We start from the raw sequence: 57,671 nt of genomic DNA, 5'->3' as shown, positions 1-57,671 counted from the left end.
CAGATCCATCAAAATCAGGTCAATGTCAGGGTGGGCCCCGAGATGCCCGAGCAGCTCTGTCATGTCAGAAGCCTGAAGAACAGAAGCGGCACAATCAACTTTTTCCAAGGTTATGCTGAGTGCCTTGCGAACCAAGGGGTGATCATCTGCGACAAGGAATTTCATTCAGTGCTGCTTTTCCTCTGACAGAAAAAATATTGGATGTAGATCAGGTCTTGATCCCGCTGTATGGGGCGGTTGAAAAGATTCGTCAAGTAAGGTCTCTGCGTTTTATTACCTGTACACGGGTGTGTTATTGTTTTTTGTTTGGCATGGCATTGATTCCCGCCGTCAAACCATCAAGAGAGAGTTTTGCGCTGACTGTTTGCTGGTTGGGCAGCGTATAGGTCAGTACCATCTTTTTCCCGGCCTTCATTTTATCGACTGCTTCAGTGGTCAGCAGAACGTCTGTCATACAGCCATCGGGGATGCAGCGTGTATAGGGCAGATCGGCAGGATTCTTGTCATCAATGGTTACGCGCAGTGGAATAAGGAGGATAATTCCAAGTGGAGCGACGATCCGCATGGATAGATCAGGGGTGTTGCCCTGTGCGGTGATTTCTGCCACAAGGATGACTTTCTTGTCTTCATCAAGGGCTTTCTGGTGCAGGATGCACTGCTTTCCCTCTTCCCGTGTCAGGCAGTGCTGGGTCCAGGAACCGTATGCTTTCTCGGAAATTGGGTTCTTGGCATTTGCGTCTCCGGCGGAGGCTGGCGCTGCAAGATGGATCAGGGCACATGCAAGAATGCCCGTTCGAGTCAATTTTCTGTTCACGGCACGTTGCTTTCAAAAGAGCCCGTATACAAGGAACGGCATAGCAGGAGAGTGGGGGGTCTGGCAAGAAAAGTAGGTTTTATACGGCTGTGCTTGACGTCTTGTGGGCCGACAGGCATTCTCCGTGGCGAGAATTCCAAGGTGTAAGTAGTATAAGATTTATTGTTGTAGGATATATTTGACCTTGTTTTTGTGAAGGCATGAAGTGTGGTGCCAGAGGTGCGAAGGTGGACGGTGGGCAGTACTTCCTCGTCAGCCCGGACGGAGCAGATCGTGCAGTGTGCTGAGATAGAATGTCCGGATGCTTTCCTGGACTTTGTTGACCTGTTCTCCGAACCTGTGTTCGTGTGCAAGCAGGATGCGGTTGTTCGTTATAACCAAGCGGCCTTGCGTCTTTTTGGCGGAGCCTTGTATTTTGGGGTTCCTGTAGCCGATCTTCTGGGGAGGGCTGTGGGTGATCTTGGCCACGGTGCACTGTCTTTCCTTGTATCCCGGGGGCCGATTAATGTCGATGTTCATGGAGAGGAGGGAAAGCTGGGTGCAGAGCTTGAGGTTTATCCTCTTCCTGCCGGTTTTTCTGGTGCAGATGTTCCTTGTTTTCTGATTTGCCTGCGGGTCAGGTCGCGTCTCAAGGTTGTTGATGCGTCCTCTTCTCGTCCATCCAGGCTTGCGGCAATTCTTGATGCCGTTGTTGATGGGATTTTGGTTGTTGATCCAAAGGGGATAGTGGTTTCTGCCAATCGTGCGGCCTTGTTGCTGTTCAATCGGCACTCCGATGAAATGCAGGGGCTGGGCATTTGCGCAATGATCCCCCAGTTTGCCGGAGGGCGTTGGGCATCCTGTGTGAACGCATCCTGGCTTGTCGGGCGAAGTCAGGAGATGTCAGGGCGTCACCGTGACGGCACATTGTTTCCTCTGGAAGTCACGGTAACCCACCTTGATGAAGGGGAGGGGCCGATGTTCGCGGTTGTCCTGCGGGACATCACAGACCGTTGCCGCTCGGAGCAAGCGGAGCTGCGCTATATGGAAGCTCTTGAGCGCCAAATCGAGATGCGTACGGGAGAGCTGCAGAAGCTTCACCGGCGCACCGAAGGAATTTTGAACTCTGCCAGTGATGCCATCATGGGCATCGATATCAATGGACGTATAACCTTTGCCAATCCGGTTGCGGGTGCCCTGCTGGGATATCCTCCACAGTCCCTTCCGGGAAAGCTGGCCGATGATGTTTTTATCCATGGTGACGGAGTCCGTTCCGGGCGCAGTGTGTTGGTTCGTGCGGCTCTGCGGCGAAGGCTGTTTCATGAACGGATGGAACTTACCCTCTGCAAGCGGGATGGGTCTTTCTTTGTTGCCGAATATTCATCGCGTCCTCTTGAGGACGATACGGGCATGATTGGCGCTGTGGTTGTCCTGCGTGATATCACAGGGCGCAGGATTGCCGAAGAGCGTCTGGGTGTTGCAGCCAAGGTTTTGGAAACAACGGCTGAGGCTATATTCGTGTGTGATTTGCAGGGGCGAATCCTTGTTGCAAATCCGGCTGCGGTGTCCCTGTCCGGTTTGTCGGGCCATGCGCCTGTTGGTATGTCGGTAACCGATATCGTGTTTGGTGGTGACAGTCGTGGTTGGCCGTCGCTCCTGGATGGTATGCAGGCACAGGAGGGTCACTGTCGTCGTGAAATGTGGTCTGTTCGCTGTAGTGGGGAGCGTTTTGCCCTGCGCCTGACTGCTTCAGCGTTACGTTTGGCTGATGGACAGCTGCATCGTGTGGTCTTGGTTGCCAACGATATTACCCAGCGCAAGCAGGATGAAGAGAAGATTCAGTATCAAGCCAACTACGATGTTCTTACGGCCTTGCCCAACCGGAATCTGTTCAATGATCGCCTGGAGCATATGCTGCGTGTGATCAGCCGTACGGAAGGCGCTATTGCCCTGATGTTTCTTGATCTGGACGGTTTCAAGTGCGTCAACGATGATTTCGGGCATGAGGTTGGCGATATTCTCCTTCAGGAAGTTGCCCGTCGCCTTGTCTCGTGCGTCAGGGACAGTGACACCGTGGCTCGCTTTGGCGGGGATGAATTTACAATTATTCTGGGGGTTGTTGATGGATGCGAGGGCGCTGCCCACGTTGCCCGTCGCATTTTACAGGTTCTTGCTGCTCCCTACAGTTTGTTGTGCGGGCAACAAAGCATCCGGATACAGGATATCTCGGCTTCGATAGGTATTGTTATTCTGTCTGGTTGTGTGAGTGAGGATTCCTGTCATTTGCTCCGGAAGGCGGATGCAGCCATGTATCATGCAAAACAGTCTGGCAAGAATGGCTTTGCATTCTGGGATGAGGTGACAGGGGAGGCAACCTGTGCCCATACGGTACTTGGCTGTAGGGGTGCGTAGTACGCGGGTTCCCAAGCGTTGGAAAAGGCAGTCTTGCTCGTATAGAAAACGATATCTGTCTGTTTGCCAGACGTGGTATTGAGTGTCTGTTTTTGCTGCGCGGTGATCGTACCAGTGCCGCGTGGTCCATGTGGAGGGACGTGTTGCAGGTCTTTTTGCCGGGGAATGCCTTGTTTATACGTGGGTTTTAAGGTCACGTCCCTGCTCCTTTGGTTCAGGTGGGCTTTCATTCTGTTTGGCAGGTTATCTTCGTTGCGTCTTTCCGGTAAGCCTTGGTGAATTTTGACCGGAGTCCGAGAGTCATGAGTACCCCTGACCATGCTGAGATGGCCAACGCAATCCGTTTTCTGGCTGCAGATGCGGTTCAGAAGGCCAGTTCCGGGCACCCGGGCATGCCAATGGGAATGGCCGATGTCGCGACTGTTCTTTTTACCCGATTCCTGAAATTTGACAGCTCCGCCCCCCGTTGGGCTGACAGGGATCGTTTTATCCTTTCGGCAGGTCATGGCTCGATGCTGCTGTACAGTCTTGGCTATTTGCTGGGCTATGAAGATGTCACTCTGGATCAGGTAAAGGCATTCCGTCAGTTTGGTGCGATCACGGCAGGGCACCCGGAATACGGCCATGTGTCTCTGGCAGAAACAACGACCGGCCCCTTGGGGCAGGGGATTGCCAATGCCGTGGGTTTCGCCTTGGCTGAAAAAATGATGGCTGCACGCCATGGCCGGGATGTGGTTGATCACTGGACCTATGTGATTGCAGGCGATGGATGCCTTATGGAAGGCTTGTCGCAGGAAGCCATCACCATGGCTGGGCATTGGAAGCTCAAACGATTGGTTGTGCTGTGGGATGATAATGCCATCAGCATTGATGGGCAGGTGTCTCTGGCAACCTCAGAAGATCAGCACGCCCGGTTCCGTGCATCAGGTTGGAATACGGTCGCCGTTGATGGTCATGATCCGGAAGCCGTTTCTGCTGCGATTGAGGGAGCGAAGAAATCCGATCGTCCGACCCTGATTGCCTGCAAGACGGTTATAGGGTTTGGTGCTCCGACCTTGGCAGGATCAGAAAAAACCCATGGGGCTCCCTTGGGGGATGTTGAGCTTGCGGGTACCCGTGCCAAACTGGGCTGGAATTGTGATGCTTTCGATATTCCTGCTCCTGTCCTGTCAGCTTGGCGTAAAGCCGGTCAGCGTGGCAGGGTAGAGCGCCAGGCTTGGGATGATCGTGTTTCTTCCTTGCCTGATGAGCGTCGGGACGCATTTCTTGCTGCTCTTTCAGGGGCATTGCCAGATGGTTGGGAACAAGGCCTGATAGATCTGAAAACCAAGGCGGTTGCAGAGAAGACACAGGTTGCAACCCGCAAAGCCAGTCAGATGGCGCTGGACGCAATCGCACCGTTTGTATCGTCCCTGGTTGGGGGATCTGCTGATCTGACACACTCCAATCTTACCCTGGCGAAGGGGATGATGTCGGTTCTCCCCGATGACGCCTCTGGCAACTATATTCACTATGGTGTCCGGGAACATGGCATGGCAGCGGTTATGAATGGCCTTGCCCTGCACGGTGGCTTTATTCCCTATGGCGGGACCTTCCTGGTTTTTGCGGATTATGCGCGTCCTGCGATCCGCATGGCAGCCTTGATGGGAATCCGGGTTGTCTATGTCATGACGCATGATTCCATCGGGCTGGGTGAAGATGGCCCGACTCATCAACCGGTGGAGCATCTGGTGTCCTTGCGTGCGATGCCCAATCTTTTGGTGTTCCGCCCTGCTGATATTGTTGAGACGGCAGAGTGTTGGCAGCTGGCTTTGGAAACGACAACCGGGCCAAGCCTTCTGGCATTGTCGCGTCAGAACCTTCCGTGTTTGCGTGACAGGGCCGATGAAAATCAGTCAGCGCGTGGCGCTTATGTTCTTGCCGAGGCAGCTGATGGGGTTCGTGACGTTACCCTGCTGGCTACGGGCTCGGAAGTTGAGATTGCCATGAGTGCACGGGAAAGTCTGGCTGGTCGTGGTGTTCGGGCTGCCGTTGTATCAATGCCCTGCCAAGAATTGTTTGATGCCCAGACAGTGGAGTATCGTCGCTCTGTGCTGGGTGATGCTCCGCGCGTTGCTGTTGAAGCGGCAGCGACCTTGGGGTGGGAGCGTTATGTCGGGCTGGATGGCGCAATTGTCGGCATGAAGTCCTTTGGGGCGTCGGCACCGGCCGCGGATCTTTACCGTCACTTCGGTATTACAGCCGAGGCCGTTGCAGCAGCAGCCCTGCGTGTGGTGGCCTGATCGTATTGGTGAATCGTGCTTTGTCGGTGCGGGTCACATAAACTGTTTATTAGAGGAGAGAGCTGAATGGCTTCCGTTACACTCCGCCAGCTTCTGGACCATGCAGCCGAATATTCTTATGGGATGCCAGCCTTCAATGTGAATAACCTTGAACAGGTTCTGGCCATCATGAAGGCTGCCGACAGAACCGATTCACCCGTTATTCTGCAGGCCAGTCGCGGTGCCCGCAAATATGCGGGCGATGTCATGATCAAGCACATGATCCTGGCCGTGACCGAGATGTACCCCCACATACCGGTCTGTATGCATCAGGATCATGGTAACAGCCCTGCAACGTGTATGTCAGCGGTGATGAGTGGTTTTACGTCGGTCATGATGGATGGATCGCTGGAAAGCGACGGTAAGACCCCCGCAAGTTATGACTATAATGTGCGTGTGACTAGGGCCGTTGCGGAGATGGCGCATATGGTCGGTGTTTCTGTCGAGGGTGAGCTGGGCTGTCTGGGCTCGCTGGAGACGGGGAAGGGGGACAAGGAAGACGGACATGGGTTCGAAGGTACGCTTGATCATTCTCAGCTTCTGACAGACCCGGATCAGGCTGCAGATTTTGTTGCGAAGACAGGCGTTGATGCATTGGCTGTGGCCATTGGCACCAGTCATGGGGCCTATAAGTTCAGTCGCAAACCTACGGGCGATATCTTGGCCATGAATGTCATCAAGGCAATCCATGCCAAGCTTCCCCGGACTCATCTGGTTATGCACGGTGCTTCTTCTGTTCCGCAGGAATTGCAGGATATTATCAACGCTTATGGCGGTGATATGCCGCAGACCTTTGGTGTTCCTCTGGAAGAAATCGAGCAGGGGATCAAGTATGGTGTCCGCAAGATCAACATTGATACCGACAATCGTATGGCGATTACCGGGGCTATTCGCAAGGTGTTTGCGGAGAACCGGGCAGAGTTTGATCCACGCAGTTACATGAAACCAGCCATGGATGCCATGGAGAAGGTGTGTGTCAATCGGTTTGAACGCTTCGGGGCGGCCGGGCATGCGTCGCGAATCAAGGTCATTCCGTTGGCTGACATGGCCAGGCGCTATGCAGAAGCGGGTGCCTTGACCAAGGTTGCCTGATAGCTGGTGGTTATAAGAAGCGATTTTACCCTCTGGATTGATGTGTGAAAGGGTTGGCCTTCATGGCTGTCAAGATTGCCCCTAGTATCCTGTCTGCTGATTTTGCTTGCCTTGGTGAGGAGGTGCGTGCCATTGATGCGGCGGGGGCGGATTATATCCATATTGATGTCATGGATGGCCACTTTGTTCCCAACATCACAATTGGTCCTGCTGTGGTAAGGGCTCTGCGGCCGCATACCACCAAGGCTTTTGATGTGCATCTTATGATTGATCCGGTTGATCCGTATATAGAGGCTTTTGCAGCTGCCGGGGCCGATATTATCACCGTGCATGCTGAGGTTGGTGGGCATTTGGACCGGACTTTGCAGCTGATCCGTTCCCTCGGCAAGAAAGCGGGGATCTCACTCAATCCCGCAACACCAGAGTCTGTCCTGGATTATATCCTTGATCGTCTGGATCTGATTTTGGTGATGTCCGTCAATCCTGGTTTTGGGGGGCAGGCATTTATTCCGTCACAGATGGAGAAAATTCGCCGTATCCGCGCGAAGATCGGGTCCCGCCCGATTGAGCTGGAAGTTGACGGTGGTATAACGTCAGCTGTGGCGCTGGAATGCATTGAGGCCGGGGCTGATGTTCTGGTCGCTGGGAACGCCGTCTTTTCAGGTGGTTCCGGTCAGTACGCGGCCAATATCCGGGCCTTGAGGGCATAGACCCTGTATCATGACAGAAGGGTAGAGATAGAATCACACCCTTCTGTCCGTTGTGGGCTAGGCTGCCGCCGCCTTGGCTTTTATGCCTAGGCGTTCCCAAACTTGGACAAGGGCGTGGCACAGGTGATCGATGTGCTCATCCGTGTGGCGGGGTGTTGGCGTGAAGCGCAGTCTTTCCGTACCTTTGGGGACAGTTGGATAGTTGATGGGCTGCACATAGATCCCGTGTTTCTCGAGAAGTTCATCGCTTGCCTGTTTGCAAAGCGCGGGATCACCAACCATGACAGGCACGATGTGACTTTCCGAAGCCATAACCGGTATGCCCAATGACTGCAGGCGTTGCTTGAGTGTTCTGGCCCGCTCCTGATGGCATTCGCGGATGGTATTGTGTGTCCGCAGCCAGCGAATGCTGGCCAAGGCTCCTGCTGCAACAGCTGGGGGCAACGATGTTGTAAAAATGAAGCCGGCCCCAAAACTACGAACGAAGTCAACAATGTGTGACTTGGCCGTAATATACCCCCCTATGGTTCCTACGGCTTTCCCCATGGTGGCCTGTATGATATCGACCCTGTCACGAACGCCGTCGCGCTCTGCAACGCCTGATCCTTGTTCCCCGTACATTCCGACGGCATGGACTTCGTCCAGGAATGTCATGGCGTTATGATGCTCGGCCACATCTATGATTTTCTCGAGTGGGGCAATGTCGCCGTCCATGGAATACACGGACTCGAAAATAACTAGTTTGGGTGTGGTGCGGTCGTGCTGGGACAGCTGGCGATGCAGATCATCGTAATCGTTATGCTTCCAGATATGCTTCGGTGCGCGGGAATGCCGTATTCCCTCGATCATTGAATTGTGATTGTCCGAATCGGAGAACAGAACCATGCCCGGAATTTGCGATCCCAAGGTCATCAGGGTGGTCATGTTGGCAATATAGCCAGATGTGAACAGCAGGGCGGCTTCCTTGTTATGCCAGTCGGCCAGCTCTTGTTCCAGAAGCACGTGGTAGTGGTTTGTACCGGATATGTTGCGTGTGCCCCCGGCGCCACCTCCGCAGCGGTCGATGGCATCCTTCATGGCCTCGCGCACCATCGGGCTGACCCCCATGGCCAGATAGTCATTGCTGCACCAGATGGTAATGTCCTGCACGGCTCCGTTACGGTGGCTCCGGGCTTTGGGGAAGGCGTCGACATAACGCTCCAGGTCGGCAAAAATCCGATAATTGCCGGATGAACGCAAACCATCCAGGCGGGACCTGAAGTAATCGTCGTAATTCATTCTCAATAATCCTCCGCCCGGACGACGCGGGCCAGCTTTCGGGCAAACAAGACCTGTTTATCACGCCTGTATTGCTTTGGGGCAAGGCAGAACAACAGCTTTGCTTACGAATACCACGATATCATCGTATTGTTGTGGCGATGAATTTCCAAAATTCTGTGATTGTTGGTGTCGCTGACCAGCAACCTGGACTTCCCGTCACACCATATCCCAGCCGGTTCTCCCAAGGGTTGGCACAGCATGTCGGGGCATTCCAGCTTACTGTGATCAAGTGTTGTCACGACCTGAGTGGCCGTATTGATCATACGAATACAGCTGTTGTAGCTGTCGGCAACGTACATGGTCTCCCCATGGCCGCAGAGGCCCAATGGGTGTTGCAGGAGAGCTTGTTTTCCAGGCCCGTCTTGTAAGCCAAAGTCAAACAACCCTTGCCCCGCAAGGGTTTCAACTGTATTCCGCGCAACAGCAAGACGCCGTATGGATGACGTTTCACTGTCGGCGAAATACAGTGCCTCTTCCTCTTCTCTCCAATATAATCCGCTTGGTTGGGCCAGAAGCGCGTGCCTTGCGGCTCCATCCAGTAGATCCTCACCCCCGCTTCCTGCCACCTGACGGATCATCATGCGATCAAGGTCCAGGGCCAGGATTTGATGCGTGCCTGCGTTGGCAATCCACAGGGTTTGGTCGTGGATCTCCAGATCCCAAGGAGACGCCAGCGCCTTATGTGGTGCTTCATGGGTGCCAAGGATCGGTGTGCCGCGTTGCCTATTCCCGCCCAAGGTTGAAACATGCCCGCTTTTGAGATCGATACGGCGAACAGAATGATTTCCTGTATCTGCAACAAAGATATCAGTTTTTGTGCAGACAAGACCCTGAGGGCTGTTGAAACGGCATTCTTCCTTGTCTCCGTCCCGGTATCCCGGCTTGCCATTTCCGACCTGGAGCAGCAGTATTCCAGAATCATCCAGAACACTGATGCGGTGATGACCGGAATCAGCAACGGCCCATGCCGGGGTGCCAACGGCACGCGTACTGTCCGGGATTGGTTTGATCTTGCCGGGAAAGCGCAGATTTCCGCTGTGCTCCAATGGCGTCGAGAGATGTAGTTTTGCTTCTGTCCCTTTCTGGCCTTGTTGGTGTATCTCCGCAACAATGTCCCGTATGGCACTTTCCAGGCGTACAGGATCAGGCTCTCCTTCCAGGCGTCCGATGATTTTTCCGTCAGGGCCAATGAATATCAGTGTTGGCCATGCCCTGACGGCATACTGATTCCACAGGATATGGTGGGGATCATGAAGCACAGGATGTGTCAGATCATAACGCTGTACGGCACTGCGTACGGCATTCACATTTTCCTCGGCCATAAATTTGGGAGAGTGGACGCCAATGACAACAACATCATCGGGAAATGCATTTTCAATTCTTTTGAGCGTTGGCATAACCTGAATGCAATTGATGCAACAAAAGGTCCAGAAATCCAGAATGACCAGACGCCCCCTGAGATCTGACAGATGCAGAGGCGACGGAGTATTAATCCAGACAAGGTCTTTGCCCTTCAGCTCAGGTGCATGGACGGGGCCGTACATGATTCCGGATACCTCGCGATGTATGGGACAAGATGGCAGATAAGTCAGGTGATTTCGGTCTGTGTTGTACGAACGGGGGTTGAGGAATGCGTACATCCGGGTATGATGCCACAGACAGGTTTGTGTACCTGATATAACCCGGGACTATGCAGGAGATTGTGCGTGTCATTCAAAGATATTCTCGTGATTGCAGATACGACACCCGGGTTTGCGCTGCGTCTGGATGTTGCCCTGAAGCTGGCTGCGCGTTTTGATGCTCATGTTACGGCGCTTTTTGTGCGTCAGACCCCTTCTTTCCCGCCTTTTATCGAAGGGCAGGTTGCTGCTGATTTTCTGGAAGCCGTAGATGCCTGTTCTGTTGCCGCGCAAGGGGAGGCCAAAGCTGTTTTCGATGAAAAGGCGTCCCGTTATGCCAAGGCATGTTGGAAACAGCTGGAAGGTGATTTGGTCGACGAGGCTGTTCATCATGCCATGCACGCTGATTTGACTGTCGTTGGGCAATATAACCCCGATGATCCGGCAACAGATGCACAACGGAACCTGTGTGACCTTCTGCTTCTGGATTCCGGTGCGCCTGTTCTGGTCCTTCCGGGGTCGGCGCAGGTTGATACGCTTGGTGAGCAGATTGTTGTAGGCTGGAACTCCAGCCGGGAGTCTTGTCGCGCCGTTCATGACGCGATGCCTCTGCTGAAGGCTGCGCAGCGTGTCGAAGTTATTGCGGTGGACGATACACGTCATGATGAGAAAATCCGCCAGGATGATGCACAGCTTACCATCATGCCCAATCTTTCCCATCATGGTGTGAAAGCCGAAGGAAAAGTGGTTGGGGATGTATGCTATGATATTGGGCAGACCTTGCTGCAGTGTGCCCAGTCCGCCAACGCAGATTTGATCGTGACCGGAGCTTGGGGGCGTTCGCGTCTGCGCGAAATGGTTCTGGGTGGCGTGACCAGCCATTTGTTGCGTCATGCCGGAATTCCTATCCTGATGTCCCACTAGGATTGTGGTGCCGGATTCGTGCAGGCCGGTGTTCTAGAAGATGATTCGTGGGCTTTGAATAGCGCCATGGTTGCTGTCGGGTGCCTTATAAAAAGGGCATCCGGCGGTTTTGGGTTCCGTAAGGCAGGGTCTTTCCTTGACCCTGCCGTGCTCTCGCGTATTGTCCGCACCCGGGCCGGAAACTCCCTGTTCCGGGCGTTTTCGTGTTGTCAGGAGAAAGTATGGACAGCGCCAAGGCAATAACATCGTATCGAAAGCACTGGGCCAGCCGGTTTGGGACAGCGTCGTTTCTTCCGACAAGTCGTGCCGAAATGGATGCGCTGGGTTGGGACAGTTGCGATATCATCCTTGTGACCGGGGATGCTTATGTCGATCACCCCAGTTTCGGGATGGCGGTCATCGGGCGCACGTGGGAAGATCAAGGTTTTCGTGTTGGTATTATTGCCCAGCCGGACTGGACAAACCCGGATGCTTTCAGGGCTCTGGGTCGTCCCAACCTGTTTTTCGGGGTGACGGCCGGCAATATGGATTCGATGGTCAATCACTATACCTCGGACCGCCGCATCCGTCATAATGACAGCTATACGCCCAATGATGAGGGTGGGAAGCGTCCTGACCGGGCTGTGATCGTCTATTCACAGCGTTGCCGCGAAGCATGGCGGGACGTGCCGATCGTTATTGGCGGTATAGAAGCTTCGCTTCGCCGGATTGCCCATTATGATTATTGGTCAGACAAGGTGCGCCGGTCCGTTCTGATGGACAGCAAGGCTGATATCTTGTGCTATGGCAATGCCGAACGTGCCATTGTAGAGATTGCCCATCGTGCTGCCCGGGGTCAGCATCCGCGCACCATGACGGATATAAGGGGCGTTGCCGTTGTGCGTGACTCTGTCCCCGGGGACTGGGTTATATTGGATGCCAGTACGATTGATTGCGCCAGCCATCATGTGGGAGAGGAGGCGGAAGTTGCTGCAGGCGAGAGTGCCCTGCGTCGGGTGAATACGGCTGATCATCCTGCTGAGAGAACGGTTGTCCGTCTTCCTTCGTTTGAATCTGTTGCGGATGACAAGGTGCTGTATGGTCACGCTTCGCGTATCCTGCATCTTGAAAGCAATCCTGGTAACGCCCGGGCTCTGGTCCAGCGTCATGGTGACAAGGAGGTATGGCTGACACCCCCGCCTATTCCCCTGACAACGGCGGAAATGGATCATGTGTTTGGCTTGCCTTATGCCCGTGCCCCTCATCCGTCGTACGGTGATGCACGGATACCTGCCTGGGAGATGATCCGGTTCTCGGTCAATATTATGCGGGGATGTTTTGGTGGGTGTTCTTTTTGCTCTATTACGGAACACGAAGGCCGCATTATCCAAAGCCGTTCCGAGGCATCGGTCCTGAAAGAAATTGAATTAATCCGCGACAAGACCAAGGGCTTTACCGGTGTTATCTCCGATCTGGGTGGCCCTACGGCAAATATGTATCGTCTGGCCTGCAAGGATCAGGCTATCCAGGATGTGTGCCGTCGGCCATCCTGTGTGTATCCATCTATTTGCAGCAACCTGAATACAGATCACAGCAGTCTTGTTCAGTTGTATCGCAAGGCCAGGGATATTGACGGGATCAAGAAAATCCTGATTGCGTCCGGTTTACGCTATGACCTTGCAGTCCGAAGCCCGGAATATGTGCGGGAACTTACCACGCATCATGTGGGCGGTTATCTGAAGATTGCGCCTGAGCATACCGAAGAAGGCCCCCTGTCCAAGATGATGAAGCCCGGGATTGGGACCTACGAAGCGTTTCGTACCCTGTTCGAGAAATACTCCCGCGAGGCCGGGAAAGAGCAGTACCTCATCCCCTATTTTATTGCAGCTCATCCCGGTACAACAGATGAGGACATGATGAATCTGGCACTTTGGTTGAAGCGCAATGGCTTCAGGGCGGATCAGGTTCAGGCTTTTCTTCCGTCCCCTATGTCGCTGGCTGCAGCCATGTATCGCAGCGAGCGTAATCCGCTCAAGCCCGTCAAGCGTGACGGGGGGGACATTGTGTATACGCCCCGGGGCTTGAGGCAGCGCCGTCTGCACAAGGCATTCCTGCGTTACCATGACCCGGAAAATTGGCCTATGCTGCGCGAGGCGTTACAGCGTATGGGGCGTGCGGATCTTATCGGGAATGGGAAGAAGCATCTTGTTCCGTCTTGGCAGCCTGCGGGGACCGGAGGACAGGGCGGGGAGGGAAAGCGTACCGGGCGTAAACACGGTACGCAGTCATTCTTTACCACGAACGCCGGCCAGGGGCGTCGTTCTGTGAACGCTTCCAGGACAGGAAGGGCGAGGGCACGCCACATTCCTTCCACCTGATACCAAATCCCGGGAAAGAGAAGGGGCCGGCATACAGGCCCCTTTTCATTTACGAGCAGCCGTTGGTTGAGCCACACGTTTCGCATTTCATGCAGGTTCCGTTACGGACTAGCGTGAAATTTCCGCACTCTGTGCAGCTGTCACCTTCATATCCTTTCAGGCGTGCTGCCCGAATACGATTGCTCCGATCGGATGAAGATGGGCCTAGACGCGTGCCGCCATAGCTGGTTCCGCCGCCCTGTGCTGTTTTCAGAACATACAGGTTGGACAGGTCAGCTGTGCGAACGTACCCCTTGGAAACAGTGCGCTCTACCAAGTTCTCCCCCCATTGGTCCAAGTCTCCCTCTTCATGGCCATCGCCAATGGCATCGGGAACCAGATCCGCAGGTTCAACATGGGCCAGATCGGTGCGACCCAGATAACTGACGGCGACTTCCCGGAAAATATAGTCAAGAATGGAAGTGGCCATCTTGATGGCGTCATTTCCCTCCACTATGCCGGATGGTTCGAAGCGAACAAATGTAAAGGCCTCGACAAACTCTTCCAGCGGTACGCCGTATTGCAGGCCGATTGAAATGGCGATGGCAAAGTTGTTCATCAAAGATCTGAAAGCGGCTCCTTCCTTGTGCATGTCAATGAACAGCTCGCCGAGTGTTCCATCCTCATACTCTCCTGTTCGCAGATACACCTTGTGGCCGCCAACAACGGCTTTCTGGGTATATCCCTTGCGTCGATCAGGAAGACGACGGCGCACAGCTGTCCTGATCAGGCGTTCCGTGACCTTTTCGGCAACAATGGCGGCCCGCTGCGGAGAGGGCGCCTTTACAACTGTTTCAACAAGATCAATGGCATCTTCGATATCGTCGTCGGTATGGGTATCCAGCACAGCCTGCAAGGGCTGCGACAACTTGGAGCCATCACGATAGAGTGCGTTGGCTTTGAGTCCCAGTGACCACGATAGTTCATAGACACGCCGGCATTCTGCCACGGTGGCATGAGCTGGCATGTTAACCGTCTTTGAAATGGCTCCAGAGATAAATGGCTGGGCCGCAGCCATCATCCGTATATGGCTTTCAGCGGACAGAAACCGGGTTCCGGTGCGCCCACACGGGTTTGCGCAGTCAAAGACTGGCAGGTGTTCCGGTTTCAGATGAGGTGCTCCTTCCAGGGTCATGGAGCCACATACCCACGTGTTGGCACGTTCAACCTGTTCCTGGCTGAAGCCAAGAGCCTTCAGCATGTCAAAGCCCGGGTCGTCGGTTATGGTGTTGCTGAGACCCAGAACGGTGCGGCAGAAATCGTCCCCCAGCGTCCACTTGTTGAAGACAAAGCGGATATCAAATGCGGATTTAAGAGCTTGCTCCAGCTTGTCCAGAACCTCAGGCGTGAAACCAAGACGGGAGAGGGCCTCATGGTTGATATCCGGGGCCTTTTCCAAGGATCCATGACCAAGGGCATGGGATACAATGGCATCAATTTCGGCATAGCGATACCCGAGGGAATGCAGTGCCAGCGGTACCATACGGTTGATGATCCGGAAGTATCCGCCCCCCGCCAGTTTCTTGAACTTCACCAGTGAAAAGTCCGGCTCTATGCCGGTGGTATCACAGTCCATGACCAGCCCGATTGTCCCGGTGGGTGCGATGACACTGACCTGGGCATTGCGGAACCCGTGCCGTTTTCCCATTGAAAGGGCGTGATCCCAGGACTGCCGGGCTGCTTCTGTCAGCTGGATATCAGTACAGGCTGCAGCATTGAGGGGGGTTGGTGCAACGCTGAGGTCCTCGTACCCTTCTGTATGTCCATGGGCTGCCCGATGATGATTGCGGATCACGCGCATCATATGCGGGGCGTTGTCGGCATATCCGGCAAAAGCACCCAGTTCACTGGCAATTTCGGCAGAGGTTGCATAGGCGGTTCCGGTCATCAAGGCCGTGATGGCGGCACACGTCGCCCGTCCTTCCTCGCTGTCATAGGGGATGCCATTGGCCATCAGGAAGCCACCCAGGTTGGCATATCCCAGCCCGAGGGTACGGAATCGGAACGACTGCTCGGCGATACGTGCCGACGGGAACTGTGCCATCATGACCGATATTTCAAGCACCAGCGTCCACAGGCGGCAGGCATGGGCAAAGGTGGCGCTGTTGAAAGTGCCATCTTTTTCCCGGAACGCCATCAGGTTCAGGGATGCCAGATTGCAGGCTGTATCATCCAGGAACATATATTCAGAGCAGGGGTTGGATGCATTGATCCGGCCGGATACGGGGCAGGTATGCCACTCGTTGATGGTGGTATCGAACTGTACCCCGGGATCGGCACAGGACCAAGCAGCTTCGGCCATGCGGTCCCACAGGTCTCGGGCCGGAACGGTTTTGGCTGTTGTACCATCTGTGCGCTGTCGCAGGGTCCAGTCCTTATTCTCGCGAACAGCTTCCAGGAACAGATTGCTGATCCTGACGGTGTTGTTGGAGTTTTGGCCGGAAACCGTGGCATAGGCTTCGGAGTCCCAGTCTGTGCTGTATTCCGGGAAGGTGATATCGACAAAGCCTTCGGCTGCCAGCTGAAGGGTACGGCGGATCAACGTTTCGGGAACATCGGCCTTGCGTGCTTCCCGGATGACTTTTTTCAGAGAGGCATTGCGGTCCGGGTCACAGCGGGCTTCGGGCTCCCCCGTCGCATTCCGGCATGCAGCCAGCAGGGCACGTGTGTAGCGACGGATACTGCGCGATCCTGCAACAAGGGCGGCAACCTTCTGCTCCTCCCGCATTTTCCAGTCGATAAAGGACTCAATATCTGGATGGTCGATGTCAACAATAACCATTTTAGCGGCCCGGCGTGTTGTTCCACCGGATTTGATCGCACCGGCGGCCCTGTCGCCAATTTTCAGGAAACTCATCAAACCGGATGACCGACCCCCACCAGCCAAGGGTTCATTCTCTCCACGCAGGGTCGAGAAATTGCTGCCGGTTCCGGAACCGTATTTGAACAGGCGCGCTTCACGGACCCACAGGTCCATAATACCCCCATCACCCACCAGATCGTCGTTGACCGACTGAATGAAGCAGGCGTGGGGTTGGGGGTGTTCATATGCCGATGTCGAGCGTGTCAGCTTTCCGCTCTGGTAATCAACGTAGAAATGCCCTTGTCCCTTGCTGTCGATCCCATAGGCCCAGTGCAGTCCTGTATTGAACCACTGTGGGGAGTTGGGAGCGCCAATTTGACGGGCCAGCATGTGACGTGTTTCGTCATAGAATGCTGCGGCATCCTGTTCTGTTGAGAAGTAACCGCCTTTCCACCCCCAGTAGGCCCATGTGCCAGCCATGCGGTCAAAAACCTGCCGGGCATCATGCTCTCCTCCACTGCGTTCGGCTTCCGGCAGGGAAGCCATGGCATCAACATCCGCAATGCGTCTTTGCAGAAAAGAGGGCACGCCCTTTTCCCGTACTGGTTTCACCGCCTTGGGGACGCCGCGCTGCCGAAAGTATTTTTGTGCCAGGATATCGGTTGCAACTTGGCTCCAGGCAGAGGGAACAACAATATCGGCATGCCGGAAGACCATCGAGCCGTCCGGGTTGCGAATTTCGCTGGATGCTGTGCGGAATTCTATCCCGGTGTAGGCGTCTTGGTTTTCGGTTGTGAACAGACGGTTGATCTTCATGGCGCTCTCAGCCTTTTTTCCGCTGGTGGCATGCGGTTTTGCATCGCAGGTCTCCCGGGTGTGTCCGGGGGGTAATTTTCCTGTGAGACGCGAGGCAAGCACAATATGTAGTGCTCTATTCACATCTACAACGCTACATTACGATTTGTTGCTGTCGCGAACAAATAAATTATCTGACCTGGACGGCAAAAAAATGGTTGTTCTCCGTCCAGGTCATTCCAGTGCCGTGCCGTGTTTGTATCTGTGCACGCTGGACGCTGCCGGGGGTTTGCCGCATAATGGGAGGCACAGTACCCTGCGAAGCCCCCTTCACAGGGTCTCTTCTGTTGATTTGTGCCGGTTAATGCTGGTACACCCTAGTTTCCTGTTCTCGAAGGAGGCGTGCGAGGATGATCACCGGCACCTTGGTACATACCCTGCTCTGTGGTCGCCAGGTTGGCACTGATGAGTTTGGAAATCGTTACTACGAGGCCCGGAAGAACCCGCGGACGGGGGAGCGCCGCCGTCGTTGGGTGCTCTTCAAGGGAGAGATTGAGGCATCAAAGGTGCCACCCCACTGGCATGCTTGGCTGCACTATACGACGGATGCCCCGATAGTGGTGTCTACGCATGCTTGGGAGAAACCTCATACCAAGAATATGACGGGTTCTTCTTCGGCCTATGTTCCTCCGGGTGATGACCGGGCAGGTGGCCGTCGTGCCCCGGCGACCGGCGACTATGAGCCGTGGCGTCCGGCCTGAATGTTCAGAAGGCGGCTGTTATCCTGATGTCAGTACGTATGGCGTCTCTGGTAACTTATCGGGACACGCTTGTCGGCGGTGTCGTTCTTGCCTGTCTTGCATTTGCTTTGGGTGCGAATGCTTTGGGGCGGGGTCGTTCCGAGGTGGCTGAGGGATATCTGCTGCGTGCCTCTTTTCATAGTGCGGAAGGTTTGTCTGTCGGCGCGGATGTACGTCTTGCCGGCGTTTCCGTTGGTCGCGTTTCTGCCCAGTCCTTGGGTGGGGCAGGCCGTGCTGATATTGATATGATTGTTTCCAATGGCGTTTCCATTCCCTTGGACAGCGCTGCAATGATCGAGACCGATGGCCTTTTAGGGTCGAAATATATTGAAATACAGCCTGGCGGCGACGACGATCTTCTGAAAGCAGGACAGGCTTTCGGGTATACGCAGGATTCACTGGTTCTTGAGGATTTGCTGGGGCGTGTTTTGGAGATGGCGCGCAATAGGCAGTCGAAAGTTGTTCCGCCGTCCTGTCCCGTAACAAGGGATCCGGGCGTCTTGCCAAGGCGGGGTGTATCTTCGGATGATGAGCAGCACACACGGGCTACAACCCGGATGGACAAGCGGGAAGGCTGATGACACGTAATCCTATTGAAACCGTGATAGGTGCTCTTGTACTGGCCGTGGCTTTGCTCTTTCTGCTTTTTGCTTGGCAGAGTGCGGATCTCCGCCCCGTTTCGGGGTACCCTGTACACGTCCAGTTTAACAAGGTTGGCGGCCTTGCTGTTGGTGCGGATGTTCGTATTTCTGGCATCAAGGTGGGTAGTGTCAGCCGCCAATTTCTTGATAATCAGACCTATCGGGCCATTGTGTCGCTCTCCATTATGCCCGGGGTTCAGCTCCCGGAAGATACCGTTGCCAGTATTGCATCTGACGGTCTTCTGGGCGGCAAGTTTGTGCGACTGGAACCCGGTCAAAGTCGTTCCTTCCTGGAATCAGGCGGAACAATCGCGAACAGTCAGGATTTCCGGTCTGTGGAAGATATGGTGAGTGAACTGATTTTCCTTGCGACGAAGGAACCGGCTTCTTCTGGTGCTACTCCGGTGCCGGACAAAGGGTCTTTACCAGAGTGATGGGGACATTGAAAGGGCGGACTGAATTTTTGCTGCACTCCGTGTGTGCGGTGGTGGTTGCCGTATCTACTACGGTATCGTTTATCACGCCTTCCGGAGCGGCTGAAACAATCGAGCGGCGTATTGCTGTTTTGCGTTGGTTGGATAAAGCTGCTGCCAGAGTTCAGACCATGGAAGTTGAAGTGAACCGCACCTTCCAGATCCAGACGCTTCAGATTATCGCTCGTGCATGTGTCGGGCGTCCTCCTGAAGAACCACCTGAAAGTGCTGTTTTTCTTGATGTATGGGAAAACAAGGCTAATCAGCCTGCGGTCGAGGTCTTCCGTGGCTGGATGTATGCTTCCAGTCCTGGCTTGTCTGCTATGGAGCATCCTGTCTATGACATCTGGGTTCTGGACTGCAAGGAATAGCGGGAAGGCTCTATCTTAGTAGATATGGCTTCTGATCATCCATTCTGGTGCATGAACCGGGAACGTTGTCTGAACCACGATAGCCGAGGCCAGCATAGACCGATATTCGTTTTTCGGCACTTGTCGCGCTCCAAACCGTGACAAATGGTCTGTTATGAACTGTGTGTCGAGAAGCATGAAACTACCCAGACGCAGGCGCCCCACCAAATGGCAAAGGGCTACTTTTGAAGCGTCTGTTGCGCGTGAGAACATGCTTTCTCCAAAGAATGCGCCGCCCAGTGCCAGACCATAAAGCCCACCAACCAATACGTCCTCCGCATTCCATGTTTCGATGGAATGCGCGAGCCCCATGTCATGTAGTTCATGGAAGAGGGACTCAATTTCTTTGTTAATCCACGTGTCAGGTCTGGTCGTTGTTGCTTCTGCACATCCTTGTATGACTTCGGCAAATGCTTTGTTACAGGTTACGTGGAAGCGATCACTGCGCAGTGTTTTCCGCAATGACCGGGAAATATGGAAGTTTGTATCCAAGGGCAGGATGCCCCGCTCGTCCGGGTCAATCCAATATACCGTGGGATCACCCTGTGAGCGTGCCATCGGGAAAACGCCGTATGCATAGGCTCTTAGCATAAGCTCTGGTGTGATGGGCGTCATTGATCCCCACAGAAAAGGGAAAACGCGGCCTGCTCAGGATAAGGTACCGGTGTCATATCGTCAGCGCATTTCCATAATGCGGCCTGAAATGTGCCGCTTCTGAAAAGAGTACCCATAGAAAAATCCCCCGTACGGAACGGGGGATGGAAGCAACCAACATTTTACTTGGAGCGAGACAAGAACTCTTCAAGCCAACGAATATCGTAGGCACCATTCTGGAAGTCATTGTCTTCCAGAAGCCGGCGATGCAGAGGAATTGTTGTATCGATGCCACCGACAACAAATTCCCCCAAAGCACGACGCAGGCGCATCAGGCATTCGTTGCGACTGGTTCCATGGACAATCAGTTTTGCAATCATGCTGTCATAGTGAGGGGGAACTTTGGCCCCGGAAAACAGCCCGGAATCAACGCGAACGCCCAGCCCACCGGGTTGGTGAAAATCATTGATCTGGCCTGGGCAGGGCCGGAAAGTTTCCGGATCCTCAGCATTGATGCGGCATTCAATAGCATGCCCGGAAAATGTGACGTCAGATTGGCTGTAACCCAAGGGAGCACCATTGGCGATGCGCAGTTGCTCGCGAACCAAGTCAAGGCCGGTGACGGCCTCGGTAACGGGGTGTTCTACCTGCAGCCTTGTGTTCATCTCGATGAAAAAGAATTCACCATTTTCATACAGGAATTCAATCGTTCCAGCATTCCTGTAACCTAGGCGCCGTATGGCAGCTGTTGCAATGTCTCCGATGCGTTCACGTTCTTCGCTGTTCAGGGCCGGAGAGGGCGCTTCCTCCAGAACTTTCTGGTGGCGTCGTTGCAGCGAGCAGTCGCGCTCTCCCAAGTGAACGACGTTCCCATGGTTGTCTGCCAGTATCTGGATTTCAATATGTCTGGGATTACCCAGGTATTTTTCCATGTAAACTTCAGCATTGCCAAAAGCACTCAGCGCTTCAGCCCGGGCCGTAGACCAAGCCTCGGCCAGTTCATCACGCGAGTTGGCAACCTTCATGCCGCGCCCCCCACCTCCGGCGCTGGCCTTGATCAGAACGGGGAAGCCTGTTGTATCAGCAACCGCATGGGCCTCTTCCAAGGTTTCGACGGCTCCTGGTGATCCAGGTACGACGGGCAAGCCAACCTCTACGGCTGCTTTTTTGGCAGTAACCTTGTCGCCCATCAAACGGATATGATCCGGGCTGGGGCCGATCCACGTAATACCGTGTTCTTCCACCATGTGGGCAAAGTCGGCATTCTCTGACAGGAAACCATAACCGGGATGAATGGCATCAGCACCGGTTATGACGGCCGCAGAGATGATCGCAACCTTGTTCAGGTAGCTGTCGCGCGTGGCGGGTGGTCCAATACATACGGATTCATCAGCCAATCTGACGTGCATGGCCCCCGCATCTGCTGTGGAGTGCACAGCAACGGTTTTGATACCCATCTCACGGCAGGCACGATGAATCCGCAGGGCAATTTCACCACGATTGGCAATAAGCACTTTATCGAACATTGGTGTTTCCGTCGCGCTGCTTATTCAATGATGGCCAAGGGTTCGCCGTGCTCGACAGGCTGTTTGTCGCTGACAAGGATCTGGACAACGCGCCCTGCGCAATGCGCTGTGACCGGGGTGTAGGTCTTCATTGCCTCTATCAGCATCAGGGTTTGTCCCTGGCTAACGGTTTGTCCGACGGATACGAAGGGAGCTTCTCCTGCGCCTGGAGCCAGATATGCCACCCCAACCATTTTTGACGTGACGGTACCCGGGTGCAAAGCCGGCGTCTCATCCGCAGTTGATCTGGTCGCTGGCGCTGCCAGGGGTACTGTTGCCGGTGCTGCATGGGTGACAACAGTAGCCGCCTTGCCAACGCGGATACGAAGGGCCTCTGTCTCGTACTCAATCTCATGCAGGCCTGTATCATCCAGCAAAGAAGCAAGCTGGCGGATGGCTTCGCTGTCGATAGTGGTCTTGCTCATTTATTTCTCTTTCTGTTTCTGGTCGGTCAGCAGCGCATTCAGCGCATCCAGGGCCAAGATGTACCCGTGGCTTCCCAAGCCGCAGATCATTCCGTGGGCAGCCCGGGCAATCCAGGAGTTATGGCGAAAAGGTTCACGCCGGTGAATGTTGGTCAAATGCACCTCTATTGCGGGGATCTGGACCGAAAGAAGGGCATCCATCAACGCAATGGACGTATGTGTGTAGGCTGCGGCGTTTATTACAAGACCGCCGAAGGCCCCTGGTGCTTCCTGTACCCAAGAGACCAGTTCGCCTTCATGGTTGGACTGCCTGAAAGCCAACGTCATCCCCAGCCCTGCCGCATGCGTATGGCACATTGCCTCTATGTCAGCCAGTGTTTCATGGCCATAGAGGTCTGGTTGCCGTGTTCCCAGCAGATTAAGGTTGGGTCCATTCAGGATCATAACCGATGTGCGCACGCGTCTTGACCTGCCGTACAGGGTGAAGGGAAATGACATAACGTGGCTTCTGCATAGCCCAAAGCGGACTTTCGGGCAACAGGGACCGTGATATGTTGCCAAGAGAGGCCTGTCGGCCCATATTCCGTCTGTAGCCGGCCAATCAGCCCTTTGCCCCGTTAATTGTGGATTGCGTTTATGGAATTGATTGTCAATGGAGAACGTCACGCTGTGGCTCAGCGGGTGACTGTGCAAGAGTTTCTTGATTCTGTCGGATTGGACGCCCGCAAGGTTGCGGTTGAGCGTAACCGCGAGATTGTGACCCGTTCGGCTTATGGGCAAACGCTCCTCGATGAGGGCGACAGGATTGAGATCGTTCATTTTATTGGAGGTGGCTGAGCCATGGTCGAGGCGCTGGTGTGTGAGCGTGCGGATACTTTCAGCATTGCGGGAAAGGTGTTCTCGTCCCGTTTGCTGGTCGGGACCGGTAAGTACAAGAATTTTGAGGAAACAGCGCGGGCTATAGAGGCGTCGGGCGCTGAAATTGTTACAGTGGCTGTGCGCCGGGTCAATATAGCGGATCCGGGTCAGCCGATGCTGGTCGATTATGTCAGTCCCAAGCGGTATACTTATCTGCCCAATACGGCAGGCTGCTTTACAGCTGATGATGCCGTGCGGACTCTGCGCCTTGCGCGTGAGGCCGGGGGGTGGAATCTGGTAAAGCTGGAAGTGCTGGGGGATCAGAAAACGCTGTATCCGAACATGCCAGAGACCCTGAAAGCTGCGGAAGAGCTTATTCGGGACGGCTTCCAAGTGATGGTATATTGCTCTGATGATCCCATACAGGCCCACATCCTTGAGGATATGGGGTGTGTTGCCATCATGCCTTTGGGTTCCCTTATCGGGTCAGGCCTTGGTATTCTGAATCCTGTCAATATCCGCCTTATTAAAGAGCAAGCCAAGGTTCCTGTGCTGGTTGATGCCGGCGTCGGAACAGCATCGGATGCAGCAGTCGCAATGGAACTTGGCTGCGATGGCGTTCTGATGAATACCGCTATTGCGGGGGCTCGGAACCCTGTTCAGATGGCCTGGGCCATGAAGTTGGCGGTTGAATCTGGTCGCTTGGCTTATCTGGCTGGGCGGATGCCCAAAAAGCTGTATGCCGATCCGTCATCGCCCTTGGCTGGGTTGATATGAACAGTGGGTCGGCAAAATATGCCGGCTGTCGTGGGGCAGGGAGGTCTGGAGAGACCTCCCGTTCTTTTTAAGACATTGATGTAAAAAGATTCTCTCTCTTGGCACCTGTCTTGCTTCTGGGTCAATCGCTCTTAAGGTGTGTGGCCGGCTTTGCAAGTGAGGGGTGCCATGGCGATTTTTGGGGTTCTGAATACATCAGGTACAGCTATGAACGCGCACAGCGTTCACATGAACCAGATCAGCACGAATATCGCCAATCTGAACACCACGTCCTATAAAGATATCGAGACGCATTACCAGACCTTGAAGAACAGGGTCGGTCCTCTTGGTAATTTTTTCGGGGTCAAGACCGCTGAAATTCGTCGTGTGGAGGAGCAGGGGCTTGTAGCGCCCACGGCACGTTATCTGGATGTGGCAATCAATGGCGCCGGTTTCTTTGTGCTTAATACCGCGGTTGATGGGTCGGGAGAGCAAAAGTATACGCGTGATGGCTCGTTTACCGGCGAGGTTTATGTCCGGGGTGGGGATACAAATGGGGATGGTCTTCCTGACCAAGGGACGCACCTAGTAACCCGGAGTGGCGTTTACGTCATGGGTTACAAGGCTGCGGAGGATGGGACATTCTCCAACACCATGTCAGCGATTGACTATTCCAATGAAGCCATAGATCCCGGGCGGGCAACGTCCAAGGTTGAGTTGCGCGGGAATGTCCCGGCAACGGAACTGCAGAAAATTACCTATCGTCTTAATGTTCCTGTTATCCAGCAGATTACGTCTCCAGAAGGTGTTCCGCAAACTGTAATGCATGGAGTTCGTCTTGCCTTTACCCCTCGGGATGCTGTTCCGGGAGGCTGGACCTTGGTGCCATCAGGCGATGCCGGCATCGCGAGTGTGACGACAACGCCTGATGAAATTAAGTTCACAGGTGAAGGTAAACTTGATGTGGCCGCTTCAGGCGGGGGGATAACAACCCTGACAATTACATATGATGGTGGCCAAACGCAGGATGTTGCCGTTGATCTCAGGCAAATGACGCAGTTCAGTGGTGGAGATGACCTGGAGTTGCGTCAACTGATACAAGATGGTTATACCGCCAGTGTCATGCGTGATGTTTACTTCAACAGCGAAGGGGTTATGCTCGGACGTTTTTCCAACGGCGTTGAGAAGCCCTTGTACAAGTTGCCAATTGCCACATTTCCAGCTCCCCAGAAGCTTGATCTCCAGAATAACAATATCTACGCAGCGACAGAGGACGCAGGGAAACCCACAATCAAGTCTCTTAGCCCTGATGACAGAATATCAGAATTTGTCGGAAGTGCCTTGGAGTACTCAAATGTCAGGCTTGAGGATCAGTTCAGTCGTATGATTATCACGCAGAGGGCTTATAGCAGCGCAGCTACAGTCTTCAGAACTGGTGATGAAATGGCAAAGACAATACGCGATATGTTCTAGATATCATGTTTATAGATACTTGTATGTTTCTGCCTAGAATAGAATGAACGGTCAGGGATAAAAATATCCTAACTTTTTCCGTGGAAACATGGGAAAAATTATACTCTATTACTATCTGAATGTTGTGATAACTCCATGCCTTGGCCATCAACTATGCGGGCTATGGCACAGGTGGCGGGGTGTGTTGTCCAGGAGGCATATCGTGGGGGATTCTGGTGGGCGTGTTGGTACCCGTACCAAAAGCGGGGACAGGGTGATTGTGTGGAAAGGAATTGCTGCTCGTGGTTTTCACAGTATTCTCCGTCGTTTGAATCCCTTGTGGCATCGTGCCTTTACGTCCTTTGACCGGGTGCGTGAGGAGATTGAAATGGATCGGCATCGCCGCCAGATCCTTGGTCTTGACGAGCGCCTTTTGAGAGATGTCGGCTTGAGTGCCGCAGATGCCTGGAAAATTGCCCGCCGTCGCGATAAGCGGGGCAAATAAGGAAACCGTGGGCTGATATTTTGCATTTCTATCTGGCTGTGACAGGGTTATCCTTCGTGCCCTTGTTTTTACTTCTGTCGCAGAGCATCCGTTCATGTCAGAAAAACCGGCCCGCTATCCTCGGCGTCCTTTCTTTTCGTCCGGCCCGTGCGCCAAGCGACCAGGGTGGTCGCCTGCGACTCTTGAGGGTGCCCTTCTTGGGCGTTCGCACCGCTCTGCTGCGGGACGCGCCAAGCTGGAAGAGGTTATTACCCGCCACCGGGCTCTGTTGCACATCCCCGAAGATTGGCGGTTGGCGATTGTGCCGGCATCGGATACTGGTGCCGTCGAGATGGCAATGTGGAATCTCCTTGGTGCGCGCGGGGTTGATGTTCTGGCTTGGGAGGTCTTTGGGCGGATCTGGGCCGACGATGCGCGTGATCAGCTACGTCTGCCTGATTTGAAAATTTATGATGCTGCCCCGGGCTATTTGCCGGACCTGGCACGGGTAGATTGGTCCCGTGATGTTGTTTTTCCATGGAATGGCACAACATCGGGCGTTTGCATCCCTCATGCAGACTGGATCGCGGATGATCGCAAGGGGTTGGCGATTTGTGATGCAACGTCGGCTCTTTTTGCCATGGATGTGCCGTGGAAGAAACTGGACGTTGTTACATGGTCTTGGCAAAAGGCCTTGGGGGGTGAGGCAGCCCACGGCATGCTGGCTCTTGGTCCACGCGCTGTCGAGCGCCTCCATTCCTATACGCCGCCTTGGCCTCTGCCCAAGATTCTGCGTTTGACGACCGGAAGGCAGCTGAACGAGGCTCTTTTTGTTGGTGAAACGCTCAATACGCCTTCGCTTTTGTGTGTGGAGGATATTCTGGATGCCCTGAAATGGGCAGAGGGTCAGGGTGGACTGCTGGCCTTGCAGAAGAAGTCCTCGCAAACGTTGGCTCTTGTTCGTGAATGGGTTAACAGGTCACAATGGGCTGCTTTTCTGGCTGAGGATCCTGCAACGATCTCTTGTTCTTCCATCTGCCTGAAAATCGTTGCGCCGTGGTTTCTGGATCTTGGGCCTGAACGGCAAGTTGCTACGGCTCGTGCCATAACGGATTTGCTTGAAGCGGAAGGGGTTGGTTTCGATCTTGCGTCCTATCGTGGCATTGTCCCCGGTATCCGTATATGGGCTGGTGCCACTGTTCTGACCGATGATGTGGCATGTCTTCTGCCGTGGCTGGACTGGGCCGTAGAGACTGTATCAAGGAACACAAAAAATAGTATGCAGGAGATCCGTATTTGAGGTTGCCTGGTTCCGCGGCAATAGGATAAAGAGTGTTACCGCCGGTCATGGGGTTCCCGTGGCCGGCGGAGCCTTGTGCGGCCTGTCTTATTGTCCGATAGAGCCCGTATTGCATGGTTTCAGTTTTGTGTGTGGTCGTCATTTTTTGGCGCCCTCTCTGAAGCAAGGAAAGCTTCCATGAGCAATGTGGTTGTTATCGGTTCCCAATGGGGAGATGAGGGCAAAGGCAAAGTTGTTGACTGGCTTGCTTCCCGAGCCGATGTCGTGGTCAGGTTTCAGGGTGGGCACAACGCCGGTCACACACTGGTTGTGAATGGAACGTCTTATAAGTTGAGTCTCTTGCCGTCCGGTGTTGTTCGCGGGACTCCGTCTGTGATTGGCAACGGCGTTGTTATCGACCCGTGGGCGTTGTCCCGCGAGATTGAGGTTTTGTCTGGACAAGGCGTTACGGTTACGCCCGATGTTCTGATGATTGCCGATAATTGCGCCCTTATTCTGCCATTGCACGGTCATCTGGATCGTGCGCGTGAAGAGGCTGCTGGCAAGGGAAAAATCGGAACCACCGGACGTGGTATCGGGCCCGCTTATGAAGACAAGGTGGCGCGCAGGGCAATCAGGGTTTGCGATCTTGCTGATCCCGATTCTCTGGATATGAAGATTGATCGCCTGCTGACGCATCACAATGCCTTGTTGAAGGGGTTGGGGGCAAAGACCTTGGATGCCGCTTCGATCCGGGCAGAGCTGGAAGAGATCGCCCCACACATTCTACCCTATGCGCGCCCTGTATGGCGCGAGCTGGCGGCTTATCGCAAGATGGGCAAGAGAATTTTGTTCGAAGGTGCCCAAGGGGCTCTTCTTGACGTTGATCACGGAACGTACCCCTTTGTCACGTCGTCAAACACGTTGGCTGGACAAGCAGCTGTTGGCTCTGGTATGGGGCCTGGCGGTATTGGATATGTTCTTGGGATTACAAAGGCTTATACGACTCGTGTAGGTGAGGGACCATTCCCGACAGAGTTATTTGACGAGAAGGGTGAGCGTCTTGGCGTTCGTGGGCATGAATTTGGTACAGTGACCGGGCGCAAGCGCCGTTGTGGTTGGTTTGATGCTGTTCTTGTCCGCCAGTCAGTGAAACTTGGCGGGATCGATGGTATTGCCCTGACCAAGCTTGATGTGCTTGACGGCTTTGATATCCTCAAGGTCTGTGTTGCTTATCGCCTTGATGGAAAAGAGATTGATTATTTTCCTTCATCCATGAGTGAACAGGCACGTGTTGAGCCTGTTTTTGAGGAGATGGAAGGATGGACCCAGAGCACGGAAGGTGCGCGATCGTTTGCAGAGCTGCCCGCGACAGCTGTCAAGTACGTGCGGCGTATAGAGGAATTGATTGAAGCCCCTGTTGCGCTTCTTTCAACAAGCCCTGAGAGAGATGACACGATTCTGATGCACGATCCATTCGAGGATTAATCCTCAATCCTCGTTTCTGTATTTTTGATACGGCTCAGTTGACAGGACTGGGCCGTATTCTTTTTCAGTCATTTATCATTTAGAAAATTCTGGTAACCTGCATGAGAAAAGCTGATCACAAGTCAGTTTCTTGGCGGGGATGCGTAGAATGCCAAGCGGGGGTGATACAGCCGAGACTGTCGTTCTGCGGGATCGTTTTATAATTGATCCCTCTATGCCCCTGCCAGATCTTAATATGCCTCATGCTGATGCATATCATGCCGAAGATCGCCGAGGATCCGGCAAGCCGGTCTATGCTCTTGTATGCCGTACGGATCTTCCTGTGCGTATTGGAGCCATGCGTGCCCTGAAAGGGGTCCAATCCCCCGGACTTTTACAATTACTGGAATGGGGTACGGTAGAATGGCCTGCCTTGGGGCGGAAGGTGATGGTTGTTGTCTACGATCGCCCTTCCGGCGGTCGGGTTCTGCCAGCTCCCGGTCAGCGGTTCGATCCGATATCAGAGGTTAATTTTGTCAAGAAAGTCTTTCGTCCACTTTATCATGCCTTGAATGAAATATCCCAGCATGGGGTGACGCACCGGGCTATCAGGCTTGACAATATGTATTGGTTTGACAAGGAGAAAGAACGCCTGGTTCTGGGTGACTGCACGACATCACCACCGGGATATGATAATCCGCCAGCTTATGAGCCCGTTGAATACGCCATGTGCATACCGGAGGGGAGAGGAAGTGGAACCCTGAAGGAGGACATGTATGCGTTGGGTATCACGTGTATTGGCCTGATGAATGGGCGTGATTACGTCTCCCAGTTGCCAGATGTTGATGTTGTCCTGTCAAAATTGGCGCATTCAACATATGCCAATTATGCGGGCGAGGGGCGTGTGCCCATGAATTTCCTGGAAATTATAAAAGGCCTTGTTGCTGATGAGCAACGAGACCGCTGGGGGTTGGAGAGTATGGACATGTGGCTGAACGGCCGACGTCTTACCCCCATACAGCCACAGCCGGCGCGGCGATCACAAAGGCCTTTTAAATTTGAGGGGAAGGATTACACCTCAGCCAGAGAACTGGCCAATGCTATGGCCATGAACTGGGATGCCGCTTCGGCCCCTATTCTGGATGGTCGTCTGGAAATATGGTTACGGCGTGGCCTGGAAGTCACAGAGCTTGCCGATGCTGTTGCATTGGCCATCCGGATGAGCCAGGCCGTCCAGATAGAGGCCCGTCAGGTTAATGATCTGACCATTGCACGCGTCTTGATGTTGATGGACCCCCGTGCGCCAGTACGTTATCGGGATATCCATGTGCATCCCGAGGGACTTGGGAATGCGTTGGCTGTGACTATTATGCAAAAGAAAGCTCTGCGGCCTTATGTAGAAATTATTGGCCGTGAATTGGTGAAGTACTGGGTTGAGGCCCAAGGGTATCATGACGCAGAGTTGGGGCATTTTGAAAGTCAGGCGAAGGAGCATGCTGGTAATCTGAGCACGACAATGATGGGGTATGGTATAGAGAGGTGTGCCTATGAGATGAGCGATACTCTTCATTGTCTTAGTTCTCTTGTAGAGGCAGAGTACGTGAGTGAGATCAGGGAGCTGCTTCCGGCTCTGGATCGTGTTTCATCCAAGGTTGATCCAAAGACGCAGGTTGTTGATCGCCATATAGCGGCATATATCGCGGTGAAGTGGCAGCGTGATACCAAGGTGCAGTTTCGTGCCATGGCGGAGCCAGATGAATACAGGGCAACGCTGGGCATGGTCAGTCTTCTGGCCGTTCTGCAATGGCGCCTTGGTCCCCCTGCCTTGCATGGACTATGTGGCTGGATTGGTGGGCAGTTAGGGCCCATTATAAACAGCTATCACAGCCGTATTCGCCGCAAGGATCTGGAGGAGCAAATCCCCAACTTGGTTCGCAAGGGGAGTTTGCCAGAGCTTTATAATACCTTGGACAATCAGGAAGAACGACAAAAGGATGCAGAGGGATTTGCCTGGGCCAGGGCAGAGTATAGTTCTGCCGAGCAGAAGATTCGTAGTTTTGAGCAGGGAAATCTTGTCAGGGATGAAAGGGGCTATGCGCGGGGGCAGCAAATGGGTGCCCTGTTGTCTGTTGCCGTTGCGCTTTTGACTGTCACGACGCTTGTTTTCCTGAGGATGATATAATGGCAGGTGATCCTAAGAATGCGTCGGTTGTCAGGAAGAAGTCGGGTGGAAATGTTATTACTCTGCTCCTCATTGTTCCTCTTATTTTTATGTTTATGCCGACATTCATATTCTTGACCATCGTCATGATGCCAAGCCTTGTGGCCTTTGTTGTTGACAGAAGCAAGCAACGCTATGGGGCCATAACGGTTGGGGGAATGAATTTTGCGGGCTGTTTCCCATGGCTGATGGATCTTTGGTTGCATGATCACTCGGTACCGCATGTCCTTGATCTTTTAACCAATGTCTGGGCGCTGATTGTCATTTTTGGTAGTGCCGGGCTTGGGTGGATTTTATCTTCCACCGCTCCGTTTCTGGCCTCAACAATTATGTCTGTGACCTCAACGCACAAAATCGCCGGACTGCAGGCGCGCCAGAAGCAACTTCTGGAAGAGTGGGGGCCGGAAGTCTCCCGTGCAGATACAGGGGAAGATATTCTGGCGGCGGATACTCCTGTCACAGAGGAAGAGTAAGCATACATATATCAGACTATCTATGTTGCAAAAACAGACATATTTTTCTGTTTATTGTTTATCTGGGCGCTCAAGATAGAGCTTCTGGTTAATGGCCCCTGTTTTGTAGGTGTGGCTGTTCTTCTGGCTTGCCCGGTTGGCGTTTAGCGAGGACAATAGGCTTGGGTTCGACGGAATCGTGCACCGCAATCTTTCGTCTTTGTGACGTGAGAGAGTCAGATGCTCTTGCTCTTGCGATGGTAGCTGCGTTGTACAGATCCACTTTCCCTCAAAAGCGCACTAGGCGGGGCTGTTTGCTCCGCCTCTTTTTTTACACAAGAGATTGGAGACGGTGCGATGCCTTTGATAATGATGTGGGCTTCCGTTAACGGCTTCGTTGCAATTGTTCTTGCGGCTTGGGCAAGCCATGGAGCCGTCATCGAAGGTTCTTATGAAAGCAGTTTGATAACGAAAGCATCATATTATCAACTGGTTCATTCTGCTGTTATCATGTGGGTTGCCGTTCTGGCTGAAAGATCAATTCTCTTTCGTATTGCGGGCCTTCTCTTTGGATTAGGGCAGATTTTGTTTTGTGGCTCTCTCTATCTGATTGCGCTCTTGGACGTTCCTGCCGGTCATGGAGCGCCGCTTGGTGGAATCAGCTTTATGGCAGGATGGGTGATGTGTGCCATTGCGGGCGCTATGCATGGTGCTCAAGGTAGGAGAATGGTAGAAAAGGTGGGTGAGGGGGCATATGAGAATGCGCAAGCTGATCTTGATCGTCGAAGACAATGAACTGAATATGCGGCTTTTTAATGACCTGTTGCAGGCCAGTGGATACGAAACCTTGCAAGCTAGGGATGGACGTAATGTGATCGACTTGGTTCGCCGCAGTCAGCCTGACCTTATCCTTATGGATATTCAGCTACCGGAGATTTCCGGAATGGATATAATCCGTGATCTCAAGAAGGATTCCGAATTACGCTCAATACCCGTCATTGCCATAACGGCCTTTGCCATGTCCGATGATGAGCGCAGGATCCGCGAAAGCGGGTGCGATGGCTATATATCAAAGCCTATAGACGTTTCTGGTTTTTTGGAGACGGTGAAGTGTCTTCTGGAGGGGCCGCACTAAAAAGCCGGCACCTCTTTTCAGAGATGCCGGCCCCTATGAAGCAAGTGAGCTCTCTTACTTCATCTTCGTTTCACGAAACAGGACGTGCTTCCGCACAACCGGATCGTATTTGCGAAATTGAAGCTTTTCCGTGATATTGCGAGGATTCTTCTTGGCAATGTAGAAGTACCCGGTATCTGCGGTGCTCTCAAGCTTGATCTGAATAGTGGTCGGCTTCGCCATAACCCGAATTCCTGAACCCGAAATATTACCCGAGCGGCGGAGCATACAGATAATATTGGGAGAGTCAAGAGAAAGAGGTCGGGGACATAACAGCTGCCCCTCCGCATTGGCTTTGTCAGTGATAAGACAAGGGGAAAGAGGGCATCATGATTGCAGCCGTTATATCCTTGTATAAGGCATTGTTATTAATGATGTCCCTGGCAACAATAATATCGCTATAACGTCCACCATGACCTTCAGGAGGGCATAAGGAACGAAGAGACTCTCGTCCCTCACGGTCTGTTAGGCCAACCGTGCGCCACCGCGCCGCTATAGCGGCAGTAGCATCAATGTTACCGCCAAGAGTTTGTAATGGCTGTATATTGCCAAATCTCAGGGTTGATGTACATAGTGTTGGCATAACCCCAAGCTTGTTAAGGGAGTATCCGGCAGGGGTATGGAGCCGGGACCACGTCAGTGTCAGCTCTCCATTGTTGGGAAGGCGGATTATGGTCTGTACTGTGCCTTTCCCGTATGTTGATGTGCCAACAACGAGCGCTCTCCCCTTGTCTTGCAGTGCAGCGCCCAGTATTTCTGCGGCTGATGCGGATCGTTCATCAAGTAGTACAACAATGGGGCGCCCGCCCATAATATCGCGGCCGTCGGTGCTATAGCGTTGTACCGACTCCGGGTGGCGTCCAAGGGTGGAGAGCAGACGTCCTGAAGAGACAAAGAGCCCCGCACATTCGACCGCCTGATCCAGAAGGCCGCCTGGATTACCGCGTAAATCAAGGATCAGTCCTCTTAACGAGCCCTTGTGTTTCCTTTTAGCCTCATGGATAAAATCCGCTAACTTTTCAGCCGTATTTTGACTGAAGTAGCGAATGTGAATGATTGGAACAGCGTCTTCAGCAAGCTGGGCATCTACGGTCTGAACGGCAGCCAGTCCTGGTTTGATATTGAGGTCACGGCTAAGGCCGTTTCTTTCGACTCTCAGGCGTAGTGGTGGCCTCACAAGACCACGAATATAGTGAGCGATATGTTCGTGATTTCCTTTTATATCCGACAGGTCTGTATTCCCGATTCTTGTAATATGGTCTCCTTTCAGGAGGCCGGATAGTTCTGCTGGCGTATCGGGCTGGACATCAAGTACCAGCAAGTGATCCCTCATAATCTGATAGCGCATACCAATGCCGCCATAGCCGCTGCGATTGGCTCTTTGTTCGGCGGCTTCTTCCGGGCTGGCGTACCGTGAGAATGGGTCAAGATGTGAAAGAATAGAACCAAACAAGGCTCGGTAGAGAGGCTCTGGCTTTGTAATCTGGATATGAGGAGAGAGTTGTCCTGCATGCGTGATAACGTTGACAACAAGATGCCCCCATGCAGTCGGATCTTTTTGCGTGGGCATGGCAAATGCACCGATCGGTGTATCTTTTTGGTGAAGATGGAGCCAGTTGTTTTCGGTGCGCAGTTTCAGGTCAGGGTCCATGGCTATGACACCATGGAGCCCATCTTGGGCTATCGTGCCGATATCAGCTGGCTCCAGAGAGCGTGCTGCAATCACGTCAAGGCCATAGGATATAACCCGGACCATGTCTTCCTGGTCATGCCCCTCGGTACGAGGCTGACCTTCCAAGGATACATGTGATGCATAACAGGTCACCGAGAGCCAAGTCAGCACCATGGCTATTCCCAGAATCCAAGCCAGCTTGCTGGGTATATGCGACCGACAGTGCATTGTGGCTGGCATGGGGTATAATCTGTTCCAACTATTTACTGGTGCGCTTGGTCATTCAAATTTTCTCTGAAAGCCAGCCGTTCTTATTATGATCGCAGAAGGAAACACCAAACAAGCGCAGATACCGCTATTTCCTCTTCCCTGGTTTCCTTTTTGTTGGTGACGCAGGGTAGGCCACTTGTAAATCACGCGGTGCTTGTTTGGACCCAGCTTTGCGCCGGTTGCTCTTGACAGGTTTTGGTCCCCGACGGGCTTGCGTGTTGGTATTGTCACGTTGTAAGTCCTGAGAGTCTCTTCCTTGGCGGACGATTTCAAAAATCAATGAGCCGGTCAGGGGATCAGCTTTTGCAAGAGTGACCAAGATACGATCGCCCAACGTGTACGACATTCTGCTGTTTTGTCCGGTCAGGCGATGTGCTCCCTCGTCATAATGGTAAAAATCATCTTGCAGTGTGGATATCGGTATCAGACCGTTGGCACCTGTTTCATCCAGCTCGACAAAAAGGCCGAAACGATTGACGCTGGCAACGCGTCCTGCAAAGCGGGCCCCTACCTTTGATGCCATGAAATGAGCCGTATACCGGTCTATGACATCACGTTCGGCCTGTGCAGCCCTTCGCTCCGTAGATGAAATGTGCTCGCCTGCCTGGGGAAAGGATACAGCCTGTTCTTCCGGTAGATATTCGTTCCGTGTTCCCAGCCCAAGCCCCGATATCAGAGCCCTGTGTACCAAAAGATCCGCATAGCGCCGGATGGGGGAGGTAAAGTGCGCATAATGACGCAGACCCAAGCCAAAATGCCCGCGGTTCTCAGGCGTATAGATGGCCTGTGACTGGCTGCGCAGAACGACCGAGTGTACCAGATGCTCATAGGCCGTATCTTTGACCCGTTCCAGAATATGATTGAAGTTACGGGGGGTCAGGGCACCAGTCGCCAGATTTAGACCAATTGTGCGCAAAAATGTACGCAGGTTCTCCAGACGTTCCATCGGGGGCTCGTCGTGCACCCTGTACATGCAGGGGGCTTCCAGTGATTCCAGTGTTTCTGCGGCACAAACATTTGCGGCAACCATCAGCTCCTCAACCAGGCGATGGCTGTCGCTCTGGATACGTGGCTGGATCGCGGTAACAGCCCCGGTGGTATCGACCAGGATCTTTCTCTCCGGGATCGTGATCTCCAAGGCACCGCGATGTTCCCTGTGTGAGCGAAGAGACTTGAAGCAACCGTATAGAGGCTTCAGGATATCTTCGGCAAGCGGTGACGTTGTTTCATCCATGATGCCATCGAAAGCATTCTGAACCTGGGTATAGGTCAAACGTGCCCTGGATTTCATCAAGCCACGGACGAATGTATGCCTTATTTTCTTGCCTTTGGCATCAAACCACATGTGGACAGCCACGCAGGGGCGTTCTTCGTTCGGGCGGAGTGAGCACCATCCGTTCGAAAGAGCCTCTGGCAGCATGGGAACAACCCGGTCAGGAAAGTAGACCGAATTGCCGCGTTCATACGCCGTCTTGTCCAGTGGGGTACCGGGGCGCACATAGTAAGATACGTCCGCAATGGCAACCAGCGCGTGCCATCCTCCATCCTCTGTTGGCTCTGCCCATACAGCGTCGTCAAAGTCCCGGGCGTCTTCGCCGTCAATCGTTACCAAAGGAACAGACCGTAGATCCGTACGCTTTCCCAAGGGGGCTTTCCTGGCCTTGGCTGCTTGCTCCAAGGCATCTGCAGGGAATTCTACGGGGATACCATGGGCATGAATGGCAATCAGGCTGACAGCCCCGGGGCTGTTCATCGAGCCAAGCCTTTCCAGAACTTTCGCCTGGCGTAGACCGGAACGCCGTCCGGAGAGAATCTCAGCCTCCACCAGCTCCCCCACATGGGCCCCGGCAGCGTCACCTCTGGCGATAACATAGCCTTGGCGGTCCCGACGATCTGTGGGGCGCAAGAGCAAGCCGTTAACTCCAGCTTCCAGAATACCCAGAACGCGCGCTGGTGTTTCAGCAAGCTTCTGGATGACGTGGCCGTTATAATTTCCGTTGCGTCCCGGTGTCAGCTTGCACAGCACGTGGTCCCCGACCCCGACCGTTGGCAGGCCGCGGCGTGTTGTCGTGACAAAAACCCGGGGAGGCGATCCTTTCTGTTCCCATGTTAAAGGCCGCCCTACCAGTTCCCCCTCGGAATCTGTTCCGGTTATCTGAACTGCGACCATCTGGGGCAGACGTTCCGGATACTGGGGGCGCTGTTTGTGACGGCGCTGGATTTTACCCTCTTTCTCCAGTCCTTTTATGATTTGTTGTAGAAGCGGGCGCTGCTCTGCCGTCAGGTTGAAGGCCCGGGCCAGTTCGCGTTTACTGATCCGGCCCGGATTTCCCTGAATAAAGTCGAGCACATCCTTGCGGGTGGGAACAGGGACATGTTTTGGATTTTTTTTTGCCAAAATCAGGGCCTCCTGCACTCAGGAGACATCATCGTCATCGGTTTTCTTCTTGCTGCGTGATCGCGGTGCAGGCTTGCTTGCCGTTTTCTCTTTTTTGTCAGCCGGCTTGGCAGCCGCTTTTTTGCTTTTTGTTTTGGCAGCGGTCGCTTTGCCGGCCTTTGGATTTTTTTCGGCCTTGGCGGCCAGCCATTCCAAGGCTTGATCCAGCGTTACTGTTTCAGGATCGGTACCCTTCGGAATATTGGCCCGTATGCTGCCATGTTCCACATAGGGGCCATAGCGCCCTGAAAGGAGCTGCACGCTCTTTCCGTCCACGGGATGGGCGCCCAGTTCCTTGCCGGCTGCCTTGGGTGCACGTGTCTTTGCCGATGCCAGAAGATCTACGGCACGGTTGATGCCTATATCCAGGACATTGTCTTGGCGCAGGTTGACGTATTTTCCATCGTGCACAATGTACGGACCAAAACGGCCAATGCCAGCCAGAATGGGTAGACCGGTTTCGGGGTGTTGACCAACCGTTCTCGGCAAGGAGAGGAGAGACAGTGCACGCTCCAGATCGATGGCCTGAGGATCTATGTCCTTTGGCAATCCGGCTCGTTTGGGTTTGGTCTTTGCCTTTCCTTCCCCAGTTGCTTCTCCCAGCTGCACATACCAGCCATATGGCCCCTTGCGTACTACAACGGCCAAGCCGGTTTCCGGGTCTGCCCCCAATTCACGGTCTCCCGCGCCTGCATCTTCGCTATTTCCGCCCAAGGGACGAGTATAGCGACACTCGGGGTACGTCGAGCATCCGATGAAGGCCCCGGTCTTTCCAAGTTTCAGCGAAAGACGCCCGGTTTGGCAGGATGGGCAGAGGCGGGGATCGGATCCGTCTTCCTTTTCCGGGAACAGATGCACGCCAAGGTCAGCGTCCAGGGCATCAAGCACCTCGCTGATTCTTAGATTCTTGGTTCCGGATATCGCCTGTGTAAAATCCTGCCAGAAATTGCGGAGCACATCTTTCCAGTCTACTGCGCCAGCTGATATTTCATCCAGCTGATTTTCAAGGGTAGCCGTGAAATTATATTCCACATAACGGCGGAAGAAGCTTTCAAGGAATGCCGTGACAATACGTCCCCGATCTTCAGGAATGAATTTACGTTGTTCCAGCCTGACATAGCTTCGATCCTGCAGGACGTGGAGAATCGAGGCATAGGTGGAGGGTCGCCCAATGCCAAGTTCTTCCATCTTCTTGACCAGACTGGCTTCAGAATAGCGGGGCGGAGGTTGAGTAAAGTGCTGATCGGTCCGGGCGTCCGACAGTGTAGTCATTTCTCCCTCATGCAGAGGGGGAAGTATACGTTCCTTGTCCTCGTCATCCTGGCCCGATACATCATCAAGATCTTCCCGGTACAGGGTCAGGAAGCCCTCAAAGACAACGGTTGAGCCATTTGCGCGAAGTACTGTTTTCCGGTCCCGGGTCGACAGGTTCACGCCGGTTTGGTCAAGCAGGGCACTTTCCATTTGACTGGCAACGGTACGTTTCCAGACAAGTTCGTAGAGTTTGAACTGATCATCATCCAGGGAATCGCGAACATCTGCCGGACGCAGAAAGACGTTGGTCGGGCGAATGGCTTCGTGCGCTTCCTGGGCATTCTTCTGTTTTGTCTTGTAAACCCGGGGTGTTGAAGGAAGCAGTTTGTTGCCCCATCCCTGTTCAATCAAGGTGCGGATGTCATTGACAGCTTCCGGTGTTATGGAAACAGCATCTGTACGCATATAGGTGATCAGACCAACGGTTTCACCGCGGATTGTTACACCTTCATATAGCCTTTGTGCTGTTTGCATCGTCCGGGTGGCGGAAAAGTACAGTTTCCGTGCGGCTTCCTGTTGCAGTGTCGATGTTGTGAACGGCGGGGCAGGGTGGCGTTTGGCCTGCTTGCGTTCCAGAGATGAAACGGTAAAGGCACCCGCCTTGACGGCAACAAGTGCCCTTTCAGCGGAGGACGCATCGGACAGCGAGAACTTTTCAAGCTTCTGGCCATCCAGATGCGTCAGGCGCGCTGTAAAAGGTTTGTCCATGGCCGAGCGCATGTCAGCCGTAATTGTCCAGTATTCTTCGGAACGGAAGCGTTCAATCTCTGACTCACGCTCGCAGATCAGGCGCAGGGCAACAGATTGTACCCGGCCAGCAGAGCGTGACCCGGGCAGCTTCCTCCACAGCACGGGCGATAATGTGAACCCAACAAGATAGTCCAAGGCTCTTCTGGCCATATAGGCATCAACCAGAGGCTGGTCTATGTCACGGGGGTTATTTATGGCTTCTGTCACTGCGGTTTTGGTAATGGCGTTAAAGGTTACGCGCTTGACATCCACCCCCTTCAGGGCGCGCCGACGGGCCAGTTCCTCCAGCACATGCCAAGCAATTGCTTCTCCTTCACGATCCGGGTCAGAGGCCAGAAAAACCCGCTCGGCATTCTTGACTGCCTGAACAATCTCGCGAATGTGCTTTTCTGATCGACTGTCTGTATCCCAGTCCATTGCAAAGTCTTCATCTGGTCGGACAGATCCATCTTTGGGCGGTAGATCGCGCACATGGCCGAAGGATGCAAGAACGGTGTAATCCTTGCCCAGATACTTGTTGATGGTTTTGGCCTTGGCCGGCGACTCGACAATGACAACGTTCATGGGATATCCGGGCACACTTCTTTCCTGATTACAGAGTGGTGTCGTCCCACGATAATCCTTCTGTTCCAGAGAATTATGCAAGCACGGACACGCGACCTCCGGGGTGCCGTTCCAGGCGCCCCGCCAACTCCAGCTCCAAGAGAACCATGGAGACGACAGCCGGAGACAATTGGCATTGCCGGATGATTTCGTCAACAGTCACAGCAGCAGGTGACAGCAAACCGCCAACAATCTTCCTGGCCTCTGCCAAGACACTTTCGTTGAAATGCGACGGTTTTCCCTTGGAAAAATTAGTATATACGGGCTCGCAGAGGGGTGTGTGTCCGGCATTGCCCAACGCGAAAAGAATATCATCCGCACTTCTTACCAGTGTTGCGCCATCACGTATCAGATTGTTGGGGCCTTCACTGCGGGGGTCCAGGGGTGAGCCCGGTACGGCAAAAACATCTCGCCCCTGTTCAGCGGCCATACGTGCCGTGATCAACGAGCCGGATCGGGCTGTTGCCTCCATCACGACCAGGCCGCGTGACAGACCGGATATGATACGGTTACGCCGTGGAAAATGGCGGGCCTGTGGCTCAGTCAGAGGCGGCATCTCAGAAACAATGGCGCCTGTAGCCCGAATTTTATCATACAGATCCTTGTTCTCGGGCGGATAGATCACATCGGGGCCGCCAGCCATCACAGCAATGGTTCCTGTTTGCAGAGATCCTTCGTGTGCAGACCTATCAATGCCGCGCGCCAGTCCGGATACAACAGTCATCCCAGCCTTTCCAAGATCCATGGCCAGCCGCCAAGCCAGTTGGCGTGCGCCTGCCGATGCGTTTCGTGCCCCGACAATGGACACGCAGGGATTTTTCAGGACTGATTCATTGCCCATGATATACATGCAGGGTGGCGCATCATCGATTGCAGACAAAAGGGCAGGATAGCCCGGTTCAATAGCACAAAGCAGCCGTGCACCCATTGTTTCGGCTGTCATCAGTTCACGCTCTGCTATACTGGCGGAGCATATCTTGATGGGTTTGCCCCGCCCTCCACGGCGAGCCAGTTCCGGTAAGGCATTTAAAGCATCACGAGGTGTTCCAAATCGATCAAGAAGCTTGAAAAATGTAATGGGGCCAACGTTCTCGCTGCGGATCAACCGAAGCCAGCTGATCTTGTCGGAGTGAGACAGGGTGGAGGCGGGGGGAGAGAAAAGGGTCGTCATCATGACGACATATTATCTATCCAAGGTTATATATCAAGGCGATGATTGACCTCCCAATACTCTCCCCCATTATTACCAAGCGTTAATGTTAATTTTTCTGCTCAGTAGGGGTGACATGCGTCCAGTCACAATTATGTATACAGGCGGTACCATTGGAATGGAGCTTGGTGAACGGGGTTGGCGTCCTGCTGCTTCCTTTGTCTCGCTCCTTGATCGTATGCTGCCGGGTTGTATTGATGGCAGGGATGTGGTGCTGGAATATGCCCCCGCTGTTGACAGTGCCCATGTTGATCCTGCCCTTTGGTACAAGATCGGCCGCGAGTGTGTACGCGCAACTTCATCTGGCCATGGTGTTATTGTCGTGCATGGTACTGATACATTGTCTTGGACAGCTGCAAGTCTTGCCATGCAGCAGGTTGCACGTGGAGCACCTGTTGTTCTGACTGGCTCCATGATCCCTATGGTTGGTCATGACAGTGATGGTATCCGGAATCTGGAACAGGCACTTTCTGTTGCGAGAGATCCTGATACTCATGGCGTTCTCGTTTGCTTTGGAAGCCGCATCATCCCTGCTGTACGTAGTCGTAAAATATCTACATCAACTTTTGATGCATTTCGTGATGTTTTATCGTTGGGGGGTGTAGATACTCCATGGTCAATTCCGCGTAACAAAGAGCTTGCTCTCGGTCCTCCACCGCCTTTACCAGCTGTTGTGGATGTTGGTCTTGTTACCTGCTATCCGGGGCTTTCTGCCGGGTTCTTGGCCGGATTGACGGCATGGCAGCCAAGTGGCTTGGTTCTGGAATGCTTTGGCAACGGTACAGCCCCTTTTGTAGAGGGAGCCTTGCAGCAGGTCCTATCCGATTTGGTGCGTCACGGAACATTGGTCGTTGCTGTCAGTCAATGCGCGGACGGAGCTATCGATCTGGATCATTATGAGGCAGGTGCAGCGTTACGCGATGCAGGTGTCCTTACAGGGCGTTGCCTGACACGGGAAACGGCTTTTGCCAAGCTACACCTTATCCTATCTCATGGCCTGCGTGGCCAGAAAGCTGCAGATATGTTCTTCCGTGATTTTTGTGGAGAGACCCGGATCTGCTAGCTATTGTGTCTTCCCCAGCCTGATCTTTGACTCTGTGCCTTGAAAGAGCCGTCTTATGTTTTCATGGTGGCGTACGAAGGCAAGGATAGCCAAGCCTGCAAACGCTGCAGCATGGATCGGGGAGGCCAGAAACCATGCTGAAGCCGGGGCTGTACCCAAGGCTATCAAGGCGGAGAGAGAGGAGTAGCGGGTCAGAAGGGCCATCAGGAACCAGATGCCGCAGGCTATGGCCCCAACAGGCCAAGCAGTCAGGAATAGAACCCCCAGTGTGGTGGCAACTCCTTTGCCTCCCTTGAAGCGAAGCCAGATCGGGAAGTTATGCCCCAGAACGGCGGCACATCCGGCAACAAGGCTGCCAGATGTATCAACCAGCATACCAGCCAGCGCGGCTGCAATGCCTCCCTTGCCCGCATCCATAACCAAGGTTGCCAGCGCCAGATCCTTGCGCCCTGTACGCAGGACATTGGTGGCACCTATGTTTCCCGATCCGATGGATCGAAGATCGTATCCAAACGGTTTTGTCAGCACAATGCCGAACGGTATGCTGCCAAAAAGGTATCCAAAAACAGTGCATAGAAGCAGGGTAAGCTCTGCAGGCACCTCAGGTACCGTGAACATAAATTGTTTTCCCGTCAACAATGGTACGCAACACTCGCCCCTGTAAGAGGTGTCCGTCAAAAGGCGAGTTTCTGGAGCCCGAGCAAGACCTACTTGCACTGTACTTCCAAGGCTTGTCCAGATCTACCACAATCAGATCGGCAGGGTACCCTGCTGCCAGTTTTCCGGCTTTGAGACCAAGTATGCGTGCTGGGTTGAGACTGAGAAGAGCAAGAGCCCGCAATATAGGCATGCTCCCATCGTGGACCATGCCCAGCGTCAGGGGCAAAAGCGTTTCCAGCCCAAGACCTCCGCAGGCTGCTCGCGCAAAGGGAACATCTTTTGTGTCACTATTCTGTGGCGCGTGATCCGAAACGATGGCGTCGATGGTACCATCCAGCAAGCCGGCAATGACAGCTCTTCTGTCACTCTCGGATCGTAGCGGTGGGCTCAGTTTCGCCGATGTGTTGTAGCCGGATATGGCCAGTTCATTCAGTGTAAAATAGGGAGGGGCTGTGTCGCATGTGACAGAAAGCCCCTTGGCTTTTGCTCGGCGTATGGCCTCGACACTGTCTGCTGTCGAGATGAGTGATGCATGATAGCGAGCGCCGGTCATCGCAACAAGGCGCAGATCTCGCTCGAGAAGGATGACTTCAGCCTCGGGTGGTATGCCGGAAAGACCCATACGGGTTGCGAGTTCTCCACTGGTCGCAACACCCTTTGCCAAGAATGGTTCTTCCGGTCTCTGGATCAAGAGAAGCCCGTACATGGATGTATACTGCATGATCCGTCTTAGTACGCCGGCATTTGATACAGCGTGCTCTCCCTCGGTAAACGCAATGGCACCTGCTGCGGACATAAGGCCATACTCAACCAGTTCTGTTCCTTTTGCCCCGGCTGTGGCCGTTGCGTAGGGATAAATTTTCACGGCTGAATCTGTACGCGCCTTGTTCAGGACAAAAGCAAGGGCTGCTTCGTTGTCAACCAGAGGATCCGTTCCGGGGAGGCCGGCGACTGAAGTTACGCCGCCTGATGCAGCCAGTAATCCCGTCGTGCGCAGTGTTTCCTTGTGCGTAAATCCCGGTTCGCGCAAATGGGTTCGCATGTCAACCAAACCCGGTGCAATCGCCATGCTTCTGCAGTCAATTGAGCTGTCTGCGTGTATCGCGCCGGAGTGCTGCAAGTGCGGTCCGCAATCTAGTATGCAGGGACCTTCAACCAGAAGACCGCCAAGCACATCCAGCTCAAGGGATGGATCCAGAAGGCGAGCGTTGAAATAGTGCGTTCGATGCATGGACGTTTCTGTTTCCGGGGTGGCTTACAAGCCATTATTCTCGGCATTGCGGATCAGGATATCCAGAATGGCCATACGGGCCGCAATGCTCATCTCAACTTGTTGGCGAATCAATGAACGATCAAGATCGTCAGCTACATCTGAGTCAATTTCGATACCCCGGTTGATCGGGCCCGGGTGCATGACAAGCGCATCGGGTTTGGCCAAGGCAAGTTTGTCGCGGTTCAGGCCAAAGAAGTGAGCGTATTCACGGGCAGAAGGAATGCAGCAATCACCAAGACGCTCATTCTGTACGCGGAGCATCATGATGATGTCAGCGCCCCGTATGCCTTCGCGCATGTCGGTAAAGGAAGTTACGCCCATGCATTCAATATGCGAGGGCAGCAATGGGCGCGGTGCAACAACCCGGATATTAGCCCCCATGGTGCTCAAAAGATGAATATTGGACCGTGCAACCCGGGAATGGGCAAGGTCTCCACAAATGGCGACCTCCAATCCCGCAAGCCGTCCCTTGTTCCGCCGTATGGTCAGGGCATCGACAATGGCTTGCGTCGGATGCTCGTGCAGGCCGTCGCCAGCATTGATGACGGCACACTGTACATGCTTGGACAGTAGCTGTGCGGCACCTGAATCATGGTGGCGAACAACCAGGACATCCAGCTTCATGGCGTTCAGGGTTACGGCCATATCAACAAGGGTCTCACCTTTGCAGATGGAGGATCCTGCCGAGGTCATGTTGATGACGTTGGCCCCCATCTTGAGTCCGGCAAGTTCGAAAGAAGCCCGTGTGCGGGTTGATGCTTCCATGAACAGGTTGACCTGCGTCCGTCCTGTCAGACGATTGGATGCATACCGGGGTTGGCGATTCCTGTCAGCATAACTATCTGCGAGATCGAGAAATTCTTCAATCTCGTGAGGGTATAACCCCTCCATGCCAAGAAAATGCCGATGAGAGTATGCTGGGTTCTTCATGGGGGCGAAATATGAGGTTAAAACATCATTCCGGCAAGGGGAGAATGGTGCGCGCCGGGGCAATATTTATGACAGTCCCGCATGCTGTGCGAGGAAGTCATGTATCGATTATCAGTAGATTTATTTGTCTGCAAAAGCAATGGCATCAAGGAATCCCTGAAGAATCCATGATGCTGCGTTTCTATCCACGGTTTTCGCTCTTTTTTTGCGGGACATGTCCAGTTCATCAATCATGACGCGTTCTACGGCTGCGGTTGACAAACGCTCATCCCAGAATGCGATCGGAAGCTGGGATATTGGCTGTTCCAGCGCTCTGATATTATCAGCAAATGTTCTTGTCGACTGGCAGCGACGTCCTTCTGTTCCATCCATTTCGACCGGCAACCCAAGGACCAGGCCGGCTATTTCGTACTCTGCAACCAGCTCGGACAGCAGGGTAACATCCTTTGTGAATTTGGTTCGACGAATTGTTGTGAGCGGAGTAGCGGTGATCAGCAAGGGGTCTGACAGGGCGATGCCTATGGTCTTGGTGCCAAGGTCCAGCCCGGCCAGCCTGCTGGAAGCAGGCAGGGCGTGTTTCATCTGCAAGGGCGAAAGCCCTGTCACAGGAAGCGGTGCGGGGTTGTTGCAGTCAGTCATGACGAGTGATACCTTCCGGCGATTTTACGCGTGTACAGCCCCGGATCGGCGCGTACTGTGTGCCGACGGGGATGCTCCCAAGACACTTACTCCCGCCAGGAGACTTTTTTCAATGTCGCTCGACAAAGATATCGTCCGGAACGTTGCGTTCCTAGCCCGTATTGAAGTGCCCGAAGACAGGCTTGATCCTCTGGCCAGCCAGCTTTCCGGTATTCTTGACTGGGTTGAACAGCTTTCTGACGTCAATACCGAAGGAACAGAGCCTATGACCAGTGTGACGGATGCGGTTCTGCGCTGGCGGGAGGATATCGTCTCTGATGGCGGTATGTGTGATTCTATTCTGGCCAATGCGCCGGAAGCCATGGATGGGTTTTTTGCCGTGCCGAAGGTGGTGGAATAAATGTCTGTTCTTGACCTGACCCTAGCCCAGGCCCGTGATGCCCTGCGCTCTCGCACGCTTTCAGCTGTTGAGCTGGTTGATTTCTACATTGGTATCATGGAGCAGAAGCGCCCGCTGAATGCCTTTATTACCGAAACAGCGGAGCTGGCACGCCAACAGGCCGTGGAAGCTGATGCTGCCTTGGCAGCAGGAAGCGCAGGACCGATGATGGGCATCCCCGTTGGCCTCAAGGACCTGTTCTGTACAGAAGGCGTTCGTACCACGGCTGGAAGCCGAATGCTGGAAGGGTTCATTCCGCCTTACGAAAGCACGGTTTCGGCAAATCTGCGCAAGGCGGGGGCTGTTTCTCTGGGCAAGCTGAATCTGGACGAATTCGCTATGGGTGGATCCAACCAGACAAGCTGGTTCGGCCCGGTTCGTAACCCGTGGAAGCCACGTGGCCAAGATGTGGACTTGGTGCCCGGCGGATCGTCCGGTGGATCTGCTGCTGCTGTGGCGGCCCGTATGGTGTTGGCCGCAACGGGTACAGATACGGGTGGATCTATCCGGCAACCTGCTGCTTATTGTGGGATTACGGGTTTGAAGCCAACGTACGGGCGTTGTTCCCGGTATGGCACCATTGCCTTTGCAAGCTCCCTGGATCAGGCTGGCCCCATGACCCGCACGGTTCGCGATGCGGCAATTATGCTGGGCGCGATGGCTGGTTTTGATCCAAAAGATTCCACCAGCGCAGACATTCCGGTGCCTGATTTTGAGGCGGCCCTGACTGGTGATATCCGTGGTTTGAAGATTGGTATCCCGGCTGAATATCGCTCGGATGGCCTGGATCCCGAGGTTGCTTCCCTGTGGGACAAGGGAGTGTCGTGGCTGAAGGATGCGGGTGCCGAAATTCATGACATAACTTTGCCGCACACCCGGTATGCCCTCGCAACGTATTATATCGTTGCGCCAGCCGAAGCATCCTCGAACTTGGCTCGCTACGATGGTTTGCGCTTCGGGATGAGGGTAGAAGGGAAATCCTTGGACGAGATGTATGCCAAAACCCGGGCAGCAGGGTTTGGTGAAGAGGTCCAGCGGCGTATTCTGATGGGGACCTATGTCTTGTCCGCCGGATACTATGATGCCTATTACCTTAAAGCCCAGAAAGTGCGGTCCTGTATTGCGCGGGATTTTCGTGATGCCTTCCGGTCTGTTGATGCGATCTTGACGCCAACCGCCCCGACCGCAGCTTTTGCGCTGGGTACAAAAATGGATGATCCTATTGCAATGTATTTGAATGATATTTTTACAGTCCCTGCCTCATTGGCCGGTTTGCCCGGATTATCTGTGCCTGCTGGATTGAATGCATCGGGTCTGCCTCTTGGGCTTCAGATCATCGGTCGTCCTTTTGATGAGGAAACTGTTCTGCGAGCCGGGGATGTTCTGGAAAAGGCCGCCAGTTTCCACGGTGTTCCGGCTTTGGTAAAAGGATAAGGCGCGATGAGCTATCATATCAAAGGTGAAACCGGGGACTGGGAACTGGTTATCGGGCTTGAGGTTCATGCCCAGGTTATCTCTCAATCCAAGTTGTTTTCAGGCGCAGCAACAACGTTCGGAGCCGAGCCGAACACGCAGGTTTCGTTTATTGACGCCGGCTTTCCCGGCATGCTGCCGGTTATCAATGGCGTGTGCGTGGAGCAAGCTGTTCGTACGGGTTTGGGGCTGAAGGCGCAGATTAATAAACGCAGTGTTTTTGCGCGCAAGAATTATTTTTATGCTGACCTGCCCCAAGGGTATCAGATCAGCCAGTATGATCAGCCGATTGTTGGTGAGGGGCAGATTGTACTGGATTTGCCCGATGGATCAAGCCGTACGGTTGGTATCGAGCGCCTGCATCTTGAGCAGGATGCAGGGAAATCCGTTCATGACCAGCACCCTGCAAAGTCTTTGATTGACTTGAATCGTTCCGGTGTTGCGCTGATGGAAATTGTTTCCAAGCCAGATATGCGGACGCCGGAAGAAGCCGGGGCATACTTGCGTAAGCTGAGATCCATTCTGCGTTACTTGGAAACATGTGATGGAAACATGGAGGAAGGCTCCATGCGTTGCGATGTCAACGTATCGGTCCGCAAAGCTGGAGAGCCATATCGGACACGTTGTGAGATCAAGAACGTCAATTCCGTTCGCTTTGTCATGCAGGCCATTGAATATGAAGCTCGCCGCCATGTTGAAGTGTATGAAAGCGGTGGCCAGATTGTTCAGGAGACACGTCTGTTTGACTCCTCACGTGGTGAGACACGGTCGATGCGGTCCAAGGAACATGCGCATGATTATCGGTATTTCCCTGACCCGGATCTTTTACCCCTGGAGTTTGATGATGCATTTGTTGAGCGCATCAAGGCAACGTTACCCGAGCTTCCTGATGATAAAAAAGTGCGGTTTGTATCCTCCTATGGCCTGACACCTTATGATGCAGGTGTTCTGGTTATGGAGAAGGAAACTGCGGCTTATTTCGAGGAGGCAGCGGAAGGACGTGATGGAAAGCAGGTTGCAAACTGGTTGATTACAACGCTTTTTGGTGGCCTGAACAAAAAGGGGCTTTCCATTTCACAAAGCCCGGTCAGTCCATCCCAGCTTGGTCAGTTGGTGGATCTGGTAAAGGACAACACCATATCCGGCCGGTTGGCGAAAGACGTTTTTGAAATCATGATGGAGGAGGGAAAGGATCCTGCTCTTATCGTGGAAGAGCGGGGTATGAAACAGGTTACAGACAGCAGCGCGATTGAAGCTGCCTGTGATGCTGTTATTGCAGCCAATCCTGAGAAAGCCCAGGAAGTGCGGGATGGTAAAGAGAAGCTGGTTGCCTGGTTTATAGGGCAGGTTATGAAGGCAACTCAAGGCAAGGCCAATCCAGGTGTGCTGCAAGAAGTTCTCAAGAAAAAGTTGCTTGGTTAGAAAGCTGTGACTTTCTCTATGCTGGATAAAAAGAAGGCCCCGAATCACTCGGGGCCTTTCAAATTGTTGCGGAGAAATCTATCCGGCAGCGGGCTTGCCGGCCAAGGACCTGTTACTTGCATGCTGATGAGCATCTCCGGCACGGTGACCTCTGACGCCATAGTATAAAATATAGGCGTAGCATACGAGCGGAACAAAGAAGGCAGCCAGAAGCCCGACCTGATCAGCAACAAAGCCATGGATCAGAGGCACAATAGCCCCACCGACAATGGCCATACACAGAATGCCCGATGCTTTGCTGGTATGATGACCAAGACCCCTGACCGACAGGGTAAAGATTGTCGGGAACATGATGGAGTTGAACAGGCCAACGGCTATCAAGGACCACATAGCAATATGGCCACCGGACAGGATAGCTGTAATAATCAACCCTATAGCAATGGTGCAGTTGAAGGACAGAAACGCTCCGGGGTTGACATAGCGCATGATGGCTGCCCCAACAAAGCGTCCAACCATCGCACCGCCCCAGTACAGTGACAGATAAAAACCGGCCTCGGCTTCAGGAAGGCCGGCGATCTCCGGCATTGCCAGCAGATTAATCAAAAAGCTGCCAATTGCTACTTCTGCACCGACGTACATGAAGATACCGATGGTCCCAAGTACCAGATGACGATGGGACCAGATGCTGCTATGGCTTTTTGCATCAGTGCTCTTGTCCAGATCAATGACCGAATTGGTATTCCTGATGTCTGGCAACTTGATGAACATCAAAGCAAGCGCATTGGCGATCAGAATCCCAGCCAGCCACATGTACGGACCTTGCACAGAAGCCGCTTCTTTTGCCCGATATGCAGCCTGCTCTACCTCTGACATGCCTGCCAGTTCGCTGGCTGACAAGACAACCGTGCTCAGGATGAACAAGGATCCGATGTATGGAGCAATTGTTGTGCCGACGGAGTTAAAGGCCTGCACGACAGCGAGGCGGCTGGATGCCGTTTCCTGCTTGCCGAGAATGCTGACATAAGGGTTCATGCAAACTTGGATCAGGGTAATGCCAGACGCCAAGATGAATAGCGCACCCAGAAAAAGCGGATAGGATCGTTCGCTGGCGGCAGGCCAGAAAGCCATGCACCCGGCAGCCGTCACCAGAAATCCCACAACGAGGCCACGTTTGTAGCCGATCCGTTCAGCCAGCATGCCCGAAGGCAGGGACACGAAAAAATAAGCGGTAAAAAAGCAGAACTGGACCAGTGCCGCCTCGGCATAGCTGAGTGTAAAAACAGCTTTCAGATGAGGTACAAGCACGTCGTTCAGGCATGTAATCATACCAAGAAAAAAGAACGGTGCGGTCAACACGGCCAACGGGCCAAAATAGGAGCGATTTTGATGTGCAGTGGACATCGGAACAGCCTTTGTTCAGCGCTTCTGAAACAAACCGGTTCTTTTGCCGGTTTCCCCAAAACGGGGGTATGCGTGATGTCTTCAGATGCCTGAATTCTTTTGTCCTGACAACCCCCGATTTCCTTCTTTCTCCATAGGACGGGGGAAAGCCGTCATCATGTTGCGGTTTGAACTCATGTCGCAATGCAAAATTGTGCGATGGTGCAAATACAAAACACCCCTTGGCTTTTATCAATCTCAGGTTATTGTTTGATTGATAAAATCACGGGCTACGTCTTCCCAGCGTCGGATTGGTGCCAGCAACAGGCTTTGGTGCATGCTCTGCCATAATGTGTCATCGGACAGCAGGCGGATTGTTGCGTCTGCGAAAGATCGAGGGTTGGCTGTCATTGTGACAAAGCCCGTTTTTTTGTCTGTTATTCTTTCAGGCAGTGCCCCTGTATCATTGACGATGGCTGGAACGCCACAGGCTTGAGACTCGGCAATGGCCAAGCAGAAGCTTTCTGGTACCGTTGAGGGGTAGCAATGTACCCTCATTGACATCAGGGCGGATGCCAGACTATTCCGCTGCAGGGGAGGGTTGAGGAAAACGCCCGGAGTATGTTGTGCTTTTCCAAGAACAGCCTGCGTTTCTTCTGAACCACCTTCCCGTTGGCTCATAATACCCGGCCCCGTAAACAGGTGCAGCTCGGCTGAAGGAATGGCGGGAACAATATGCTGTTTCCACATATCGAGCAGGGGATCCAGCCCCCTCAGGGGATTGGACAGGAAAACGGCACGTGGTCCGGGGGGAATGGCTATGTGGGGGGAAGGGTAAAATACGGGATCGACACCATGAGGAATAACAAGCCGTCGTCCCGGGACCCATGCCGGAAGGGTAGAGGCATGAAATTTTGATAAAAAGACCATGGCAGACTTACGCCTGACAAGAGGCCACAGGTAGCGTGCCTTGAGAAGGTATTGGGCGGGATTATGGACCCAGAAAGCAATGTGCCTTGCCTTTGGAATAAGGCGCAGTACCGTATGTCCGCGGTTGGCAATGTACAAGTCGGCTGATTCCGGGTGGTTCCCGCTGATGGGTTCCCAGTTCACGCCATTATGCAGGACTGAGGTATTGGACTTTGTCAGGCAGGTTACATTATGGCCCAGTCTGGCAAAGGCTTCAGCAAGCCAGACCACACAGCTTTCTGCTCCCCCGAGAGGCCCTTGCTCCAAGCATAACCCGTTAAAAGGAACGCCATCATCAGCAATAATAATTCTCACCGGCCCGTAACTTTCATTGGTGTACAATTGTTATGGATCTGTTAAGGGAGCATAATCGACCTGTATCCGTTTTTCCGGAAAAATATTGAGTGCAATGAAATTTGATTTTCTCGCCCGCTGGTTGCCTATCATCCGTCGGCTCTCTCATAATGATGGGAGGGTCGGGTTATCTTATGATGACGGTCCTACCCCGGAGGCAACGCCTGGAATATTGAAGCTTTTGTCGGAGTATAATGCCGGCGCAACCTTCTTTCTATCAGGATGCCGCACCGTTCAATACCCTGATCTTGTAGCAGACATTGTGCGTGCAGGGCATCCGGTTTATGCTCATGGGTGGGACCATATTCGTCTTGACCATGCCGGTCCTGAACGCCTGAAAGCCGACCTTCTCAGGGGAGAGGAGTTGCTGGCACGTTTCCGTCCGACGCCAGATCCTTATCTTGTCCGTCTTCCTTATGCTGGTGGCTATCGTAATCCAAAAGTCCATCATACCATTCGCTCGTTCTGGCCTTCTGCCCAGGTTGCTCACTGGTCGTTGCATGTTGATGATCCCGGCTTGGCACGTATGTGCAAGACACCTGATGAAGTGCGCCTGGAAGGACAGAAGCGGATTGATGTCGCACTGGATACGGGCAGTCTGGAAGGGGCGGTGATGTTGCTGCACGATATGGCCTTTGATATAGACAGCTCCGTGCGTGCCGAAACGTCCTTAATTTTGACCGAGCAGTTTTTGGGGGGGCTTGCCAAAAGAGGGTTACGTGCCTGTCCTATGGATATATGTTCAGCGCCAAGCATCCTGGATCGTTTCCTCCTGCTATAATTGGCGATAGTCTTAACATGCCTCGAGAGGGGATCTTTTTGTGAGACAAAACAGCGCAGAGTATCCCCAAACCCCTGATCCCATTGTTCTTGTCTTGAATGTGGTCTGGGTTCTCTTGGGTGGTTTTGTGATGTTCTTGGGCTGGATCTTGGCCGCTTGCCTGATGGCCTTGACTATTGTCGGAATTCCTTGGGTCAGGTCTTCCCTCAATATTGCGTTTTATTCGTTATGGCCTTTTGGCCGTATGGCTGTTGACCGCCAGGATTTGTACGGTGAGCGTGATATCGGGACGGGGGTCTGGGGCCTTCTGGGCAATGTGCTGTGGTTTGCCCTTGCCGGTTGGTGGCTGGCGTTGGGGCACATATCATCTGCCTTGGCTTGCGCTATTACTCTTATTGGTTTGCCGCTGGCATGGGCGCATTTGAAGTTGGCGTGGATTTCCATCTTCCCTGTAGGAAAAGCTATTGTTGAGATCCCCAAAGGAACGGGACCGCGTTTGTAGTCAAGGAACGTGTTCCTTTGCCTGAGACCTGTACGCAAGGGAAAGAGCATCATACCGTGCGTGAGATGGGCCTTTTTGGTTGATGCGGGAGGATCCGTACTTTATTCATTATTTCTATGGGGTTGTTAGTTTTGAAAGAAAAAGAAAGGTTTCTTGGTATGGCATTGTCGATGATCCGGAAGTTCATGCATATGGAGGCTGCCGGAGGGCTTTGCCTTGTCGGTGCGGCATGCATAGCCCTTCTTTTGGCCAACAGTGCGGGGGCGCCCTTTTATCAGGACTTTCTGACGACAAAACTTGCCGTGACCTTTAATGGAGCCGGTATAGACAAGCCCCTGCTGCTTTGGATCAATGATGGCCTTATGGCTGTTTTTTTCCTTTTGGTAGGCCTTGAAATCAAAAGAGAAGTCCTTGAGGGAGAATTATCATCCCGCAAGAAGGCATTGATGCCTGGTATTGCTGCGCTTGGTGGTATGATAGGGCCTGCTCTCGTCTATATCGCTTTCAATATGGCGTGGCCTGACAGGTTGAATGGATGGGCTATTCCCGCGGCAACTGATATAGCGTTTGCCTTGGGGGTTATGGCCCTTGCAGGGAAGAGAGTTCCGGCTACCCTGAAGATTTTTCTTTTGGCCCTGGCGGTCATGGATGATCTTGGAGCCATTATTATTATTGCATTTTTCTATACCAGCCACCTTTCCATGCTTTCTCTCGGGCTGGCTGTTATAGCAATTATGATTTTGTTCAGCCTGAACAAGGCAGGAATCAATCGAATAACCCCCTATGTTCTTGTTGGTGTCTTTTTGTGGGTTTGTGTGCTGAAGTCCGGCGTTCACGCCACGTTGGCAGGGGTTGTTCTTGGGCTGGCTATTCCTTTGCGTGGATCTGGCCAAGCTTCAGAGTCTCCTTTGAAGCATGTCGAGGAAGCGCTTCACCCATGGGTTGCTTTTGGGATTATGCCGATCTTTGCATTTGCCAATGCGGGTGTTTCATTGGCCGGCGTTACATATGATGTTGTTTTCAGCACCATTACGCTTGGTATTGGTCTGGGGCTTTTCATTGGAAAGCAGGTTGGGGTTATGACCTTTACCTGGTTTGCGTCAGTCCGTGGCATTGGATCTTTGCCCAAAGGGGTGTCGTGGGCTCAGTTTTATGGGATGTCTGTTATTACGGGCATTGGTTTTACCATGAGCTTGTTTGTCGGCACGCTTGCTTTCCCTTCCGGCCTTCATGATGCTGAAATTCGTCTGGGCGTTCTGGGGGGGTCTTTACTATCGGCTCTTGTTGGGTTGCTTATTCTTAAGAGAGCGACCCCTCTGGAGAGGGCCGAAGGGCTAGCTTAGTGGACACTGGCGCCTTGGTGCTGCGAGGGACTGTATAACTCTCCTTGTGGCACCAAGCTTGTTTAAAGTCAGGTATTCCGGTTCAGCGGACCCTTAATTCGATTATCTTTTTTTATATGTTGATTAATATTAATATAAAATTATTTGTAATTATTATGGATTCATTCAGGATATCCTATCCCCATCAGTGTGAATTGGCATGGAGTGGGTTATGAATTCTGGAAAGAGCGATATGAATCCAACGCCTGATTCCACAGAAGATAATGCCTTCTTTCCATCTCCCTATTCCCTTGCGCAATTTACCTCTCAGATCTCCGACTTGTCTGATGCAAATTACCCGAGTGCATACAAGAGTGGGCGGTGGAAAGTATTGGTCATTGGTGCGGATGAGCGCTACCTGCTGCTTGAGAATGGAACTTTCTTTTCTACGGGAAATCACCCGGTAGAAACCCTGCTTCCCATGTATCATCTTCATAAGGCCGGGTTCGAGTTCGATTTTGCCACTCTCTCTGGCTATCCCATAAAGTTCGAGTTATGGGCAATGCCTCGTCAGGATACAGAAGTGATGGGGCTGTACAAAAAGTATAATGCTGCGATGAAGAGCCCTAGGCGGTTAAGGGATGTTGTGGAGACATCCCTCGGGCAGCATTCGGATTACATAGGTATTTTTATACCAGGTGGACACGGTGCCCTTATGGGCTTGCCCGAGAGTTCTGAGATGAAGGCATTGCTGGAATGGGTTTCGGAGAAGAATAAATTCTTGATCTCTATTTGCCATGGGCCTGCAGCTTTTTTGGCTGTTGGTGAAGAGAGCCTTCTTTATAGAGGCAAAAAGATTGTTGCCTTCCCCGATTCAATGGACGCAAAAACACCGGAGGTTGGCTATATGCCGGGGTATTTGACATGGAAATTTGGTGAGAAACTAAAGCGTCTGGGCTTTGAAATACTCAATGACCAAATCTCCGGGCAAGTCCATAAGGATGGAAAAATCCTTACCGGCGATAGCCCGCTTGCTGGGAACGCATTGGGAAAGCTGGCTGCGTGGGAGTTCCTAGCCGAGGTGAACGGAAAGAGCTGATCCTGTCAACGGTTCTGCCGATTTGTGGTGCTATTTTTCTATTCTCTTATGGGCTCAGTAAGGACAGCTAACGTCAGGGCAGGGTAATTATCTTCTTCCAGCAGAAGTGTGGTCAAGGTGTGGGATAACGCCGCTTCTCTTTTTATAAAGTCTTATAAATCAATTTTTTAGAGGGCTAATATGGCGGAGCGGGAGTCCCGTTTTCCGGGCCACGGCTCGGCCACAGGCAACCACCACGAATCATTGCCACCATCTTGAATAATAAGTCTTTTTTAGAAAGGCTGTTGCAAAAAATGCTCGTACCCGCATAGAAAGCCAGCTTGGCTATGACGCCAAAGTGTGGGACAAAGTGTGGGATGGCCTGGACGCATGGCGAAACTTTTAATCTCTCAAGTAAAGTCGATATCGGCGCCGGGCAAGTACGGCGATGGTGACGGCCTGTGGCTCAGGGTAGGCCCGACTGGGCGGAAGATGTGGGTGTTCCGGTACCAGATCAACGGCGTGCGGAGGGATATGTCACTGGGCTCGACGGACGCAGTAAGTTTGCGAGACGCCCGGCTTGCCAAGAATGAGGCGAAGAAGCTTCTTGCCGACGGGATCGACCCCTTGAGGGTGCGAGCCCGGCAGGTCAGCACGAGCGATGCCCCGCTTGATGAAGCCACCCCCACGGCGCCAAAAACCTTCAATGACGCCGCCAAAGAATACCTCGACGCTCACATGGGCGCGTGGAAGAATGCCACGCACAAGCAGCAGTGGGTCAATACCCTGGCCTCGTACGTCAGGAAGCGCATTGGTAAAGTAGCCCTTGATCAGATCACAACTGACGATGTCTTGGCGATCTTGACCCCCATCTGGTTATCAAAGCCTGAAACAGCCCGTCGGGTCCGGGGACGGATCGAAAGAATTCTGGATTACGCCTGTGCGCGGGGCTGGCGGTCCGGCGAGAACCCGGCCCGGATGCGCGGCCACCTTGATCATCTTCTGCCGCGGCGCCCTGCAACCAGCAAGGCCCATTTCGCTGCGATGCCTTGGAAAGATCTCCCGGACTTCTTTATGTCGCTGCAGAGCGAAGACACCTCAATGTCTGCGCTTGCACTCCAGTTTTGTATCTTGACCGGGTGCCGCACCAATGAGGTTTTGCAAGCGACCTGGAGCGAGATTGACATGAAAGCCCGCGTCTGGTCGATCCCGCCAGCACGGATGAAAATGGGGCGGCTTCATCGGGTTCCATTGGCACGGCAGACTGTCTCGCTTCTAGAGACCCTCAAGGACTATCGCCGCTCCCAGTACCTCTTTCCGGGACAACGCCAGAACAAGCCGCTGTCAAACATGTCTATGTTGATGATGATGCGCCGCCTGGGCTATGGCCATCTTACAGTGCACGGATTCCGTTCGAGTTTCCGGGACTGGGCTGCCGAGGCAACCCAGCATCCGAGCGCTGTCGCAGAAATGGCGCTAGCCCACACAATCAAGAACAAGGTTGAAGCCGCCTACCGGCGCGGAGACATGATCGAAAAACGCACAGCGTTGATGCAGGACTGGGCGGACTATCTGACTGGATGCACGACACCTACAGAGCAGGTCGAAGATTTGGTCAAGCGACTTTCGCGGCGGGATCTGGAGCGCCTTATCGCTCTCGCGCAATCAGTCTGAAACCGACTCACATGTAAGCGTTGTGGTATAGCCGCTGCGCGATAATGAATGCTCCGCACGGGTGATCAGCCACAGTCCGTTCGCACTGCTCCGGAAGCCTTTCAGTTCTACCCGGGCCTCCGCAATGAGAGCCGGGTTGCCCGGCAACGTCAGCGACAGCTGCTTTTCGGCGCGGGCTCGCTTTTCAAGCTCTGCGACCGCAGCTTGCTTCGCCCCCGCTGCGTCGGCAAACGGATGCCGAATGCGGGCGACGGGCTCGCCTTGGCCCGCCACAACCTCGCGCACCACCCCGGCGTCGAGGTCATTCCACTGCGTGATAACCTGTCCGACCGGCTGCCGCTTGGTAATTGTTACACGATACTGGGTTATCTCGCCCCGGGCGACCGCCACGACCGGCAGGGGCTTGCCCGTGGTCGTCTTGCTCTCCCCGCGTTTGGCGATAACCAGATGACCGCCCGCAGGCTTGGCAAGGGCGTCATAGTCCTTGGACAAACGGGTCAGCAGCGCCATGTCGGACTCATTGGCCTGATCAACATGCGGCAGGCTTGTGGCTGCAAGCGCTGGCGCTACTGCGGCTTTCAGTCCGTGTTCCTGCGCGATGACCTGCACCATGTCCCCCAGCGTTGTCCCGGCTGCCCACGAGCGGTTTTTTTGTGTTGTCAACATCGGGCGCCTGGACCCGGCTTCACTCGTTGACGCCGCCTGGACAGATGCCTTCGCCTTGACCGTGATGCAATCAGGTGGCCCGGATACCTCCAGCTCGTCCACTATGAACAAACCCATCTTTCGCAACGCATTATCATAGCCCAGGGCTACGCAGAGCTCCGTCCCTGCGGCGGGCAAAGCCAATGGTTTGCGGTCATTGGGGTCCGCCAGTGTAAGCTCCAGCGAGTCACTTTGTAGCCCCGCCTCGTCGGTGAGGCGCAAGGACACAAGGTGGCCGCTGATTCCTGCGGTAATGTCAGCATCATTGGCCCGGATCTGGAAGCAGGGCTTTATCCCCATAACGCTTCTCCCGGCGCCACACGCGGCGGCATATCCGGCAGAGCAATATCCAGACCGGCGGGCAGAACCATACCATAGCGGACCAGCCCGGGGTTGAGCGGAGAAAGGACGAAACAACACGTTTCAGGGTGTTTCAGCCATTTCGGTGGTTAGAACGCGTGTTGTGCGACCGATGTTGTCTTGCTTGGGTTCAGCCCCACAGGATGGACAGGCTC

General features: G+C 53.6%; 51 protein-coding genes (1 of these 51 running past the window's edge). 29 read left to right on the top strand and 22 right to left on the bottom strand.

From position 1 onward, the window contains the following. Together HEQ60_RS05095 and HEQ60_RS05090 are read right to left on the bottom strand one after the other, a co-directional pair. On the bottom strand, window positions 1-165 hold the start of the coding sequence (locus tag HEQ60_RS05095; protein ID WP_168070182.1) for a response regulator. It extends 546 nt beyond the left edge of the window; the window shows 165 of its 711 coding nt (coding positions 1-165); the start codon lies at window positions 163-165; the stop codon falls past the left edge of the window. A 127-nt stretch (window positions 166-292) separates the two neighbouring features. Next, the gene (locus HEQ60_RS05090; protein WP_168070180.1) at window positions 293-814 is read right to left on the bottom strand and encodes an invasion associated locus B family protein; all 522 of its coding nucleotides are present in this window, start codon (window positions 812-814) and stop codon (window positions 293-295) included. Between the two features lie 273 nt (window positions 815-1,087). Between HEQ60_RS05090 and HEQ60_RS05085 the strand changes: the two genes are divergently transcribed. The 4 genes from HEQ60_RS05085 to rpe all read left to right on the top strand — a co-directional run bounded on the left by HEQ60_RS05085 (window position 1,088) and on the right by rpe (window position 7,328). Then, window positions 1,088-3,205, top strand: coding sequence for a bifunctional diguanylate cyclase/phosphodiesterase (locus HEQ60_RS05085; protein WP_168070178.1), 2,118 nt, complete (start codon window positions 1,088-1,090; stop codon window positions 3,203-3,205). 302 nt (window positions 3,206-3,507) lie between these two features. Beyond that, the gene (gene tkt / locus HEQ60_RS05080) at window positions 3,508-5,487 is read left to right on the top strand and encodes a transketolase (RefSeq protein WP_168070176.1); all 1,980 of its coding nucleotides are present in this window, start codon (window positions 3,508-3,510) and stop codon (window positions 5,485-5,487) included. A gap of 66 nt (window positions 5,488-5,553) precedes the next feature. Further along, window positions 5,554-6,618: a class II fructose-bisphosphate aldolase gene (fba, locus tag HEQ60_RS05075; protein ID WP_168070174.1), complete on the top strand. Its 1,065-nt coding sequence runs from the start codon at window positions 5,554-5,556 to the stop codon at window positions 6,616-6,618. A gap of 62 nt (window positions 6,619-6,680) precedes the next feature. Further along, window positions 6,681-7,328 carry a ribulose-phosphate 3-epimerase gene (rpe, locus tag HEQ60_RS05070; RefSeq protein WP_168070172.1) on the top strand — a complete coding sequence of 216 codons (648 nt, stop codon included), beginning with the start codon at window positions 6,681-6,683 and terminating at the stop codon, window positions 7,326-7,328. A gap of 57 nt (window positions 7,329-7,385) precedes the next feature. Here rpe and hemA read toward each other — a convergent pair whose 3' ends face one another. Then, window positions 7,386-8,606, bottom strand: a complete 1,221-nt coding sequence (gene hemA / locus HEQ60_RS05065) for a 5-aminolevulinate synthase (protein ID WP_168070170.1) — start codon at window positions 8,604-8,606, stop codon at window positions 7,386-7,388. Window positions 8,607-8,710: 104 nt separating this feature from the next. Further along, the gene (locus HEQ60_RS05060; protein ID WP_168070168.1) at window positions 8,711-10,192 is read right to left on the bottom strand and encodes a thioredoxin-like domain-containing protein; all 1,482 of its coding nucleotides are present in this window, start codon (window positions 10,190-10,192) and stop codon (window positions 8,711-8,713) included. 162 nt (window positions 10,193-10,354) lie between these two features. Here HEQ60_RS05060 and HEQ60_RS10855 point away from each other — a divergent pair, with 162 nt between their 5' ends. Then, window positions 10,355-11,191, top strand: coding sequence for a universal stress protein (locus HEQ60_RS10855; protein ID WP_168070166.1), 837 nt, complete (start codon window positions 10,355-10,357; stop codon window positions 11,189-11,191). Between the two features lie 221 nt (window positions 11,192-11,412). Next, window positions 11,413-13,548, top strand: coding sequence for a YgiQ family radical SAM protein (locus HEQ60_RS05050; RefSeq protein WP_168070164.1), 2,136 nt, complete (start codon window positions 11,413-11,415; stop codon window positions 13,546-13,548). A gap of 49 nt (window positions 13,549-13,597) precedes the next feature. Here HEQ60_RS05050 and HEQ60_RS05045 read toward each other — a convergent pair whose 3' ends face one another. Beyond that, on the bottom strand, window positions 13,598-17,206 hold the full coding sequence (locus HEQ60_RS05045; protein WP_168070162.1) for a vitamin B12-dependent ribonucleotide reductase: 3,609 nt from the start codon (window positions 17,204-17,206) through the stop codon (window positions 13,598-13,600). 389 nt (window positions 17,207-17,595) lie between these two features. On the opposite strand from HEQ60_RS05045, the gene HEQ60_RS05040 reads away from it, so the two are divergent. Genes HEQ60_RS05040 through HEQ60_RS05025 form a run of 4 tightly spaced genes read left to right on the top strand, consistent with a single transcriptional unit; the run spans window position 17,596 to window position 19,470 of the window. Next, the gene (locus HEQ60_RS05040) at window positions 17,596-17,946 is read left to right on the top strand and encodes an NADH:ubiquinone oxidoreductase subunit NDUFA12 (RefSeq protein ID WP_168019113.1); all 351 of its coding nucleotides are present in this window, start codon (window positions 17,596-17,598) and stop codon (window positions 17,944-17,946) included. Beyond that, window positions 17,931-18,563, top strand: coding sequence for an outer membrane lipid asymmetry maintenance protein MlaD (locus HEQ60_RS05035; protein WP_168070160.1), 633 nt, complete (start codon window positions 17,931-17,933; stop codon window positions 18,561-18,563). The genes HEQ60_RS05040 and HEQ60_RS05035 overlap by 16 nt, the downstream gene beginning before the upstream one ends. Then, window positions 18,563-19,060: an MlaD family protein gene (locus HEQ60_RS05030; RefSeq protein WP_168070158.1), complete on the top strand. Its 498-nt coding sequence runs from the start codon at window positions 18,563-18,565 to the stop codon at window positions 19,058-19,060. The genes HEQ60_RS05035 and HEQ60_RS05030 overlap by 1 nt, the downstream gene beginning before the upstream one ends. Continuing rightward, window positions 19,060-19,470: a DUF2155 domain-containing protein gene (locus tag HEQ60_RS05025; protein ID WP_168070407.1), complete on the top strand. Its 411-nt coding sequence runs from the start codon at window positions 19,060-19,062 to the stop codon at window positions 19,468-19,470. Before HEQ60_RS05030 ends, HEQ60_RS05025 begins: the two co-directional genes overlap by 1 nt. Window positions 19,471-19,485: 15 nt before the next feature. Here HEQ60_RS05025 and aat read toward each other — a convergent pair whose 3' ends face one another. The 4 genes from aat to aroQ form a co-directional block, all read right to left on the bottom strand. Beyond that, window positions 19,486-20,124, bottom strand: coding sequence for a leucyl/phenylalanyl-tRNA--protein transferase (gene aat, locus HEQ60_RS05020; RefSeq protein WP_168070156.1), 639 nt, complete (start codon window positions 20,122-20,124; stop codon window positions 19,486-19,488). Window positions 20,125-20,285: 161 nt separating this feature from the next. Further along, on the bottom strand, window positions 20,286-21,629 hold the full coding sequence (gene accC, locus HEQ60_RS05015; protein WP_168070154.1) for an acetyl-CoA carboxylase biotin carboxylase subunit: 1,344 nt from the start codon (window positions 21,627-21,629) through the stop codon (window positions 20,286-20,288). A 20-nt stretch (window positions 21,630-21,649) separates the two neighbouring features. Next, window positions 21,650-22,093 carry an acetyl-CoA carboxylase biotin carboxyl carrier protein gene (locus HEQ60_RS05010; RefSeq protein ID WP_168070152.1) on the bottom strand — a complete coding sequence of 148 codons (444 nt, stop codon included), beginning with the start codon at window positions 22,091-22,093 and terminating at the stop codon, window positions 21,650-21,652. Next, on the bottom strand, window positions 22,094-22,537 hold the full coding sequence (aroQ, locus tag HEQ60_RS05005; protein ID WP_245183778.1) for a type II 3-dehydroquinate dehydratase: 444 nt from the start codon (window positions 22,535-22,537) through the stop codon (window positions 22,094-22,096). It abuts the gene before it with no gap. A 192-nt stretch (window positions 22,538-22,729) separates the two neighbouring features. On the opposite strand from aroQ, the gene thiS reads away from it, so the two are divergent. The 10 genes from thiS (at window position 22,730) to HEQ60_RS04960 (ending at window position 32,197) form a co-directional block, all read left to right on the top strand. Further along, window positions 22,730-22,930, top strand: a complete 201-nt coding sequence (gene thiS / locus HEQ60_RS10970) for a sulfur carrier protein ThiS (protein ID WP_245183774.1) — start codon at window positions 22,730-22,732, stop codon at window positions 22,928-22,930. A 3-nt stretch (window positions 22,931-22,933) separates the two neighbouring features. After that, window positions 22,934-23,728: a bifunctional sulfur carrier protein/thiazole synthase protein gene (locus tag HEQ60_RS05000; RefSeq protein WP_245183773.1), complete on the top strand. Its 795-nt coding sequence runs from the start codon at window positions 22,934-22,936 to the stop codon at window positions 23,726-23,728. A 168-nt stretch (window positions 23,729-23,896) separates the two neighbouring features. Next, complete coding sequence (locus tag HEQ60_RS04995) at window positions 23,897-25,180, top strand: flagellar hook protein FlgE (RefSeq protein ID WP_168070148.1); 1,284 nt, start codon at window positions 23,897-23,899, stop codon at window positions 25,178-25,180. Between the two features lie 202 nt (window positions 25,181-25,382). After that, window positions 25,383-25,664: a hypothetical protein gene (locus HEQ60_RS04990; RefSeq protein WP_168070146.1), complete on the top strand. Its 282-nt coding sequence runs from the start codon at window positions 25,383-25,385 to the stop codon at window positions 25,662-25,664. Window positions 25,665-25,758: 94 nt separating this feature from the next. Beyond that, window positions 25,759-26,943 (top strand): phosphoserine transaminase, encoded by a 1,185-nt coding sequence (locus HEQ60_RS04985; protein ID WP_168070144.1) that lies wholly within the window; start codon window positions 25,759-25,761, stop codon window positions 26,941-26,943. 177 nt (window positions 26,944-27,120) lie between these two features. Next, on the top strand, window positions 27,121-28,410 hold the full coding sequence (locus tag HEQ60_RS04980; protein ID WP_168070141.1) for an adenylosuccinate synthase: 1,290 nt from the start codon (window positions 27,121-27,123) through the stop codon (window positions 28,408-28,410). A 148-nt stretch (window positions 28,411-28,558) separates the two neighbouring features. Then, complete coding sequence (locus HEQ60_RS04975; protein ID WP_168070139.1) at window positions 28,559-30,571, top strand: protein kinase family protein; 2,013 nt, start codon at window positions 28,559-28,561, stop codon at window positions 30,569-30,571. Continuing rightward, the gene (locus HEQ60_RS04970; RefSeq protein WP_168070136.1) at window positions 30,571-31,083 is read left to right on the top strand and encodes a hypothetical protein; all 513 of its coding nucleotides are present in this window, start codon (window positions 30,571-30,573) and stop codon (window positions 31,081-31,083) included. The genes HEQ60_RS04975 and HEQ60_RS04970 overlap by 1 nt, the downstream gene beginning before the upstream one ends. A 336-nt stretch (window positions 31,084-31,419) precedes the next feature. Then, window positions 31,420-31,857 (top strand): DUF423 domain-containing protein, encoded by a 438-nt coding sequence (locus HEQ60_RS04965; protein ID WP_168070134.1) that lies wholly within the window; start codon window positions 31,420-31,422, stop codon window positions 31,855-31,857. After that, the gene (locus HEQ60_RS04960) at window positions 31,823-32,197 is read left to right on the top strand and encodes a response regulator (RefSeq protein ID WP_168070131.1); all 375 of its coding nucleotides are present in this window, start codon (window positions 31,823-31,825) and stop codon (window positions 32,195-32,197) included. Before HEQ60_RS04965 ends, HEQ60_RS04960 begins: the two co-directional genes overlap by 35 nt. A 54-nt stretch (window positions 32,198-32,251) precedes the next feature. Here the strand turns inward: HEQ60_RS04960 and rpmG are convergent, their stop codons facing one another. From rpmG to dprA, 5 genes are all read right to left on the bottom strand, one after another. Further along, on the bottom strand, window positions 32,252-32,419 hold the full coding sequence (rpmG, locus tag HEQ60_RS04955; protein WP_066135890.1) for a 50S ribosomal protein L33: 168 nt from the start codon (window positions 32,417-32,419) through the stop codon (window positions 32,252-32,254). 115 nt (window positions 32,420-32,534) lie between these two features. Further along, a complete protein-coding gene (locus HEQ60_RS04950) occupies window positions 32,535-34,148 on the bottom strand; it encodes a S41 family peptidase (protein WP_168070128.1) in 1,614 nt (537 codons plus the stop codon). Between the two features lie 115 nt (window positions 34,149-34,263). Then, window positions 34,264-36,576: a ribonuclease R gene (rnr, locus tag HEQ60_RS04945; RefSeq protein ID WP_168070126.1), complete on the bottom strand. Its 2,313-nt coding sequence runs from the start codon at window positions 36,574-36,576 to the stop codon at window positions 34,264-34,266. 18 nt (window positions 36,577-36,594) lie between these two features. Next, the gene (gene topA / locus HEQ60_RS04940) at window positions 36,595-39,243 is read right to left on the bottom strand and encodes a type I DNA topoisomerase (RefSeq protein WP_168070123.1); all 2,649 of its coding nucleotides are present in this window, start codon (window positions 39,241-39,243) and stop codon (window positions 36,595-36,597) included. Between the two features lie 73 nt (window positions 39,244-39,316). Then, window positions 39,317-40,456 carry a DNA-processing protein DprA gene (gene dprA / locus HEQ60_RS04935; RefSeq protein WP_245183772.1) on the bottom strand — a complete coding sequence of 380 codons (1,140 nt, stop codon included), beginning with the start codon at window positions 40,454-40,456 and terminating at the stop codon, window positions 39,317-39,319. Window positions 40,457-40,568: 112 nt separating this feature from the next. Between dprA and HEQ60_RS04930 the strand changes: the two genes are divergently transcribed. Further along, window positions 40,569-41,555, top strand: a complete 987-nt coding sequence (locus tag HEQ60_RS04930; protein WP_168070121.1) for an asparaginase — start codon at window positions 40,569-40,571, stop codon at window positions 41,553-41,555. Here the strand turns inward: HEQ60_RS04930 and plsY are convergent, their stop codons facing one another. The 4 genes from plsY to ruvX all read right to left on the bottom strand — a co-directional run bounded on the left by plsY (window position 41,556) and on the right by ruvX (window position 45,000). Further along, window positions 41,556-42,173, bottom strand: coding sequence for a glycerol-3-phosphate 1-O-acyltransferase PlsY (gene plsY, locus HEQ60_RS04925; RefSeq protein WP_168070119.1), 618 nt, complete (start codon window positions 42,171-42,173; stop codon window positions 41,556-41,558). Continuing rightward, on the bottom strand, window positions 42,157-43,446 hold the full coding sequence (gene pyrC, locus HEQ60_RS04920; protein ID WP_168070117.1) for a dihydroorotase: 1,290 nt from the start codon (window positions 43,444-43,446) through the stop codon (window positions 42,157-42,159). Before pyrC ends, plsY begins: the two co-directional genes overlap by 17 nt. A 24-nt stretch (window positions 43,447-43,470) precedes the next feature. Beyond that, window positions 43,471-44,418, bottom strand: coding sequence for an aspartate carbamoyltransferase catalytic subunit (locus HEQ60_RS04915; RefSeq protein ID WP_168070115.1), 948 nt, complete (start codon window positions 44,416-44,418; stop codon window positions 43,471-43,473). A 120-nt stretch (window positions 44,419-44,538) separates the two neighbouring features. Further along, window positions 44,539-45,000, bottom strand: coding sequence for a Holliday junction resolvase RuvX (gene ruvX, locus HEQ60_RS04910; RefSeq protein WP_168070402.1), 462 nt, complete (start codon window positions 44,998-45,000; stop codon window positions 44,539-44,541). Window positions 45,001-45,169: 169 nt separating this feature from the next. Here ruvX and gatC point away from each other — a divergent pair, with 169 nt between their 5' ends. From gatC to gatB, 3 genes are read left to right on the top strand one after another with little or no spacing between them, the layout of a single operon-like run. Continuing rightward, the gene (gene gatC, locus HEQ60_RS04905) at window positions 45,170-45,457 is read left to right on the top strand and encodes an Asp-tRNA(Asn)/Glu-tRNA(Gln) amidotransferase subunit GatC (protein ID WP_168070114.1); all 288 of its coding nucleotides are present in this window, start codon (window positions 45,170-45,172) and stop codon (window positions 45,455-45,457) included. Next, on the top strand, window positions 45,458-46,930 hold the full coding sequence (gatA, locus tag HEQ60_RS04900) for an Asp-tRNA(Asn)/Glu-tRNA(Gln) amidotransferase subunit GatA (RefSeq protein ID WP_168070113.1): 1,473 nt from the start codon (window positions 45,458-45,460) through the stop codon (window positions 46,928-46,930). A gap of 6 nt (window positions 46,931-46,936) precedes the next feature. Beyond that, the gene (gene gatB, locus HEQ60_RS04895; protein ID WP_168070112.1) at window positions 46,937-48,391 is read left to right on the top strand and encodes an Asp-tRNA(Asn)/Glu-tRNA(Gln) amidotransferase subunit GatB; all 1,455 of its coding nucleotides are present in this window, start codon (window positions 46,937-46,939) and stop codon (window positions 48,389-48,391) included. Window positions 48,392-48,469: 78 nt separating this feature from the next. Here gatB and HEQ60_RS04890 read toward each other — a convergent pair whose 3' ends face one another. Both HEQ60_RS04890 and HEQ60_RS10620 read right to left on the bottom strand, forming a co-directional pair. Then, window positions 48,470-49,792: a sugar MFS transporter gene (locus HEQ60_RS04890; protein WP_168070111.1), complete on the bottom strand. Its 1,323-nt coding sequence runs from the start codon at window positions 49,790-49,792 to the stop codon at window positions 48,470-48,472. A 237-nt stretch (window positions 49,793-50,029) separates the two neighbouring features. Continuing rightward, a complete protein-coding gene (locus HEQ60_RS10620) occupies window positions 50,030-51,055 on the bottom strand; it encodes a glycosyltransferase family 4 protein (RefSeq protein WP_168070110.1) in 1,026 nt (341 codons plus the stop codon). A gap of 94 nt (window positions 51,056-51,149) precedes the next feature. Between HEQ60_RS10620 and HEQ60_RS04880 the strand changes: the two genes are divergently transcribed. The 5 genes from HEQ60_RS04880 (at window position 51,150) to HEQ60_RS04860 (ending at window position 56,451) form a co-directional block, all read left to right on the top strand. Continuing rightward, window positions 51,150-51,875, top strand: a complete 726-nt coding sequence (locus HEQ60_RS04880; RefSeq protein ID WP_168070109.1) for a polysaccharide deacetylase family protein — start codon at window positions 51,150-51,152, stop codon at window positions 51,873-51,875. A gap of 40 nt (window positions 51,876-51,915) precedes the next feature. Then, the gene (locus HEQ60_RS04875; protein ID WP_168070107.1) at window positions 51,916-52,377 is read left to right on the top strand and encodes a YccF domain-containing protein; all 462 of its coding nucleotides are present in this window, start codon (window positions 51,916-51,918) and stop codon (window positions 52,375-52,377) included. Window positions 52,378-52,535: 158 nt separating this feature from the next. Continuing rightward, window positions 52,536-53,720, top strand: a complete 1,185-nt coding sequence (nhaA, locus tag HEQ60_RS04870; protein WP_168070105.1) for a Na+/H+ antiporter NhaA — start codon at window positions 52,536-52,538, stop codon at window positions 53,718-53,720. A gap of 211 nt (window positions 53,721-53,931) precedes the next feature. Beyond that, window positions 53,932-54,798, top strand: coding sequence for a glyoxalase III HchA (gene hchA, locus HEQ60_RS04865; protein ID WP_168070103.1), 867 nt, complete (start codon window positions 53,932-53,934; stop codon window positions 54,796-54,798). A 369-nt stretch (window positions 54,799-55,167) separates the two neighbouring features. After that, window positions 55,168-56,451 carry a tyrosine-type recombinase/integrase gene (locus tag HEQ60_RS04860; RefSeq protein WP_168070102.1) on the top strand — a complete coding sequence of 428 codons (1,284 nt, stop codon included), beginning with the start codon at window positions 55,168-55,170 and terminating at the stop codon, window positions 56,449-56,451. Here the strand turns inward: HEQ60_RS04860 and HEQ60_RS04855 are convergent. Together HEQ60_RS04855 and HEQ60_RS10965 are read right to left on the bottom strand one after the other, a co-directional pair. Further along, window positions 56,443-57,456, bottom strand: coding sequence for a phage late control D family protein (locus tag HEQ60_RS04855; RefSeq protein ID WP_168070101.1), 1,014 nt, complete (start codon window positions 57,454-57,456; stop codon window positions 56,443-56,445). The two genes, HEQ60_RS04860 and HEQ60_RS04855, sit on opposite strands and share 9 nt — an antisense overlap. Then, window positions 57,447-57,593, bottom strand: coding sequence for a tail protein X (locus tag HEQ60_RS10965; RefSeq protein ID WP_168070398.1), 147 nt, complete (start codon window positions 57,591-57,593; stop codon window positions 57,447-57,449). The genes HEQ60_RS04855 and HEQ60_RS10965 overlap by 10 nt, the downstream gene beginning before the upstream one ends. Window positions 57,594-57,671 lie beyond the last annotated feature (78 nt).

Origin of the sequence: Haematospirillum sp. H1815 (assembly GCF_012102705.1) — a bacterium.
GTDB lineage: Bacteria > Pseudomonadota > Alphaproteobacteria > Rhodospirillales > Rhodospirillaceae > Haematospirillum.
The sequence above is the reverse complement of the archived record's forward strand: the minus strand, read 5'-3'. Positions and strand labels throughout refer to the sequence as shown.

Coding starts and splice junctions, on each gene's coding strand:
- HEQ60_RS04965 (WP_168070134.1), top strand. CDS start 31,420: ATGCCTTTGATAATGATGTGGGCTTCCGTTAACGGCTTCGTTGCAATT.
- HEQ60_RS05025 (WP_168070407.1), top strand. CDS start 19,060: ATGGGGACATTGAAAGGGCGGACTGAATTTTTGCTGCACTCCGTGTGT.
- hchA (WP_168070103.1), top strand. CDS start 53,932: ATGAATTCTGGAAAGAGCGATATGAATCCAACGCCTGATTCCACAGAA.
- HEQ60_RS05050 (WP_168070164.1), top strand. CDS start 11,413: ATGGACAGCGCCAAGGCAATAACATCGTATCGAAAGCACTGGGCCAGC.
- HEQ60_RS05010 (WP_168070152.1), bottom strand. CDS start 22,093: ATGAGCAAGACCACTATCGACAGCGAAGCCATCCGCCAGCTTGCTTCT.
- gatB (WP_168070112.1), top strand. CDS start 46,937: ATGAGCTATCATATCAAAGGTGAAACCGGGGACTGGGAACTGGTTATC.
- ruvX (WP_168070402.1), bottom strand. CDS start 45,000: ATGAAACACGCCCTGCCTGCTTCCAGCAGGCTGGCCGGGCTGGACCTT.
- fba (WP_168070174.1), top strand. CDS start 5,554: ATGGCTTCCGTTACACTCCGCCAGCTTCTGGACCATGCAGCCGAATAT.
- HEQ60_RS04880 (WP_168070109.1), top strand. CDS start 51,150: ATGAAATTTGATTTTCTCGCCCGCTGGTTGCCTATCATCCGTCGGCTC.
- gatC (WP_168070114.1), top strand. CDS start 45,170: ATGTCGCTCGACAAAGATATCGTCCGGAACGTTGCGTTCCTAGCCCGT.
- gatA (WP_168070113.1), top strand. CDS start 45,458: ATGTCTGTTCTTGACCTGACCCTAGCCCAGGCCCGTGATGCCCTGCGC.
- HEQ60_RS04930 (WP_168070121.1), top strand. CDS start 40,569: ATGCGTCCAGTCACAATTATGTATACAGGCGGTACCATTGGAATGGAG.
- hemA (WP_168070170.1), bottom strand. CDS start 8,606: ATGAATTACGACGATTACTTCAGGTCCCGCCTGGATGGTTTGCGTTCA.
- HEQ60_RS04995 (WP_168070148.1), top strand. CDS start 23,897: ATGGCGATTTTTGGGGTTCTGAATACATCAGGTACAGCTATGAACGCG.
- pyrC (WP_168070117.1), bottom strand. CDS start 43,446: ATGCATCGAACGCACTATTTCAACGCTCGCCTTCTGGATCCATCCCTT.
- plsY (WP_168070119.1), bottom strand. CDS start 42,173: ATGTTCACGGTACCTGAGGTGCCTGCAGAGCTTACCCTGCTTCTATGC.
- HEQ60_RS05060 (WP_168070168.1), bottom strand. CDS start 10,192: ATGTACGGCCCCGTCCATGCACCTGAGCTGAAGGGCAAAGACCTTGTC.
- thiS (WP_245183774.1), top strand. CDS start 22,730: ATGGAATTGATTGTCAATGGAGAACGTCACGCTGTGGCTCAGCGGGTG.
- HEQ60_RS04970 (WP_168070136.1), top strand. CDS start 30,571: ATGGCAGGTGATCCTAAGAATGCGTCGGTTGTCAGGAAGAAGTCGGGT.
- HEQ60_RS04890 (WP_168070111.1), bottom strand. CDS start 49,792: ATGTCCACTGCACATCAAAATCGCTCCTATTTTGGCCCGTTGGCCGTG.
- HEQ60_RS04860 (WP_168070102.1), top strand. CDS start 55,168: ATGGCGAAACTTTTAATCTCTCAAGTAAAGTCGATATCGGCGCCGGGC.
- HEQ60_RS04915 (WP_168070115.1), bottom strand. CDS start 44,418: ATGAAGAACCCAGCATACTCTCATCGGCATTTTCTTGGCATGGAGGGG.
- rpe (WP_168070172.1), top strand. CDS start 6,681: ATGGCTGTCAAGATTGCCCCTAGTATCCTGTCTGCTGATTTTGCTTGC.
- aroQ (WP_245183778.1), bottom strand. CDS start 22,537: ATGATCCTGAATGGACCCAACCTTAATCTGCTGGGAACACGGCAACCA.
- HEQ60_RS05040 (WP_168019113.1), top strand. CDS start 17,596: ATGATCACCGGCACCTTGGTACATACCCTGCTCTGTGGTCGCCAGGTT.
- nhaA (WP_168070105.1), top strand. CDS start 52,536: ATGGCATTGTCGATGATCCGGAAGTTCATGCATATGGAGGCTGCCGGA.
- HEQ60_RS05045 (WP_168070162.1), bottom strand. CDS start 17,206: ATGAAGATCAACCGTCTGTTCACAACCGAAAACCAAGACGCCTACACC.
- HEQ60_RS04960 (WP_168070131.1), top strand. CDS start 31,823: ATGCGCAAGCTGATCTTGATCGTCGAAGACAATGAACTGAATATGCGG.
- HEQ60_RS04980 (WP_168070141.1), top strand. CDS start 27,121: ATGAGCAATGTGGTTGTTATCGGTTCCCAATGGGGAGATGAGGGCAAA.
- dprA (WP_245183772.1), bottom strand. CDS start 40,456: ATGATGACGACCCTTTTCTCTCCCCCCGCCTCCACCCTGTCTCACTCC.
- HEQ60_RS04975 (WP_168070139.1), top strand. CDS start 28,559: ATGCCAAGCGGGGGTGATACAGCCGAGACTGTCGTTCTGCGGGATCGT.
- accC (WP_168070154.1), bottom strand. CDS start 21,629: ATGTTCGATAAAGTGCTTATTGCCAATCGTGGTGAAATTGCCCTGCGG.
- HEQ60_RS04855 (WP_168070101.1), bottom strand. CDS start 57,456: ATGGGGATAAAGCCCTGCTTCCAGATCCGGGCCAATGATGCTGACATT.
- HEQ60_RS05030 (WP_168070158.1), top strand. CDS start 18,563: ATGACACGTAATCCTATTGAAACCGTGATAGGTGCTCTTGTACTGGCC.
- HEQ60_RS05000 (WP_245183773.1), top strand. CDS start 22,934: ATGGTCGAGGCGCTGGTGTGTGAGCGTGCGGATACTTTCAGCATTGCG.
- HEQ60_RS04950 (WP_168070128.1), bottom strand. CDS start 34,148: ATGCCAGCCACAATGCACTGTCGGTCGCATATACCCAGCAAGCTGGCT.
- HEQ60_RS04985 (WP_168070144.1), top strand. CDS start 25,759: ATGTCAGAAAAACCGGCCCGCTATCCTCGGCGTCCTTTCTTTTCGTCC.
- topA (WP_168070123.1), bottom strand. CDS start 39,243: ATGAACGTTGTCATTGTCGAGTCGCCGGCCAAGGCCAAAACCATCAAC.
- tkt (WP_168070176.1), top strand. CDS start 3,508: ATGAGTACCCCTGACCATGCTGAGATGGCCAACGCAATCCGTTTTCTG.
- aat (WP_168070156.1), bottom strand. CDS start 20,124: ATGACGCCCATCACACCAGAGCTTATGCTAAGAGCCTATGCATACGGC.
- rpmG (WP_066135890.1), bottom strand. CDS start 32,419: ATGGCGAAGCCGACCACTATTCAGATCAAGCTTGAGAGCACCGCAGAT.